Here is a 57671-nt window from a genome sequence, read left to right on the forward strand (position 1 = left end):
AGGCACGCCGCCAGCGTTCGTCCTGAGCCAGGATCAAACTCTCCGAAGAAATGTTTGACTTGCTCATTTGTTGTCTTGCTTTTAAAACGTTGACGTTTTTGCTTGTTTTGTTCAGTTTTCAAAGTTCATCTCGCTTGTAAGCGACTTTCTTATTTTACCATCCACTCAATTGTTTGTCAACAACTTTTTTAATTCGTTTTCGGTAAGTATTTTGTTTGTTTCTCGCTGTCTTAGCGACAAGTAATAATTTATCATGATATGTTTTTAAAGTCAACACTATTTGAAAAGTTTTTTAAAAGAAAGTTGTTCTTTTAGAATAGATGCAAAGGAACTCGCTGATAAACAAGGGTTTTGAGCCCCTTTACACTTTTTATTCCTGTCTAGTTTTTTAAAATTCTATAATGACGATGATAAATATTTTTGCCTTTGGTAGGGATTTTTTCAACTCGAACGACGCCTTTTCCTACTAAAAATTCTAATAGCACTCCAACATCGATCACATACGGACGTAGCTTTGGATGATTTAAAATCTCATCAAATGTCCATGCCTCTTCTTTTTCACTTAATACCTCTAAGAAGTGTTTAGAGCCAATCTCAGTTCGTTGATTTACTAAAAATTCGCTTGCTAAAAATAGAAGCTCTAATCTCTTCGGAAGTTCTTCTGTGCTGTACACAAGTTCTTCATACAATTTATAAATTTCAGGTTCTATTTTTCTAACCTGACTCCAGACGGTTACTTCGGGGTGGAAGCCATTTTCAATGACTGACAATCTAGCTAAATGATGTAACGCATGAATAATATGATTGAAGGCGTCTAAGTAATGCTTCGATTCATAGAAGTCTTTTCCTTCTATATAGCGACGAATAAGCTTGGCAAATTCGATCGCAGTTTTTTCAACTCGTTCTTGCTGTGGAAAATCCAATAAGCGCTGACGTAATTGATCGACGTATTCATTACGATCAAAAATAACCTTTCCGTTGAGTACCCAATCCACAATTCTTCTATTTGTACCATACAATAACCACTCGTGTACTTGCTCTGCTGTCGCTACATATAGAGATGCTTTTTGATTGATATACTCGTAGTGTTTAATAAACAGTGGATCATTCGCCTCTCTTACAATGATAAATAATACAGCGTCCAAGTTTTCTGTAATGGGAGATTCTTCTTTTCGTCGTTCAATTAACAAAATACTTAACGTATCCTCGTTGCTAGCACGCTCTTGATAAATAGGTCGCAAAATATCTTCCATAATTGGCTCCTCCAGAAATAATTTGTCTCATCTATTGTAAAAGAAAATTCGACATATGACGAATAAAATCACACTTTATATGTAACATTTTGATAAAAATAGTTGAAATCCTCCTAACATGCGTCAATTCATTTCAAGAAATCTTCTATCACTTTGGTAGTTTGTTTCAAACTCAAAAAGCCCATTAAATTATTACCTAAAATAGACAGAATTTTATGATATGATAAATTTAATAGGAGGGGACTGAATTGGCAGCTAAATATTCAAGCAAGATTAATAAGATTCGCACGTTTGCATTAAGTCTTATTTTTATTGGATTTATTGTCATGTACGGAGGAGTGTTTTTTCGATCAAACGTATGGGCTATGACTATCTTTATGCTTATGGGTCTACTATGCATCATCGCTAGCACCGTTGTTTACTTTTGGATCGGTCTCTTATCGACAAAAGCGGTCCAGGTAGTCTGTCCAAGCTGTAAGAAACCTACAAAAATACTTGGTCGAGTAGATATGTGTATGCATTGCAGAGAACCACTCACCCTAGACCCGGCATTAGAAGGAAAAGAATTTGATGAACGATATAATAAAAAAAGCGCCACTTAAACATGACGCAAAAAAGGCAAAAGAAAAACCTCTATCATGAGGTTATCTTTTGCCTTTTATCAGTGCTCTGTTTTTTCTTTACAATCCGAACAAGTTCCGTAAATCTCCATGCGGTGATTTTTCACATCGAATCCAGTGATATGAGCAGCAAGTGCTTCTACTTCGTCCAAACCTGGATAGTGAAAATCAACAATCCGGCCACAGCGATCGCAAATAACATGATAGTGATGAGTAGTAACGTAATCAAAGCGACTTGAGGCATCTCCAAACGTCAACTCTTTTACAATCCCCACTTCTTTAAACACACGCAAATTATTATATACCGTAGCAACACTCATATTGGGGAATTTACCCTCTAATGATTTATAAATTTCATCTGCAGTTGGATGCGACATTGAACTGATTAGATATTCCAAAATCGCATGACGCTGTGGAGTAATGCGAACACCGGTCCCTTTTAACGATTCAATTACGTCCTTCAATTCATGGGCTGACACGTCATGCACCTCATTTCTATAGATATTATTACTTTATAATTCTTATAATTAGTCTACAAGAAAATGTATGCTTTTGTCAATCTTGCTCTATGTAACATCCTTACACTTTTAACGGTGATTTGACGCACGTCTCTTCTTATAAAAAAAGTGCGAATAATTTCGCACTTTCTACATTTGGTACTATCCTGAGGAGGTATGCCCTACACCATTATTTTATGTAGGTGAAAACAAAATGTCCTGGGCACCTACCCAATTTCCATTAAAGATTTTCCTTGATATAACGAAGGGCATCTTCCACGTGATCTTTTACACGGACTTTTCGCCACTCTTTTACAAGTATTCCCTGTTTATCAATGATGAACGTAGAGCGTTCAATACCCATGTACTCTTTACCAAAGTTTTTCTTTAGTTTCCATACATCATACTGTTCAGCTACTTGGTGATCTTCGTCCGCAAGTAGTTGAAACTGAAGTCCATGTTTTTTTATAAACGTTTCATGTTTTGAAACGGGGTCTGGACTCACACCTAAAATGACGGTGTTTAAATCTTGGAATTGTTCGTGCTGATCACGGAAATCACATGCTTCTGTCGTACACCCTGGTGTCATATCCTTTGGATAAAAATAAAGAACGACATTTTTTCCTGCAAATTGAGACAGTGATACAGTTTGTCCTTCTGTTGAAGGAAGTTCAAAATCTGGCGCCTTCTTTCCAACGTCAAGCGTCATATTAATCCCCTTCTTTCTCCATACTTATTTCTTCTTCATTATACGGAAGTTTGTTTTTAATTACCCGCACCACGATACTTTTTAACCCCTATATTCCATAGAATGAGGGACATTACGAAAAACACAATTCCCATAACAGGAGTTAAAAAGGCATAGCCATACCACTTTGTTTTCCCTAAAAAGTACGCAGCGGGATAAACACCTACAAAGGCAAAGGGTAAAATCCACGTTAAAATATAACGAATGATCTGGTTGTAAATATCTACAGGATATCTTCCGTAGTTCCCGATATTATACATAGTTGGCATGATGGACGTACGTGCATCAGACCAAAAACCAATACTTGCAATGGCAACAAAAATCCCTGCATAAACAAGCGCACCTCCAAATACAAACGCAACAAAAATAATGACGTCATACCAATGGAAATCAAGTGCTAACCTTGAACCTGCGTACAGCATAACAGCTAACCCTGTAAAAGCTCCGAATAAAGACTCTAGTTCCATTCGTTCTAAAATCACTTGAAAAAGACTGTGAATTGGCCGTGTTAATATGCGATCCATCTCACCTTTCACGATGTACCTTTCATTAAAATCCCAAATGTTAAAGAAAGCAGAGAAAAGCGCAAACGGAACAAGAAAAAAGCCATAAATAAAGATAATTTCATCTCGAGACCAACCGTTTAAAAGCTGTGTGTGCCCGAAAACAACCAGTATAAAAATTAAATTCACTGCTTGAAATAACAAATCTGACAATAACTCTACTACTACATCAGTGCGATATTGAAGACGTGTTTTCATATATTGACTGATGTATTGAACGAACATAGATGTGTAAAACACGACTTATCCCCCCTGAATAACCATTCTTTTTCTTGCTATATTCCATAGAAGTGAGATAGGGACAAATAAAATAAGTGCCCATATACATTGAGTTAAAAGCGCCGAGGTAATCTGACTTCCTTTAAAACCTTCTGTAAAAATCATACTTGGGATATAGCTAATCGATTGGAAAGGAAAATAAGCCATAATGTGCTGTGCCCAAATTGGATAAAAAGAAATCGGCAACAGTAGCCCAGAAAACAAATCGATGACTACCCTTTTTGCTCGAATAAGTCCGTCATTATTAAATAAGAAAAAAGTCGTGATTCCCGTTAATAGATTGATTTGGGTGTTTACAATAAAGCTTAAGATTAAGGATAGGAAAAAGAAGCCCCACGTTGGAATATCCGTTGATAATTGAATTGGGAATAACAACCCCACAATAACCATACCCGGAACAGAGAAAAATAGGATACGGAAAATTCCTTCTCCTAGTCCTTGCATCGCTTTCATACCAAGATAACTGTAAGGACGAATTAATTCCACTGCTACTTTTCCTTCTTTAATCTCCATTGCCATTTCCCGATCCAAGTTATTAAAGTAGAAGGCTCTAGCCATCCAGGATACGGCAACGTAAGTAGTCATCTGAACAATGGTCAACCCTTGTATATTCGATTTTCCACTGTAAATGGCACTCCAAAGGAAATAGTACGCTCCGATATTAATGCTATAAATCAGGATACCGCTATAGTAGTTTGTTCGATAGGCAAGCATCATTAAAAAACGTATGCGAATCATTTCAAGATACTTACCCATGCGTCATCCCCTCTTCATAGATGTTTCGGATAATTTCTTCCGTCGATGTCTCGTCGATACTAATATCTTTGATCGCGTACCTTGCTACTACTTTACCGATTACTTGCGAGATCGCATCTTCCTCATTATGAACATGTGCTACTAGCACATTGGCTCTTTCTCCTTCTTTCCAAGAAACAGGAAGTGCAGAGGTAAAGGCAGCAAGTTCTTCCTTATTTGGTTCCTCTTTAAATTCAAAGGAAACTTGCTTCTGACCACCCCAATTGGAGCGAAGCTTTTTCAACGAACCATCATAAATAATGTTTCCTTCGTCTAGCATCACTACTCGTTCACACAGTGCTTCAATATCCGCTAAATCATGTGTCGTTAATAAGATCGTTGTGTTGTATTTTTCGTTAATTTCTTTTAAAAATTGGCGAATCTTTAACTTTACAAGTACATCCAATCCAATTGTAGGTTCATCTAAGAACAGAAGGGGTGGATTATGAATAAGTGCCGCCGCAAGCTCACAACGCATTCGCTGTCCTAGCGATAACTTTCGTACAGGCTTATCTAGTAGTGGACCAATATCCAATGTTCTAATGACATGCTCCATGTGCTCTTCATATTCTTCATCTGATACTTTGTACACTTTTTTAAGCAATCGAAACGACTCTTGAACGGCAATATCCCACCAAAGCTGTGACCGCTGTCCAAATACGACGCCAATCGTATGGGCAAATCGCTCGCGCTCCTTGTGCGGGTTCATACCGTTTACAGTCACATTGCCGTCTGTTGGAGTTAGAATACCTGTGAGCATTTTAATCGTGGTAGATTTCCCCGCTCCGTTCTCCCCTATGTATCCAACCATTTCTCCTTGCTTGACCGTAAAAGAAATATCATTTACCGCTCGGTGAATTTTATAGTTTCGTGTCAAAAGATCTCGAAAAGCGCCTTTTAATCCCGAACGGCTTGAATAGGCCTTAAATTCTTTACGTAACTTTACAACTTCAATTGCATTTCCCATGTTGTAACCTCCATGCTTATTAACCGTACGCCTTAGTCTATACAATTCCCTACCCCTTCACAATTACTAAAATAATTGTTTGTTTTTTCAGCAAAATCTGTTTATTACTCTTTCGCAATGAATCAGCTCGCTTACCTTTTTCCACGTTTCTTATTTTGATAGAATAGGGATGGTAAATACGTTTCTTGAGGAGGAACATGATGCAATTCACAAAATCTGAACAGCTTCAGCAAGAAGCTGTAGAAAATATTCTTGGAGGAGTAAACAGCCCCTCTCGATCTTATAAAGCGGTAGGCGGCGGTGCTCCTGTTGTAATGGAACGCGCAAAAGGCGCATATTTCTGGGATGTAGATGGTAATCAATATATTGATTACTTAGCGGCATATGGCCCGATCATTACTGGACATGCTCACCCACATATTACAAAAGCAATCCAACATGCAGCCGAAACAGGCGTGCTATACGGGACACCAACAAAGCATGAAATTACATTCGCAAAAATGATCCGTGAAGCAATGCCTGCTTTAGATAAAGTACGTTTTGTTAACTCCGGGACTGAGGCGGTTATGACGACAATTCGTGTTGCCCGTGCTTATACTGGTCGTGACAAAATCATCAAATTTGCTGGGTGCTACCATGGTCACTCAGACTTAGTGCTAGTAGCAGCAGGATCTGGACCATCTACATTAGGGACACCTGACTCAGCGGGCGTACCAAAAAGCATTGCACAAGAGGTTATTACGGTTCCATTTAATGAAATTGAACCTTTCAAAGAAGCTCTTGAAAAGTGGGGCGATGAAGTAGCTGGAATCTTAGTAGAACCAATCGTCGGAAACTTTGGTATTGTTGAACCAGAGCCAGGATTCCTTCAACAAGTAAATGATTTGGCGCATGCAGCTGGTGCACTCGTTATTTATGATGAAGTAATTACGGCATTCCGTTTTATGTATGGTGGAGCACAAGATCTATTAGGTGTTAAGCCAGATTTAACGGCTCTAGGTAAAATTATTGGTGGTGGATTACCGATCGGTGCGTACGGTGGCCGCCAAGATATTATGGAACAAGTTGCGCCTCTTGGACCAGCTTATCAAGCAGGAACAATGGCAGGAAATCCCGCCTCTATGCTATCAGGAATCGCATGCCTTGAAGTGTTAAAAGAAGAAGGAGTCTACGAAGAAATGGACCGTCTCGGTGCCATTCTTGAAGCGGGTATCGAAAAACACGCGGCTACATACAACCTTCCGATTACCATTAACCGTTTGAAAGGCGCGTTAACGATTTATTTCACAGATGAAAAAGTGAAAAATTATGTACAAGCTGAAAACACAGACGGCGAGATGTTCGCGAAGTTCTTTAAATTAATGCTTCACCAAGGTATTAACTTAGCTCCTTCTAAATACGAAGCGTGGTTCCTAACGACTGCTCATACAGAAGAAGACATTCAAAAGACGTTAGTTGCAGTTGAAAATGCATTTAAACAATTAACGAACGCATAAATATACAATAATATTAACGGTCATCGGAGAGATATTTCCGATGACCGTTTTTCTTTTTAATTGGAAACGCTTACAAATTAATGTTTGTACGTATTATTGACAGTTTTATTAATTTTGTAGGTTTGAATAATTGATCAGCAAAATGAATAAATAATTGAATTTTTCTGAAATCCATGATAAGATGTTAGTTACAATTCTGAAAATTTAGTTTTTTAGTTTACTTTTAAAAATAGATTATTACTTGGAGGTGAAGGCAGGAAGAGTGTGTGTGATCTTACTACGCACTTGAAGCCAAACGTATGCGTCAATCAACATGGACCCCTAGTTTATTTAAAGACTATCATCTTCACGAACACGATGCGTGTGGTATTGTGTCAGTCATTGAAAAAGAGAGAGAAGCAACAAAGAAAAATATTGAGGACTGCATTAATGCTCTTAACACGATGAATCACCGTGCCGGCTTTGTTAACGGCGAAGGTGATGGAATTGGTGTACACATCGACTTACCAACTATTCTATGGAAAGAAAAACTATCTAAAGCTGGATTAAATGAAAGTTTAGTAGACCAAGATTCTTTTATTGTCGGTCACTTTTTTATTTCCAAGGAAGTTAGCAAGACTTCTGCGAAAAAGCGCATTTTATCAGTATTAGAAGGTCTAAATTTCGAATTAGTGTATGAAGCGGATAATATTACAAACTCAGACGTTCTAGGTCCTCTCGCTAAAAATGAAGAACCTTACTTCTGGCAGGTTGGACTTATTTCTAAAGATACCCATTCTATAAAGAAGAAAACATTTGAAGCAACGCTAGAAATTGAGAAAGATGCTGCTGTTCACGTATCTTCCTTAAGCAACTCTTATGTCGTTTATAAAGTAATGGGCGCTGGCGACACCCTAAAGGCTTACTACGAAGATCTAAAAAGTCCCGTGATTGCCTCAACGATGACGCTTGGTCACAATCGTTATTCAACCAATACACTTACAAATTTTTTCCGTGTACAACCATTCAGCTTGTTAGGCCATAACGGAGAGATTAACACGGTAGCAAAGCTTCGTGACGAAGCGCGTATGATGAATGTTTCACTAACAAATGGAGGTAGTGATTCACAGGATCTTGACCGAATTATTCAATCGCTTATTTCACGCGATGATTATTCTTTATTTGAGGCGGTCGACGTTCTCTTCCCTCCTATCGTAAACGAAATTAAAGCTTACCCACCTCACCTACAAGATTTGTACACGTATGTTCGAGAAGCGTGGGGACACTTTGCCCAAGGTCCTGCTGGAATTATTTCAAGATATGAAGACGAAGCTGTTTTCAGCGTGGATTCTTTAGGGCTTCGTCCATTGTGGAAATTAGAGACTGAGAGCTCTTACCTGTTCTCTTCTGAACCAGGAATTATTCCAAACGGCGAGTACGTTGCTGAACCTAAACCGTTAGGACCTGGAGAAAAAGTAGGCTTAAAATGGAATGCTGATGGAAAGATGGTCGTATTTGATTATCCAGCACTTCAGCAAGAAGTATACGAGCGGTTCTCTAAGCGTATCAAGCTAACTGACGACCGTCTTCGTCTTTCAACGCCCCATTATCCAACCAATGTTTTAATGACGAATTTAGGCAAAGTGTCTAATGGCCATTATGCGGCATTTGGTTGGGATCGTGAACATATACAGCTTATTGAACAAATGGCTGATAACGGCGCCGAACCAATTCGCTCGTTAGGTCATGACGCGCCGCTTGCGGCTTTACATGGCGGTCGTAAAAACATTGCGGACTATATTAAAGAAAGCGTAGCTGTTGTTACGAATCCAGCCATTGACCGTGATCGTGAGACAGAGCACTTTTCTACGCGGGTCATCGTTGGGAAACGTCCATCTCTTTCTAAGAAAGAGGATAACGACTACGTTGTTGAACTACTCTCCCCTATCCTTATTGAAGGAGAGCAAGGAAATCGCTGTGCTGAATCACTTGAACAGCCTTCTTTTGATCAATTAGTAAATGACTATCAGCAAAAGCAGTTATCTTATTATTTGTCTGCTACGTTTAAAAATGGCGAATCAATCCCTGAAGCTTTAAAGCGTCTTGAAGAGGAAGCCACAGAAGCGGTATTAGGTGGGAAAACGCTGCTTATCATTGACGATGCACAGGCTCATCAAAACGGACAGTACTTTTTAGATCCTCACCTTGTGACGGCTGCTTTAGATCAGGCGTTAGTAGAAAAACAGCTTCGCCGCGACTGTACGCTTCTTCTACGTTCAGGGGCCATTCGCTCGTTGCATGACGTAGTAACTGCCTTTGGCTTAGGAGCAAATGTCATTAGTCCATATTTATTGTTTGCGACGGTCTTCGAAGAAACGGATCAGCCGACGTTAAATCTCTATTCCGCATTAATAAAAGGATTAGAAAAGGTCATTTCCACGATTGGAATTCATGAGCTTAGAGGATATGGACGTCTTTTCTCAGCAATTGGTTTACATGACGACATTGCTGGAATTTTAAATGTTGTAAACTTCTTCGGTTCAACAACTCTCGTACACGATTGGGAGCAGATGAAGGAAGATTCAATTGCCAGAGCATCGGAATACGAAGATGAGAAAGCACGTCCCGGGAAAACGTTCCACCTCTTCCCTCGTATCTGGAAAGCGATTGGAGAAGTCGCACAAACTGGATCGTACGATGCTTATCGTGAAAAGTTAACCGAACAAGAGGAAGGAAATCCAACTACTATTCGTCATTTAACGAACATAACTTCATCTCCTAAACGCGTATCGCCTGAGAAGGTGGATGTTGGTGTAGGCGAACACAGCTTGCCATTCGTTATTGCTTCTATGTCATTTGGATCTCAAAATGAAATTGCGTTTAGAGCCTATGCTGAAGCAGCAAACCGCTTGAATATGGTGAGCTTAAATGGTGAAGGTGGCGAAATTAAAGATATGCTTGGCAAATATCCTCGTACACGAGGACAGCAAGTAGCATCTGGACGTTTCGGTGTTAACGCTGAGCTTCTTAACTCTTCTAATCTATTGGAGATTAAGATCGGGCAAGGAGCAAAGCCTGGAGAAGGTGGGCATTTACCCGCATCAAAAGTAACGTTAAAAATTGCTGAAGCGCGTAATGCTACGGTCGGATCAGATTTAATTTCACCATCCAACAACCATGACATTTATTCCATTGAAGACTTAGCTCAAATGATTTCTGAGTTAAAAACAGCCAATGACCAAGCAAAAGTCGCGGTCAAAGTACCGGTTGTGCCAAACATCGGAACGATTGCTGTTGGGATTGCTAAAGCTGGAGCTGACATTATTACCTTAAGTGGTTTTGATGGAGGAACTGGTGCAGCACGTATCCATGCTCTTCAGCACGTAGGGTTACCAGTAGAAATTGGCGTTAAAGCTGCTCATAATGCTCTTTTAGAAGCTGGACTACGTCAGAAGGTGGAAATTTGGGCTGACGGTGGAATTAAAAGTGCTCTTGATGTTGTCAAAATGATGATGCTTGGGGCAAATCGTATTGGATTTGGTACGTTGTCAATGATCGCAATTGGATGTACAACTTGTCGAGGCTGTCACCTTGATACGTGTCATGTAGGAATTGCGACACAAATTGAGTCAGAAGCCCAAGCAAAAGAACATGGACTTCGTCGCTTCGTTCCTCGTCAACTAGATAATGCTGTTCAAGGGTTAACAAACCTCTTTACCGCTTTTGGCAATGAGCTAAAACAATTAGCTGGTGATCTCGGATTTGATCGTCTTCAAGATCTAGTAGGACGCTCTGACCTTTTAACGCAAGCACGAGGAAAAGATCTTCTTGACCTTACCTACCTGCTTAAAACGGTGGATATTCAGCCTTTTGCACAGCCAGAAGTGGCAGCAAGCGTTGAAGAAGAACAATTAAGTGTAGCCGTCGGTAGCGAATATTTGGACTATCACGTTGAAAGTCTAGAAAAGTCGCGTTCGTATGATACAGTTACATCTGAACAGCGTATTCTAGGAAGTCGCGTTTCTTGTCACCGCGTGCGTAACCGTCTTGACGGCTCGTATAAAAAACTTCCTGCGATTAGCCTTCAATACAACAATGGCTCTATTCCAGGAAATGGTTTAGGAGCTTACAATACGAGTGGTATTAACATTCAGGTAAGCGGTGGTGCCCAAGATGGAACTGGAAAAACATCTTTTGGAGGCAGTATTTCAATTCTAAAATCACCGGGTAAAAATGGTGGCTATTATAACGGATCTGTTGGTAAAGGATTTGGATACGGTGCACAAAGCGGCCTTCTTTTAGCACAAGGAAATGCTGATGCACGTGCTGGTATTCGTCTATCAGGGGCCGACATGATTATTGGGGGCAAAGTAGTATCCCCTATTCCTGAGGAAGAGCACGGAAATATTGGCGTGAATGCCAACATTAAAGGGTTTGCCTTTGAGTATATGACGAACGGTCGTGGCCTTGTAATGGGTGATCCTGGTCCTTGGATTTGTGCGGGGATGACAGGTGGAGTTGTATATCTTCGCCATCAGCCTGAAATGGGTCTAACAAAAGAAGCCCTAAAGCGCCGAATTGCAAAGGGAGCGAAAGTTGACCTTTCTCCTTTAAATGCAAAAGGTTTAGCAGATGTGAAAGAGCTGTTAACATTATACTCAAATGAGTTAACAAATCAGGGGCAGCTTGATGAAGCCAAAGAAATCGAAAAATTAGCTTCAAATCCGTCTGCTTATTTTCTACAAGTTATCCCAAGCAAAGAACAGGCAGACCCTTCAGTATCAACCGAATGATGTCCCACACAACAAAATATTGTTAAAAAATCCCGCTTTTTGGCGGGATTTTTATTTTTTTAACTCTTGATATAATTCGCTAAACCTTGTATATTATGTTATTGTTTACTTTAATTTATTAAGGATAATAAATAAGAAAAGAATTATTATCGGAAAGGAATTTAAGAATCAAATGAAACTTGGAGCCCGCATTTTAAAAACGGGGATTGCCATTACGCTTGCTTTAGTTCTAGCTAAGTATCTAGGGAGCCCTTCTCCTATCTTTGCGGGAATTGCTGCGATATTTGCGATTCAACCATCGATTTATCGCTCTTACCTAACCGTGCTTGAACAAGTACAAGGAAACGTAATTGGCGCGTTATTAGCGGTAGTTTTTGTACTGATCTTTGGTAATAATCCTTTCATTATTGGACTAACAGCTGTTATTGTTATTGGTATCAACTTAAAACTTAAAATTAATAATACCATTGGTTTAGCCTTAGTAACGGTCTTGTCCATCATGGAGAGCACTAGCGATCACTTTGTTTTATTTGCACTTATACGTTTTAGTACTATCTTGCTCGGTGTACTTTCAGCCTTTGCGGTAAACTTAATTTTTCTCCCACCTAAGTATGAAACAAAGCTTTACTATAAAATTGTTTATACAACGGAAGAAATCATTAAGTGGATTCGTATTAGCATGCGCCAAGCAACAGAATACACTCTTTTAAAAGCTGATATTAGTAAAATTAAAGATCAAATCAAACGCATGGATCAATTCTTTGATTTTTACAAAGAAGAGCGTACGCATTCGAAGAAAAATAGGTATGTAAAATCAAGAAAGCTAGTTCTCTTTCGCCAAATGATTGTTACAACAAATGCCTCTTATAAAATTTTAAAATTGTTACACCGCTTAGAGAATGATATCTTGCATCTTCCTAAAAATATGCAAGACTTAATTACGAGCGAAATAGAATGCTTACTAGGATATCACGAGCACCTAATGCTCAAATTTATCGGCAAAATTAAAGTCCAGCAAACTGAACCCATTGCAGATGAGGTTTGCACAGGTAGACGCGCTCTTATTCACGCGTTTATGCAACAGCGATTACAAGAAGAGGATAGCGACAATAAAGCAGTTTATCACCTGTTCCCTGTTGTAGCAGCTATTCTAGAATATAGTGACCATTTGGATCATTTAGAGACGTTAATTGATAGCTTTCATAGCTATCATAAAGACATCAACGAATTTCAAATTGAAGATGCACCTGAACTTGAATAGAAAAAATCCTGGAGCGATGCTCCAGGATTTTTTAATTTTTCATTCTTGGGTCTAGCGCATCGCGTAAACCGTCTCCCATTAGGTTAAATCCTAGAACCGTCAGCATAATGGCGATTCCGGGAAAGACCATCGTCCAAGGAGCCTGTACTAAAAACGTTTTAGAATCTGCTAGCATCTTCCCCCACTCAGGTTCTGGGGCTCTCGCACCTAATCCTAAAAACCCAAGAGCAGCTGCTTCAATAATTGCCGTTGCGATAGCAAGCGTACCCTGTACAATAATTGGTGTCATACTATTTGGCAAAATATGATGGAAAAGAATACGGCTGTCCTTCATCCCAATTGCTTTCGCTGACAGAATGTACTCCTCTTGTTTAACGCTCAATACTTTGGATCGTATAAGACGTCCGAAGTTCGGAATATTTATAACTGCAATTGCAATCAAAGCATTTTCCAAGGAAGGTCCTAATACCGCTACGATTCCAATTGCTAATAAAATACTTGGGAAAGCAAGCATAATATCGAAAACTCGTGAAATGACCGTATCAATCCATTTCCCATAGTATCCTGCTAAAATCCCAAGCAAGCTTCCTACTATCACAGATCCTAAAACGGCTACAAAGCCTACCCACAGAGAGATTCTCGCTCCGTATATGACACGTGAAAGGATGTCCCGACCAAAATCATCCGTGCCAAACCAGTGCTCGCTTGAAGGAGGCTGAAGCTTTTTCGAGATCATCTGCTCATTGAATCCCTGCGGTGCAATCCACGGTGCAGCAAGTGCCAATATAATAAAGAAAAGCACGATGCCTGTCCCAATGACCGCTAGTTTATTTTTACGAAATCCCCTCCATGCTTCTTTCCACGGAGAAATGGACTCATCTTGCTGTGGTGCCGAAGGCGGTAGGAAAGCTTCTTTTCTCGCTAGTTCTGCCATAATAACACCTCTCCATTCCTAATTATATTTAATACGTGGATCAACAACTGCGTACAACAGATCGACAATTAAATTGATCAGCACGAACAAAATAGCAATAATTAAAATTCCTGATTGAATAACAGGATAGTCACGATAACCGATCGCTTCGTAAATATAGCGTCCAATTCCAGGCCAGCTGAAGATTGTTTCGGTTAAAATTGCACCACCTAGTAACAAGCCAAACTGTAATCCGATAATCGTAATAATAGGAATGACGGCATTTTTCAAACAGTGTTTATATACGACCCAAAACATTTTCAACCCTTTTGCACGAGCTGTGCGGATGAAGTCTGAACGCATGACCTCAAGCATACTTGAGCGCGTAATGCGAGCGATAATGGCCATTGGAATTGTTGCAAGCGCAAGGCTTGGTAAAATTAAATGTTGAATGACGGTCCAGAATTGATCAAAGCGCCCCTGTATCAACGTATCGATAATATAGAGATGTGTGATGGCCTCTATAGGCGCCCTTACATCCTCCCGGCCCATCGTTGGAAGCCAGTCAAGATTGATCGCAAATGCCCACTGCTCCATCAGCCCAAGCCAGAAAATAGGAATGGACACGCCAATTAAGGCGAGAAGCATTGCGACATAGTCAAACCAGGAATTTTGGAACCATGCACTAATAATGCCGGCATTTACACCAATTACGATGGCAATAATAATCGCCACTAGTGATAACTCAATTGTTGCGGCTAAATACGGCCAAATCTCTTCACTAATCGGTGATTTTGTACGCAGTGAGTCTCCTAAATTCCCTGTGAATAGATCCCCTAGATAGTGAAAATATTGAATATACCAAGGCTGATCTAAGCCAAGCTGTTTCGTTAAGTTCGCGATTGATTCTTTTGTAGCTAACTGACCTAATATCACCTGAGCTGGATCTCCAGGTATGGCACGAATCATAAAAAATACCACTAGAGAAAGGCCCAATAGAACAGGAATTAACATTAATACTCGTCGTGTAATATATGAGAACATTTTCTCACTTCCTTTATGGTGGAATGCTTGTCCAAAATGACTATGTATGAATGTTCAAATGAAATCGCCCTCTTCCTCCTTACCATCACGGAGAGGTGAATTGGGCGATTTTCATTTAACTATTTATGACCAATTATTTAAAATAAACGCCTAAGAACTTATCAGATCCAGTTGGATGTGGATGGAACCCTTCTAAATTCGCTTTTGCAGCAAGAGCTGGGTTTGAGTACACAAGTGGAATCCACGGTGCATCATCTTTAATAATTGCTTGAGCCTGCTTGTAAAGCTCATTACGTTTTGCTTGATCTACCTCTGTTTGTGCTTGAATTAATAAATCGTGCACTTTTGGGTTTTTATAGTACGTATAGTTGTTACTTCCGATTGAATCTTGGTCAAGAAGTACATATAAGAAGTTGTCAGCATCACCGTTATCACCAGTCCATCCTAATAAGAACGTATCTGCTTCCCCTTTACGTGCTTTTTCAAGGTATGTTGCCCACTCATACGTAACGATTTTTGCTTTTACACCAATCTTTTCGAAGTTTGCTTGAAGTGCTTCCGCAATCTTTTGTCCATCTGGCATATATGGTCGCGCTACAGGCATTGCCCAAAGTTCAATGCTAAAACCATCTTTGTAGCCAGCTTCTGCAAGAAGTTTCTTCGCCTTATCTAAGTCAAAATCGTAATCTTTTAATTCATCATTGTAGCCTTCTACTACTGGAGGCATTGGATTTACTGCTGGTTTTGCTTCTCCTGCATAGAAACCTTCAATAAGCTCTTTTTTGTTTACTGCATAGTTCAGTGCTTGACGTACTTTTTTATCTTTTAAAGGCCCTCTTGTGCTTGTTAAACCAAGGTAAGCTACGTTTAATGAAGGACGTGTAATAACTTGAAGGTTAGAATCACTCTTCACAGACGGAACATCACTGTAGTTCACTCCATCAATTAAATCTACTTCTCCTGTTTTTAACGCGTTTAGTCGCGCAGAGTTTTCAGGAATAACGGTAAAAATAACTTTCTCTAATTTTGGCTCATCTTTTACCCAATAGTCTTTGTTCTTTTCAATTGTAATACGATCGTTTTCTTTCCATTCCACAAACTTGTATGGACCTGTACCTACTGGATTTTTCATGTATTTGTCGCCATATTTTTTAATCGCCTCTGGAGAAGAGATGGCGAATGCACCCATTCCAAGGTTTTTAAAGAATGGCGCAAGCGGATGTTTTAGTTTAAATTCAACCGTAGTTGCATCCTTTGCTGTTACACTCTCAATAACATCACCAAACTGTGAGTTATAATAGTAGAATTGCTCTTTGTTTCCTGCTTTCCAGCGATTGAAGTTAAATACAACTGCCTCTGCGTTAAAGTCGCTTCCATCTTGGAATTTGATTCCTTCACGAAGCTTTAGTGTTTGTACTAAACCATCGTCAGAAGTACTCCACTCAGTTGCTAAACCTGGTGTTAAATCCGTGCTACTTTCTTTAAAATCAATCAATGTATCAAAAATATTTTCCGTTACTTTAAATGACTCACCATCTGTTGCTGTAGCTGGGTCAAGGGAAACAGAATCCCCACCGCGCCCGTACACAAGCGTCGTTTGTTTATCACCACTGCTACTGTCGCCGCCACCTTTGCCACTTGTGCTAGACTTTCCGCATCCAGCTAGTACAATTGAGAGCGCTAATACCATTGTTAAAAGCACGGTATACCACTTTTTCACTTAAAATCCCCCTTTGATTTTATCTATTTTTTTAACAGGTGTTTAACCTGAAAAAACCAGTATTAACAGAGTAAAATAGTCCTACCTATAAATATCTATACGTTTCCTAGAAATTTATTCATACAGATGACAAGCTACAAAATGGCCAGATTCGATCTCTTTAAATTCCGGTCTGGTCGTTCGACATACATCCATACATTTTCCACAACGGGTATGAAATGCGCACCCCGTTGGCGGGTTAGACGGACTAGGAATATCTCCTTGCAAAACGATCTGCTCACGTTGGAATTCAGGATCTGGGACCGGGACAGCTGACAATAGTGCTTCAGTATAAGGATGTAATGGTCTACTATAAATGTCTTCACTATTAGCTAGTTCAACCATATTTCCTAAATACATAACCCCAACACGATCACTAATATGTCGCACAACTCCTAGGTCATGAGAGATAAAAACATAGGTTAATTGAAATTCATTTTGTAAGTCTTCTAGCAAATTCAATACCTGCGATTGGATGGATACATCTAGGGCTGATACAGGCTCATCTGCAATAATGAGCTTTGGTCTCGTCATTAATGCTCGTGCAATCCCAATACGCTGACGCTGCCCACCGCTAAATTGATGGGGATAGCGTTTTGCGTGATAAGCACTTAACCCTACAACTTCAAGCATTTCATGCACCATTTTTCTTCGCTCTGCCTTCGACCCGATTCCATGTACGAGGAGTGGTTCCTCTAAGATCTTCTCGACATTATGTCGAGGGTTCAGTGAAGCAAATGGATCTTGGAAAATCATTTGCATTTCCTTTCGAACCTTTCGAACGTCACTATTCTTTAATGTCGTAAGCTCTTGGTTTTCAAAAATGACTTGTCCCTCTGTCGGATCAAGGAGTCTAAGGAGAAGCTTACCCGTTGTAGACTTACCACATCCACTTTCGCCCACAATTCCTAGCGTCTCTCCTTTTTTCACTTCAAAGCTCACACCGTCAACTGCTTTGACATCTCCCGTTTTCTTTCCGAGGATCCCACCCGTAATGGGAAAGTGTTTTTTCAATCCTTTAACTTGAAGTAACGGCTGTGTCACCTTTTTTTACCCCCTCTGTTTCATGTAAAAAGCAGCGTGCATAATGGGGTTTTTCACCTTCTGCACTCACACCGTAGAGATACGGATCTTCTTTTGTGCAGCGTTCAAACGCAAATTCACAGCGTGCAGCAAATCGGCATCCTGTTCGAACCGATCCAGGTTTTGGAACGTTTCCAGGGATAGAGTACAAACGATCCTTTTTAAATCGTTTATCTGGTATCGATTTAATAAGTCCCATCGTATAAGGGTGTTTTGCATTTTTGAAAATGGTCTTTACGTCTGCTTCTTCAACTATTTGGCCACCGTACATAACTACAATGCGGTCACATACTTCTGCGACTACACCTAAATCGTGGGTGATGAGCATAACGGCCGTATTTAATTTTTGATTTAAGCTTTTCATTAGCTGTAGAATTTGTGCTTGAATTGTTACGTCTAAAGCGGTAGTAGGCTCATCTGCTATTAACAATTTGGGGTCACAAAGTAACGCCATTGCAATCATGACACGTTGTCTCATACCGCCAGATAGCTGGTGAGGATATTCATTGATGAGTTCTTCTGCGCGTGGTAGTCCAACAAGTTTTAACACATTGATGATATGTTCTTTCGCTTGTTTCTTCGTTAATTTCTTATGTATTCGTAAAGGCTCTGTTAGCTGATTGCCAATCGTGAAAAGCGGATTTAACGAGGTCATCGGCTCCTGAAAAATCATTGCCATCTCATTTCCACGTATTTGCCTCATTTTCTCTTCTGAGGCGGGGACGAGATTTTGCTCATTAAAATAAATTTCTCCTTCGACAATTTTCCCTGGAGGTGAAGGAATCAACTTCATAATGGAGAGCGAGGTAACGCTTTTCCCACATCCTGATTCGCCTACAATTCCTAAGATCTCGCCTTCGTGAATCGTAAAACTAATTCCATCTACTGCTGGAACTTCTCCGTCTTCAGTGAAAAAGGAAGTTTTGAGGTTATTAACTTGAAGCACGGCCTTTTGAGGCATTGTTGTACCTCCTTAATATTTTAATTTTTAGAATATTGTTTATTTTAAGATTATACAGTGGTTAGTTCTAAAAGAAAAGAGGATTTTTTTACATTATTCGACTAGACGATCCAAAAAAAAATAAAAAGGCTCCTCTCGGAACCTTTTTACATAACGTCTAACTGTTGGACGTTAAACAAGTCATAATAGTGACCTTTTTTATTCATTAATTCTTCATGAGTGCCCGTTTCTACAATTTTCCCATGCTCTAAAAGAACGATTTTATCAACGTGGGTAATCGTAGATAAGCGATGCGCTACGATAAAAGTTGTTCGATCTTTTGCTAGATGTTCAAGCGCCTCTTGAATTAAATGCTCGCTTTCCAGATCCAATGCAGAGGTTGCTTCATCAAACACAAGAATTGGTGGATTTTTCAAGAACACCCTGGCAATCGCAATGCGCTGCTTCTGACCACCAGATAGCTTCACACCTCGTTCTCCCACTTTCGTGTCATACCCTTCTGGTAGACCTAGGATGAAATCATGAGCATTAGCTGCCCGAGCTGCTTCATATACTTCTTCCTCAGTTGCATCAGGCTTTCCTAACAGAATATTTTCTCTGACCGTTTCACTGAATAAAAGAGAATCTTGAAGCACCATTCCAATTTTATCTCGAAGACTACGTGCTTTATATTCACGGATGTCTATTCCATCTAATAAAATGCGACCTGACGTAACATCGTAAAACCTGGGAATTAAGCTAATCAGTGTTGATTTCCCTCCACCGCTCATTCCAACAAAGGCAATGGATTGACCAGCTTGGACGTCTAGATTTACATTGTGTAGTACAGATGGTTCGTCATCGTTATAAGCAAACGTCACGTCATCAAACGTGACTCTTCCCTTCACTTGCTGACACTCCACAGCATCCTTTTTATCAACAATATCATAAGGCTCGTCCAACAATTCAAATACACGGTCCATTGATGCCAACGATTGCGTGAGCGTGGTAGAAGAATTGACTAGACGACGTAGCGGGTTGTACAGACGATCGATATAGGTCACAAACGCTACCATGGTTCCAATTTTCATCTGTCCATTAATCACTTCATAAGCGGCATACCCGATGACAAGAAGCGGTGCCAGATCGGTAACAGTATTGACAACCGCAAACGTTTTAGCGTTCCAGCTCGTATGATTGAGTGCTTTTGTTAGAAAGTTATTGTTTTGCTTGTCAAATCGCTTTTGCTCATGTTCTTCGATTGCAAAGCTTCGAATGACGGAAATCCCTTGCACACGTTCATGCAAGTGCCCTTGTACTTCAGCTAAGGCTTGAGATCTTTTGCGTGTTAAATCTCGCAAACGTGCATAAAAGTATTTAACAGAGAACGCATAGACAGGAAATAAGATAATCGAAACAATTGTAAGAGGAACGTCCATCGTAAACATGATTACAATCGAGATGATAATGGTCATCGTATCAAGCCAGACGTTCATGAGTCCTGTCACTACGAACGTTTTGGTTTGCTCAACATCGTTAATAATACGTGAGATCACTTCTCCTGCACGGGTGTTTGAGTAAAAACGTAAGCTTAATCGCTGTAAATGATCAAACAGTTTGCTACGAATATCGTACAGCACTTTACTCGATACCCACTGTGCATAATATTGACGGAAGTATTCGATAGGAGGACGTAAAACAGCAAATATAACGAATGTCCCACCCATAATCCAATAGAGCTGATGTAGTTTTTCAGCGTTTGATAGATTCCCTCCAATAATGTCATCAATGACATACTTCAATAGAAGAGGAACAAGAAGTGGAATACCAAACTTTAATAGACCGATTAGAATCGTCCCAAAAATTTGCCATCTATATGGCCTTACAAATGTTAAATATCTGCGAATACTGCTCAGAAAAATCTCCCTCTCGTTCCAAAAATCAAGAACCTGTTGTACATGGTGCAACAGGTTCCTTAATTACGATGCATTAAAAAGCGCTCGTACCATATATCGATAAAATCTGGCGCAAACGGTCCTTTTCGCTGACGAATCCAGCTTTTTAATTTTTCGACGTGACTGTGTAGAATGTGGTCAATAACTTCTGGATAATGCATTTGTTTTCGATGTTTTTCGTATTCATCTTCATCTAATACAACATAGGTCATGTCTGGAAATACTTTAATATCTAAATCGTAGTCAATGTATTTGAGTGCTTCATCATACACGAACGGTGAACTAATATTACAGTAATAATAAATGCCATCTTCCCGAATCATACCGATTACATTAAACCAGTACTTAGAATGAAAATAACAGATTGCCGGCTCTCTCGTAACCCACGTTCTTCCATCAGACTCTGTTACGATCGTACGATCATTGGCTCCGATCACTAAGTTCTGTGTGGCCTTCAATATCGTTGTAGCATTCCATATTCGATGGATATGTCCATTGTGTTTATAACTATGTATTTGTATTGTTTCTCCTGACATCGGAATGCCCACTTTTACTCCCCTACTTTCATTTTACACTTCCTTATGAAGATTTTTCCCACTATTTTACTGCACGTCTTTGCCTATTAGATATTATTATAACGATTACACCAGCATTTTAAAACCAAATAGGTCAATTCTAAGGAGGAAAATCCTCTCTTTTGAATTGACCTATCTCATCTATTCCTTGTTATCATGCCTATTTTATGGATTTTTAAAAATATTTGATTCATTAAATCTTTTTTCAAAATGACGGTGTTGAAGAAACATTTTGATTACGCTCTTGTTCATAGGATTGAATGATTTGCTCAGTTTGCTGTTGAAATACCTCTTGAATTTCTTTGAGCTGCTTTTTCATTCCAGAAATTTCGTGCTGAATGGATTCGGTAGCTGATTGCCCGTACAGGTCTTGTAATTCTTGCTCAATCCTCTGGCACCTTTCTAGCTCCGATTGCAAAAACAGCAATTGATCCATTGTCTCTAACTGTTGTGATACTAACTGATCAAATAGTTGTGACAATTTCTTAGTCCTCCCTTTAAAATCATCTCTCTATCAATTCTCTGCTAAAAAAAACATTCCTTTGACAACATATGTAGACTTTAGACAAGTTTTGTCGTTTTATAAAAAAACGCCCTGTATCTTTCGGAGACTTCACAGCCTTCCTATTAATACAGAGCGTTTTTACAGATAAAGCAGATAAACGTTAATTACCTGCCATCATCGTTGAAATTAGCCTTGGTATTTACCAGTTTTTTGGTTTTTACCAGCTTCAGCTTGAGCGTTTGCTTGTTTTACGTGTTGAGTGCTAGTTTCGCTAGCGAACTCAGTACCGTATTTACCAGAAGCTTGAGCGTTTTGTTGTTTTACGTGTTGTACGTTTGTACCAGATTGTGTTTTGTTGTTTTTGTTTGTCATTGTAATCACCTCCACGAAAATTAATTTGTCCCGCAGAGGATGACTCTATACAAACTTTTTTACGAATTACATGAGCAGTGAACGACCACCATCGACAATAATTGTTTGTCCACAGATCATAGAAGCTTGTTCAGAAATTAAAAATAACACGGCATCCGCCATATCTTTTGGTTCCACAATTCGTCCTGTTGGAGTTTGTGACTTCGCATCTGATAATAAATCTTCGCGGTTAGGGAAATGCTTTAATGCATCTGTATCAACGGCGCCACCCGAAACGGCATTAACGCGGATGTTTTTAGGAGCCAGCTCAATCGCTAAGTAACGCGTTAGCGCTTCTACCGCGGCTTTTGACACGCCAACCGTTGTATAGTTTTCTAAGTAACGGATTGAACCAAGTGAGCTAATCGTAACAATTTGCCCGCCACCGTTTTTGTCCATACGCTTCGCTGCCTCTTGAGCCGCAAATAAGTAGCCTTTGCTGTTGATATCCATTGTCCAGTCCCAATGTGACTCTTCAAGCTCCATTACAGGTCGTAATACGCCTGAAGCTGCATTGCTTACAAATACGTCCAAACGACCAAACTCTTCATCAATTTTTGTAAAAAGCTCTTTGATTTTATCCACTTTTCCTACGTTTGCTTTTACAACAAGCGCTTTTCTACCGTAGCTTTCAACCTCATTCGCTACTTCTAAAGCAGCTGTTTTGCTGCGCGCATAATTGATGACAATGTCATATCCTTCTTTTGCTAAGCGTAATGCAATTTCTTTTCCAATTCCTCTACTACTTCCTGTAACTAATGCGACTTTGTTCGTCATTTTTTCATCTCCTAACAATATGTATAACTTCAATAACCGTAACGATCTAAAGTTGTCTTCTTGCTTATTGTACATACTTACCTGTATAGAGCTCAACATTTCTTCAAAAAATAAACTGCTCTCACCATTATAGACGAGTCCCTCAATGAAGATTCAAAGGAGGTAACCACATGTACGTAGGACGAGATATGTCTGAACTAACCATGATGGCTAAAACAGATTGGAAAGACAGTGAACTGGCTTATTTTCATCATTCTTTACAACAAATGATGCCTTATCTTAATACTGAAGGCCAATCCATTCATAGCAGCATCATAAAAGAAATTGAGGCACGCGGTGGCCTAAAGCGTAATGAAGCTGATTATACGCATGGCACTCATATTGCTTATGATTAAAAGAAAAGGAGTCGCATTAAGGCGACTCTTTCTATTCGTATGAACGATATGCCTTTAGAATGTTTTGATGCGATACGGGAAGAGCATATTTCTCTAATTCTTCAAACGTAACCAATTTGAGCTTGTCATCTTCTTGAACGCTACCCATTATCTTTCCTTCGTACACGTTGATCTTCCACGTCAGATGAGAGAAGATATGCTGAATAGTAGCGAAGGAATCACCGATTGTTACTTCTGCTCCGTAGGCTTCTTTTACATACATTTGCAGACGTTCTTGATCTAAGTTCATTTCGGTATCAACCTCAGCATTTGGGAATTCCCACAGATTGGCCAAAAGACCTTTCTCAGGTCGCTTATGGATGAGCACACGGTTTTGTTCATCCGTTAAAACGACTGCTGCTAAATGAAGAATGCGATTTGCTTTTTTCTTCGTTTTCACAGGAAGTTCATCCTGCACTCCCTCATCAAATGCTCGGCAATGCTCCCTTACAGGGCATAATAAGCATGACGGTGACGTTGGTGTGCAAATAAGCGCTCCTAGCTCCATTAACCCTTGATTAAAGAAAGATGGGTTTTCATTTGAAATAACAAGACGAATCACATCTTCAAATAATTTTCTTGTCTTAGGTTTGGCGATATCATCCCAAATAGACAGCAGACGTGAGAATACACGCATCACGTTTCCATCAACAGCTGGCTCTGGAACGCCGTAAGCAATGCTTAAAATAGCACCCGTTGTATAAGGACCAACACCTTTTAACTTTGAAATGTCTTGCGGCGTGTTAGGAACAATTCCGCCATACGTTTCGTGCACTTCTTTAACAGCGGTTTGTAGATTTCGTGCGCGGGAATAATAACCGAGACCCTCCCAAGCTTTCAGTACATCTTCTTCGTCCGCTTCTGCTAAATGCTTGATGGTCGGAAATTTACTAATAAAATTATGAAAATAAGGAATGACTGTATCAACTCGTGTTTGCTGGAGCATAATTTCAGATACCCACACTTTATATGGGTCCTGATCTTCTCGCCAAGGAAGAATACGTTGCTCTTGTTCAAACCAGGATATAAGATCATGCTGAAATTGTTTGGCGTCAAAACCTTTAATTAATTGTTCACTTTGTTTCACGTTCTACCCTCCGAGGTATTACTATAGATATAGGCAATATAATTACTTTACTTTCTAATTTGTTTTCGATATCATCATGAGAAACCATGAATAGCTACTGCGTAGGTTTCAAGTAATAAGGATATCATGTTTTTTATGCAAACGCATGTTTGAATAAATTCCTTTTTTATACAAGTTCAAAGGAGGTTCACACCTTGGATACAGGTACTCATATTGTCATGGGGATCGCATTAGGTGGACTCGCTACGTTAGATCCAACAGTGGCTTCTGATGGCCATCTTGCTCAGGCTGTTATGACTGGTGTTATTGCCGGTTCGTTAGCTCCTGATCTGGATACGATTTTAAAATTAAAAAACAATGCTAAATATATTCGAAATCACCGAGGGATTACCCATTCCATTCCAGCCGTTTGTTTGTGGCCATTGCCTATCTTACTCATTTTGTCGGCCATTTTTCCTCATATTAATTTAGTACATTTATGGGCTTGGATCTTCACGTCTGTTATTCTTCATGTATTCGTGGATGTTTTTAACGCATACGGAACACAGGCGCTGCGACCGTTTACGAAAAAATGGGTGGCTCTAGGAGTCATTAACACGTTTGATCCATTCATTTTCGTGGCTCATCTAGTAGGTATTTTAATTTGGGGGCTTGGTGCTGATCCTGCTTACACATTTATCGGGGTTTATATCGTATTATTTGGATACTATCTGATTCGTTTTTATCTTCAACACCAAGTTAAACAGGCAATTCACAAAAAAATTCCGAATGTCACTAAAATGCTGATCTCTCCAACACTTCGGTTCAATCAGTGGCACTTAGCCATTACAACAGACGAACGTTTTTATGTTGGAAGAGCATTTAAAGATGAAATTGTAATTTACGATGAGTTCGAAAAAATTCCAATTCCGAAAACAGATGTTATTGAAGCTGCCAAAGTAGATGAAAATTTGTCCGCCTTTTTATCCTTCTCACCCGTTCACAGATGGGAAGTTGAAGAATACAACGATCATATTGAAGTTCGTTTTATTGACCTCCGTTACAGAAGTAAGGGCTACTATCCTTTCGTAGCGGTCGTTCAGCTCGACTATCAATTAAACATTATTTGTTCATATACGGGATGGATCTTTAGCGAGAAAAAGTTGCGAAAAAAATTAGAATATTTACCAAATTAAAGGCGATGAACTCATCGCCTTTAATGTTTCTTCTCCTGATCGTCTGCTTCAAGCAGCTTTTTGAATTTTGGATTTCGAGTTTGAATTTCATGAAGCTTGTCTCCGTATTGCTCGATCCATTGCGTCACGATTTTTTCAGTAAGCTCCATTCCTTTATATTCGTATCCTGCTTTTGCATAAGTTGCCTCAAAGTCCTCCCAAAGCATCTCTACCCACGTACGCCCTTTTTCATAAGACAATGATTCGTTTTTACTTAAAAGCTGGTTCGTCAGTCGTTCAAAAATATCCTCCATACTTAGTCCCTCTCTTTCCACCTAAATAATGAGCTCCTTTTACATAGGACTCTTATTTTAGCCTATACTATGATTAACATACAGCATAGCTTCTGTATGTACTATAGCACAAAGTAAGTTGTTACAGCAGTGAACAGCTTTTTTATTTAAAAGGAGTGGGTGACAATGCGTAATAAGTCCACAGAAGATATTCATCCAACGAATAATAAACTTGAAGGCGAACCACGTGCAAAAGCTGAATTTGCTTCTAAGCGTGCAGATGGAACAATTAACACGCATCCTCAAGAAAGAATGCGTGCTTCAAATCAACGTACTGATGCCTAATAAAAAGCCGTTTCCTCTGTGGAAGCGGCTTTTCTTACTTATTTTTTCAGCATGGAAATAGGCAAAGCTTCCTCAGCAAGCTCCCCACCCACTCGAAAGCCCCAAGCAAATACTCCGTTTAAATATTCTACTTTAAAATAATGACCTGGCGCTCCTTCAATTTCGTAGACATTTCCAGGATGAAATTGTTCTGGGTCTAGTAAATAGGCCTTTGCCATCGTCATTTTACGCTCTAAAACGGCAAATTCGTTCACCATACCAAGCTGTTCAGCTTTTTTGGCCTTTTCGTTTAGCACTGCGATTTCTTGTTGTAACTCATGACCTGTCATTTCGCTGTATCGTTTCTCTTGCACGTAAAAATCCCCCTTTGCTTAGCTTTAAGTATAATCTAGTCTTCCTTGAAACAAAAGAAAGTTCGATTATAATAAAAGAGACTTTTGTAATCGTTTTACCTTACATATTAAATAGGAATGAGTGATCAATATGCCTACTGTACTTATTACTGGCGGAGGAACTGGTTTAGGAAAGGAATTAGCTCTGTTATATGCGAAAAATCAGTATAATGTCGTAATTACAGGTCGTGATACAACAAAATTAGCGGCTGCAAAAGAAGAACTTCTGCATTTCACAGAAAATGTCCACAGCGTCAAAATGGATGTTAAAAATTTAGCAAGCATTAAACAAGCTATTTCAGAGGTGATCAGTAAGACACCGATTGACGTCCTAGTAAATAACGCAGGCGTCGGATACTTCGGACCTTTCAGTGATCTGTCCGAACATGATATTAATGAAATGATTGATACGAATGTAAAGGGGACGATTTTTACGTGTCAGGAGCTTATTCCCCATTTGCTCACACGTCCCGAAGCAACGATTATGAACATTATCTCCACAGCAGGCCTACGGGGGAAAGTAAACGAATCCGTCTATGTGGCAAGTAAATTTGCTATGAGAGGCTTTACAGAAAGTCTGCAAAAAGAATACGAAGGTTCTTCTCTTCACATTAGCGGAGCATATATGGGAGGGATGTCCACACCATTTTGGGACGAAACGGATCATATTAAAGACCGCAGTCGCCTGAAAGATCCTGCGATTGTTGCAGAGGAAATCTACAATAGACAACAGGAATTAGAGATTGTCATTGAATCATAAAAAATAAAGCGCGGACGATGCCGTGCTTTATTTATTCTTCTTCTTTTAAAGCTTCGAGAAAAGCTTGAATTTGGTCCATAGAGAAACCTTTGCGGTACAGGCTTTGTTTCATTTTGTTTTCATATTCCCAGCCTTCATACTTTTGGTATCTTCTGTGTGCTTTCATTCCTTGATAACGAATGGCCTCTAGCTGTTGATCTTCATCATCTGTGAGCTCAAACGTTTCGAACAAACGGTTGATCAAAGAATGAGCATAGCCCTTTTGATTTAAGGCAAGCTGAATTTTTTGCTTTTTCATTATCGGCGCAAGCTTTTTATATTTTTGATCTAATTTTGCGGCATATTTCCCCGCTGCTTCAAGCTGCTGCTCATTGTCAAACGACTGCAGGCTCGTTGAAATATCTGCTTCTGATATTCCTTTTTCAATTAATTCTTGGCAAATGAGGTTTGGGCCTTTGATTGTTGTATTCACCTGAGTATTGACGTAAGCTTTAGCAAATTCCAAATCGTTTAGGTACTTGCGTTCGTTTAGCATAGCGATAACTGCATTTGCAACTTCTGGTTCTAGTTCTTTTTTGATCAGATACGTATACACTTCTTTCGTAGACCTCATTCGATGCGCTAAAAATGCAAGACTCATGTTATATGACTTCTTAATCGTATCTTCATGGAGAATGGTTGTTAGCTCTGTACTTGATAGTTCTTGTCCTTTTCGAAGCTGAAATTTGGCTAATACGTACTCATCTACACCGAAGCCAAATTCTTCACCTTTTCCCTGATCAATGTACACGTTGTATCGTTCGATATTGTTTTTTTGTGTCGTAATCTTTGTAACTTTCGGCATTTTAACATCCCCTCCTTTAGAAAAAAATGATGATCCTTTAAAATTATACTATAGATTCGTCCCACTCATTAAATCAAAGCGTCTATGCTAGAAAGAAGCTACTATAGAATTGCCTTTGAAAACACCAATGGTTTAATGAATGATATACCCGTGTAAATACAAGATAATACTATGAGATAGCAAAGAAAGGATGTTTCTATATGAAGATTGTTATTGCAGGAGGTACAGGACTAGTAGGGTCTGCCCTCACTAAACACTTTTTACAGCACGGGCACACAGTAGCAATTTTAACCCGAAATGCTAACAAACCAAAACACGATCCAAATCTCTCTTATATTGAATGGATGAAAACGGACAGCTACCCAGAGCATGAAGTAGAGGGAGCAGATGCCGTGATTAACCTTGCGGGAGTTTCGCTGAACAGCGGTCGTTGGACGGAGGAGCGAAAAAAAGCAATTTTAAGCAGCCGTTTAGAAACAACGACTGAAATTGTGCGGATTTTGGGTACTCTTAAGCAGAAGCCTTCTGTTTATATTAATGCTAGTGCCGTTGGCTATTACGGAACATCTCTTACGGATACCTTTACAGATTACTCTGCTTCAAGTGGGGATGACTTTTTAGCACAAACGGTAAAAGCCTGGGAGCAAGCCGCTATGCAGGCTGAGAACATTGGCATCCGAACCGTTCTTGCCCGATTCGGTATTGTGCTTGATCGTAATAAAGGGGCACTTCCGACTATGGTTCTTCCGTACAAACTATTTGCAGGGGGAACATTAGGTTCAGGAAAGCAATGGGTTTCATGGATTCATATCCAAGACCTCGTTCATATCCTTGCCTTTGTGATTGAACACAAAGACATTGAAGGACCGTTAAATGTAACGACCCCACATCCGATTCGAATGAAAGAAATGGGCAAAGCAATTGCACGTGCAATTCACCGTCCTCATTGGCTTCCAGCACCCTCTTTTGCACTTAAAATCGTTCTAGGAGATATGAGTTTGATGGTGCTCGAGGGACAAAAAGTAATTCCGCAAAAGTTAGGTGAACATCATTACAATTTTGCATATAATAATATTGATGAAGCACTAAAAGATCTACTATAAGCAGCTATTTAGAATAGGAGTTTATTATGGAAAAAGTGTTGTTTAAAAATGCGACCATCTACCCTATCACTACCCCTCCCCTTTTTAATCATGATTTGCTCGTAGAAAATGGAAGGATTAGTAGGATGGCAGAAAATATTCTTCCTGAAAACGGCGTGCATGTTATTGAATGTGGGGGTCAATATTTACTTCCTGGATTTATTGATGTTCATACCCACTTAGGTCTGTATGACGAAGGGACGGGATGGGCAGGAAACGACGCAAACGAAACGGTCGAGCCCCTTACCCCTCACATTCGAGCTTTGGATAGCGTTCACCCTCTCGATTCGGGCTTTCAAGACGCCATTCAGTATGGAATTACGACTGTCCATATTATGCCTGGTAGTGCCAACGTTATTGGTGGGACCACATCTGTTATTAAGACCCATGGTAAAAACATTTCGAAAATGTTAGTACGTGAAACAGCAGGTCTAAAAGTGGCATTAGGAGAAAATCCAAAGCGAATTCACAGTCAAGGAAATAAGGACTCTATTACACGAATGGGCATTATGGGGATGCTGAGAGAAGCATTTTATCAAGCCAAGCATGCAGATAATGTGGATGACATACGTGTAAAGCCACTTGTCCAAGCCCTGACCAAGCAAATTCCAGTCCGTATTCACGCACATCGCGCTGATGATATTATGTCAGCCGTTCGATTTGGAGAAGAATTTGACTTAGACATCCGTATTGAACATTGCACAGAAGGTCATTTGATTGCTGAGGAACTAAGTGGACGCAATTTGAAGGTTAGCGTGGGACCTACTTTGACGCGGCGATCGAAGGTGGAGTTAAAAAACAAAAGCTGGACAACGTATCAAACTCTGGCTGATCAAGGTGTGGAAGTGTCCATTACCACCGATCACCCTTATACCCCTATTCAATATTTAAATATATGTGCCTCCATTGCGGTTCGTGAAGGATTTGATGAGAATCGTGCGCTAGAAGCAATCACGATTAATCCCGCTCGAAACCTAGGTATTGATCGTTCTTTAGGCAGCCTAGAAACCGGAAAAGATGCTGATTTAGTCCTATGGACACACCATCCATTTCATTACCTTGGAAAGCCCATTCTGACAATGATTGCTGGAAAAATTTTATTTAAAAAAAATTAATAAATTACCTATTTTCTTTTTGAGTTTTTTTTAGTATGATACTTTTTGTATGAGATAATTAAATGAATTCACAATTTTATATAAATGCTGATTTTCAAGCTAATTGTTGACTGAAATGGGAAGGCAAATGGTGCGCCACCAGTTTTCTGGTTCTAGTGGGTTCGATTCCCACCCCGAAATTTTTTATGCACAACCAAAAAATTTCGAGGGGTGGGGCCAACGTGTTCTTAGGTCTGCCCCTGTCCGAGGGGGAAAAGCTATGTTAAAAAAACGAGACCTTCAAGACTGCCACGCTTTATACGAACTAATGGTGCACCCTGATGTCTTCCCTTTTGTTCGCCATAAAGCCAATTCTTATGAAGAGTACCTATTTACAACAAAACAACTAATGGAAGCTGAAGAACATGGTGAACTCATTTCCCGTACGATTACGGACGAATGGGGAAATCCGATCGGTGCCATTAATTTGTACGACATACAGGATCAAGCTGGGTTTTTAGGTACTTGGCTAGGAAAGCCGTATCATGGAAAAGGCTACAATCAACCAGCAAAAGAAGTGTTCTTCAACGAACTGTTTTACGAGCTAGGCATCGAACGAATCTTCATGCGTATTCGCAAAGTAAATATTCGTTCTGCAAAAGCGGCTGAGAAATTGCCGTACGTTACACTTGCAAACGATACGCACAAAAGCCTGTATGACCAAATTAATCAGCCTGAGGAAGTATATAACTTGTATGAGATTTCAAAAGACCTCTACACGTTACACCTACTTCGTACAGAACAGCAGGAAACTCAGGAAGATCACTTAAAAGAAGCATAATTATTCTTAAAGCCACGCCGTTCTCGGCGTGGCTTTTGCTGCCTTAAGAGTAGATGATTTGTTTAAAAGAAATGTTCAATGGAAAAACTAGAAAGATTGGATCATCATTTTATAACTGGAGGTAGAATACGATGAGTAGCACTCGTAAAAAAAGTGATCAAACAAAGAGCACATTAAGACGCGCACAGGAAGTTACATATGCCCGCGAATTTAAAATGGCTGATCGTGCTGGTGGCTTTGATATTAAAAAACCACAGTTTTAATGACTTCTGCGTAGAGAATGTTTGTCTATTTAAACATATGACAGACATTCTCTATTTATTTCCCTTTTTGTCGAAAATTTTCTTAATTTTTTTTATATACACACATTTTATCCACAGATCTGTGAATAATGTGGATAAGCCTATGAAACCTCTTTCAATCGTCCTCTACTGTTTAAAGAGATCGTGGATAATTAATTCGTATTTTTCTGAAAAATCTGTGGATAATGTGGATAAATCTGTGAATATCCTATGATATCAAGATCTCCGTTATCCACATTGATGTTGATAAGTGGTCACTTGACAAATTTATACCCTTTGATTAAAATGGTATTTTTTGTAATTGTGAACATTTTCGAACACTCCTTACATACCTCTTTTCCTACTGATGTGAATTCGATATAATAAGTTTGTGAAGTAATTAACAAACTTATTTCTTCATAAAAAAATCCTCCCTCAAAGCAGAGGAAGGATTTGTGGACAATTACATTAAAATTGAAATGTAAATCGGTAATGAAATTAGTGATAAAACCGTACTTAATACAAATGAAGAAGCGGTTTCAGTTGATAATGAATCAAAGCGTGTTGAGATCATTGCAGCTACTGCTGAACCTGGGAAAGCCACAAGTAAAATTGCTTTAACTGTATCAGCATGGTTTAGTCCTACTAAATGTGCAACAAGAACCATGAATAATGGAACAACAACCACTTTTAGTAGTGAAATTCCAATCGCAACACCTCGAAGGTTAATTTTGCGAATTCCAACTGTTACCCCTACTGCAAATAACGCAACACCAGATGTAACAGATCCGATTTGGTCTAATGTTGTTTTTAAAATATCAGGCGCTTGGAAGCCTAATAGTGTAACAACAACTGCTAGTAATGGAATACAAGCAAGCGGTTCACTAAGACCATGTAAAATGATACCTAATGTGTTTGATTTCTCGTCTGATTTTTCTTTAGAACCAATGGTACCAACGATTGTAGCTAATGGATCTAATAAAGCATTTACAACGATACCAGTAATGGCGATTGGAATAGCGACTTCTTGAGCTCCGAACAAGCTACCAAGTACGGAAATTCCCATAAACGCAAATGCTGGCTGCGTTGAATTAAGAGAGAACATTGATGCTGATGTTAGATCATATTTAAAGATTGTACGAGCAATAATTAATAAAATGATATAAAAGCCAATAATACAAATTGTCATCGTTAAGAAGAATGACCATTGATCAATTAGAGTTTGCTTTTTCGTCGTTGTAATTCCGATGAACAAATGTGCCGGTAAGGCAAACTTTGTAACTAACGTGTTCAATCCTTTTGATGCGTCTGCGTTAAATACTTTAAAATACCCACCTAAATATCCTAAAATAATTGTAAAAAAGATAGGGATTAACGTTAAAAATATACTTCCAATACTCATTTCCAAAGCACTTCTCTTTCTCCAAAAATTCCTGTACAAATAAGAAGGCTTAAAGGAATACCTTTATGGCACTCCTTTAAACCATCATTAAAAAATCAACGTCTATTATTAAGCACGTTCAATGATTTTATATTCTGGTTTCCACATAGCATTTGTAATAGCTTGTTCGATATCCTCGATGTTTTCCTGAGCTACACCTTCTTCAATCGCTGCTTTTGCAACAGCTACGGCTACGGCTTTTGATACTTCTTCTAGTTGATCGATAGAAGGTAACAACGATGCACCAGGGAAGCTGCTGTCAGAAATATCTGCTACTGCATGTGCTGCCGCTGCTAGCATACCGTTTGAAATAACTTTCGCCTTCGCTACAATTGCACCTAGACCAAGGCCAGGGAAAACAAATGCATTATTTGATTGACCAATTTCATACGTTACACCGTTGTGTGTGATGTCATCAAATGGACTTCCTGTCGCAATAAGCGCTTTTCCATCTGTCCATTCAAGAAGATCTGCTGGTACAGCTTCTGCTAACGGTGTTGGATTTGACATTGGCATAATAATTGGACGTTCAACGTGCTTCGCCATTTCTTTTACGATCTCTTCAGAGAAGGCACCAGCTTGTCCAGACGTACCAATTAAGATATGTGGTTTAACCTGTTTAATCACTTCTGCTAAAGGAATGATTCCTTCTTCATTACGTGCCCAATCTTTTACTTCTTCTGCATTTCGTGTATATGGCTGTTGGAACGGGAATACGTCTGAAACTTCATCCGTTAGTAATCCTCGGTAATCTACAGCCCAGAATTTATTGTACGCGTCTTCTGTTGACACGCCTTCTAGAACCATTGCATCAACAATTTGATCAGCGTTCCCGATACCAGCTGCTCCTGGTCCAAATACAACAATGCGTTGTTCAGAAAGAGGAATACCTGTTACTTGTAGTGCAGACATGATTCCTGCAAGTGTAACAGCACCTGTTCCTTGAATATCATCATTAAATGTAAGAATTTCTTTTCCATATTTGTTGATGATGTTACGTGCATTAACGTTTCCTAAGTCTTCCCAATGAATTAGAACTTCTGGGAAGAAGCTACGTGCATGTGATACAAATAGATCGATGAACTCATCGTATTTTTCACCGCGCACACGATCAAATTTGTTTCCGATATATAATGGGTCTTGAATTAGTTTTTCGTTGTTTGTTCCAACGTCTAATACAACCGGAAGAACACGACTAGGGTCGATACCAGCAGCTGCTGTGTAAACAGCTAATTTACCGATTGCGATATTAATACCGCCTACCCCTTGGTCACCAATTCCTAGAATACTTTCTGAATCCGTTACAACGACTAAATCAATGTCATCTTCGCTGTATCCAAGGTTTTTGAATGTTTCTTCCATTTCATCCATGCTGTCGATGGATAGATATAGTCCACCTGGACGATGATATTCATGAGAATATTTTTGGATTGCTTCCCCTACTGTTGGTGTGTAGATAATTGGAAGCATTTCGCGTAAATGATCTTTTAATAGTCGGTAAAATAAGACAACGTTACGATTGAATAAATCGTATAAAAGACCGTTTTTGCGAATTGGGTTATGCTGATCTTTGAACTGTGCGTAAGCTCTTGTTGCTTGCTCTTCAAGAGTTAATACGTTAGAAGGCAGTAGACCCTGAAGCCCAAGTTCTTTTCGTTCTTCTTTTGAAAAAGCTACACCCTTATTTAGGAATGGGTTGAGAAGAACTTCTTTCCCTTTTAAATTTGTTTTTAATACATCTTTTTCTGTCATGAAAACTGTATTCATAAACGTTCCTTCTTCCTAATTTAAAAATATATTGATTGTACAAAGCGTATTAATGAAATGACATTAAAAAAAGCCTAGACCTTCATATGTCAATGCAGCGCAAATGACGATACTTCAGATTTAACGGCTACCGTGTGTAAAAGCATCATCTAACATCATGAATACTTTTGTTCTGTGTTCTTAAATAAAACCTAGGTAAAATCACCAATTAATTGGTTATCTCTTTTCCTCCTCTATAGTAATCCTGCATTTTCTCTGTGACTAGCTTATTTAATTTAGAGACAGACTTTTGTAATTAAAAAAAGTAAGCAGTAATTTTACTGCTTACAGATATTGTTGAATATGATGAGCCTTGGACTCATTAATTTTGTGCTGTGAAATAGGACGACCAATATTTCCATAATGAACTTTTACATCTACCACATCGATATGCTTGAGAAACTTTAAATATTTCCGCACAGACACGCGTGAAATCCCTGTTATATTCACAATCTCTTCTGTCGAAAATGGATGAGATTTCATTTCCTGTACCGCATCCCATACCAGTTTTAATGTGTCCTGTGATAGACCTTTTGGTAATTCTTCAGGGAGGGCTTTCTCTTCATTATGTAAAATGCGTTCATCTAATTGCTCTTGGTTAATATGATCAGCGGATTGTAAAAAAGTATTCTTCTTATAGTAAGCTGTTAACGCAGCGCTAAAACGATCAAATTCAAATGGCTTAATGAGATAATCGACTGCCCCAAGTCTTAACGCTTTCTGAATGCGCTCTGTATCAGATGCAGCAGAAATGACGATCACATCCACCATCATATCGTTCTCTCGTATATAAGAAAGTAATTCGAGCCCATTTTTCCCCGGCATAAAAATATCCAATAAAATGAGCTCAATTTTCTTTTCGTTTAAAATGAATATTGCCTCATCTACAGAGGAACAAGTCGCAACCAGCTCGAAATCATCAATCTTCTCTAAATATCGTTTGTTAAATTCCGCAACCATTGGATCATCTTCTACAATCATGACCTTATTCATCCGATATCTCCTTTGCTATATAGGGTATGTAAATCGCGATTCGAGTTCCTTGTCCTTTCGTTGATGATATTTCTAGTTCTCCGTTTAGTTTATCAAGACTTTGTTGTACTAGATACAGGCCAATTCCTCTATTTTCCCCTTTTGTTGAATACCCTTTTTGAAAAATATGATTTAACTGTTCTTTCGTAATGCCAGATCCGTTGTCCGTTACGTCTACACTTAAAATCTCATCCGCATAATCAAATTCAATTTCAATCCGTTTAATAGCTTGATCGTTCAAAGCATCTACGGCGTTTTCAATTAGATTTCCGATAATCGTGATCAGTTCATGAGTGACGTCCATATCATTTGGTGGCGGCAAGGGATACTCGGTCTTAATCGTCATTTTGACGCCTTCTTCACGGGCATAGCTTAACTTTCCTGTTAAAAACCCTGCCAATACAGGATCTTTGATCATTTCAGTAATGAAATTCGTTTCATTTTTGCTATGATCAGCAAGTTCATTAATGTAGGCATCCAGCTGGTCATACTTTTTCATATGCACCATTCCAAGAATAACATGTAGCTTATTCATAAACTCATGCGACTGCGCCCGAAGCGCATCAGCATATAATCGAACTCCCGTAAGCTGAACCGCCATTTGATGGATCTCTGTTTTATCACGAAATGTAGATAAAGCACCGACAATTTGACCTTTTACGATAATTGGCACACGGTTAACAACTAGCACAACCCCCTTCACATCTTGCTCTGTTCCTAGCTCCTCTTTTCCATGAGCCAAAATATTTTTAAGGTTTGATCCTGGAATAATATCATCTATTTTTTTACCGATGAAATTGGTGTCGACACCTGCCTTTGAAAGGATTTTAGATGCCGCACGATTTACAAGCGTAACCGTAGAATGCTGATCAACCGCAATAATTCCTTCATGTGCTGATTGCAAGATAGCACTTCGTTCTTCCAGTACTTTTGAAATTTCAGCAGGCTCAAGGCCAAATAGAATCTTTTTGATGTACCGAGCTAGCAGGACAGCACCAATCACCCCAACTAAAATACCGACTAGTGTCCCCGTATAAATATTAGAGCGGCTTCTTGCCACTGCTACATGAACCTTCTCAAGGGAAATCCCTACAGATACTGCTCCTACCTGCTTTCCTTTTTCGTTATATACAGGTGTGAACGAGCGCAGAGATGTTCCGAGCGTTCCTTTTGAAATGGAGATATGCTCCTTTCCACGTAGAACCGCCTTTTGATCTCCTCCAACAAATTTTTTACCTATTTTACGTGGATCAGGGTGTGAAAGACGTATCCCTTGGTTGTCCATCACAACAATAAATTCTACTCCTGTCGTTTTTTTAATTTGGCTAGCAAAGCGCTGAACACCGTTGTTAGGCTGCTGCTGTGAAAGAGCTTGAATAACAACCGGAGTCATCGCAACTGTTCGGCCGATGCTCTGGGCTTTTTCTCCTTCTCGTTTCTGAATAATATCTGCGGTGGTCCGACTCACTAAAATATCTGTAATAAATAAAGAAAACGCCACGACCCCACATACTAAAAGCATAATGGTGAGCTGCAAGCTCCAACGCCCTTTTTTCAATTCACCTACGCTCCTTCCACCGATCGTTCTTTTGATTTAATTTGCACCAATCTAGTATATAAATCCCCGTTTATGAGGAAAAGACAAACCTCTTGAACAGCACAAAGAAAGAGGAGTTGTATAAACTCCTCTTTTTGGGGTTACATCTTTCTCACTAGCTTCGTTACCGTTTCAACATGAGCCGTATGTGGGAACATGTCAACTGGCTGAATGTATTCCACATCGTAGAATTTAGACAGCTTGTCGATATCCTTTGCAAGAGTAGACGGATTACATGATACGTACACAATCTTTTTCGGCTTTACTTTTAACATGGTCTCCAACAGCTGACGGTCACAGCCTGTACGCGGGGGATCGACCACAATAACGTCTGGCTTCCATCCTTCTTTCACCCAGCGTGGTAGCCAGTACTCTGCTTTCCCTGCTACATAGCTAGCATTTTTAAATCCATGCTTTTGTGCATTCTCATTCGCATCGGTAATTGATTCCTTAATCGTATCCATTCCGCGAATTTCCTTTGCACCATCTGCAAGCCACAACCCGATCGTTCCAACACCACAGTAGGCGTCTACGATGCGGTCTTCTCCTGTTAAAGAAGCCGCGTGCTTGACCTCATTGTAAAGCTTAACTGTTTGGGTAGGGTTTAGCTGGAAGAATGCGCGCGCAGACAGTTCAAAGGATAGATCTCCGAGCGTTTCCTGAATAACGTCTTTTCCATCAAGCGTAAACGTTTCATCCCCAAAGATGAGCGATGTTTTACGGTTGTTGATATTTTGAACAATTGATTTTACCTGTGGAAGGCGACGCTTTACTTCCTCAACTAGTAATTGCTGACGAGGAATCTCTTTTTGCCCTGTAATAAAGACTAGCTGTACTTCGCCCGTTTGAAACCCTTCGCGGATGACAAGCGTACGAATTACTCCTGTACGTTTTTTCTCGTCATAAACAGAGATTTTCAGGTCTTGTAAAATCTGTTTTACTGTATTCATCACTTTTGTCGTCACTTGATGCTGCACGATGCAGTTTTCAATATTAATAAGACGATGTGAGTTTGCGCTATATAAACCGGCAATCACTTTATTATCCTTTAGCCCTACTTGAAACTGGGCTTTGTTTCGGTAGTGCCACGGATCCTCCATGCCAATCGTCTTCTTAATTTTAGGTCCGATCTCGTTAAAGCGCGTATGGCGCTCGAAAGCTTGAAGAACGATATCTCGCTTCGCGTCTAATTGGGACGGATATTGAAGATGCTGCAGCTGACAGCCTCCACACAATTCGTAGATCGGGCAAGGAGCGTTTACCCTTTGCGGGGATTTCTTTTTGATCTTTTTAATTTTTGCCTCTGCAAATTTTGGGTGTGTATTGGTTACCTCAACGACGACCTCTTCTGTCGGCAAAGCACCAGGAACAAACACGACGTGACGCTTGTAATAACCGACACCCTCTCCGTTAATGCCTAAGCGTTTAATCGTAATTAAAAACTCTTGTCCCTTTTTTATTTTTACTTCTGTTTTTATATTCATCGTGACAACTCCGTTTTACTCTTTTTTATTCGATGCTTCTCCATAAATAAAGAGAAGCATAGCTTGCATATGGCTGCCACTCTTTGCTGAGCGACTCCATTTCGTCTAGTGTCGGCTTCGCACTTAAGCTAAAAAGGTTGCGAATCGCGTTTTGTAGACCTATATCAGCTTTTGGAAACATGTTCAGTCTCCCTAAAGCGAACATTAAAAAGTTTTGCGCCGTCCACGGCCCAATTCCTCTAATTTTTACTAATGTTTGAATTACCTCTTCATCTGATTGATTTCGTAGCGATGAAAGGTCCAGTTCTCCTGACACAATCGCTTTTGAGATATCTATGATGTACTCGCTTTTTCTCGTACTTAAACCTAGTTCCTTTAGTTCTTCATAATTTAAGGAACATAGGCGGTCTGGTGACGGATAAAACCACACTCCATTATGCTCTACTCCGTACGTTTTGACAAATCGATCCGTCAAACGATGAGCAACCTTTAGGCTAAGCTGCTGATGAATAATGGATTTGAGGAGGCAACGAAAAAAATCAAACTCTAATACTAGAGGTGTACCCCGGTGTTCTTGAAACAGTGAGCGCAGGTTTGTTGAGGCGAAGTGATCGTGAATTGTGGGAAGTAACTCATTCCATTGAAACAGGCGCTTTAGCTCCTCTAACACCGTGGCTTCATCCGCTTCGTCTAAAATATCAACTTCAAATGCAGGGGAGTCAATTGTTCCCGTGCTTTCAATCTTCACCGAGATATTTCTACCATCTACTACAATCGGAACAAAAATGGTATTCTGTTCGATCTCTACACGATTTAACGAATCTAATGATAAACGGTCCATCACAGCCCCAAAATCATACGGTGGGGGAACCACGATCTTTGTTCTCAACATTGTGTTCAACCTCCGAGCATTTTATCCTCATTATAACACGAAAAAGACAGCTCTTTTTAAAATGAGAGCTGCCTAAAATCTACTTTGGTTCTAAAATCATGGAATTCATATGTTGGGTTTCTTTAAGCATGTATTCATCCAAGCTTCGGAATTCATACCCTTGTTTTCGGAGATCATCGATTGATTTCCCTAACGCCTCTGCGTTATCGCTTGAAACAGTATGAAGCAATAAAATTGCTCCTGGATGAATTTGTGCCATAATATTATCGTACGAATAGCGCCATCCCTTTTGTTGATCGGTTTTCCAATCGACAAAAGCTAACGACCAAAACACCGTTGTGTATCCTTCATCTTTTGCAAGACCAAGTACTCGATCACTGAATATTCCTCTTGGTGGCCGTAAATACTTCATGTCTTTTTTACCCGTTAATTTTGTATATTCTGTTTTGACACGTTGCAATTCTTCTTTTAGTTTTGAATCATCTACGGTTGTCAAATCAGGATGATGCCATGAATGATTTCCAACAATATGGCCCTCGCTCGCCATTCTTTTTACAAGTTCGGGCTGATCGGTCAAATAATGACCCGTAACAAAAAAGGTAGCTGGCACCTTCTTTTTCTTAAGTATATTTAATACTTTTTCGGTGTATCCATTTTCATATCCATTATCAAATGTTAAGTAAATATGTTTTTCGGTCGTATGTCCGATATAAAATGAATCATGCTTTTTTAATAACTGATCATAAGCTGCTCCTGCTGAAGCTGGCTCATGATTTTTACTTTTGCTGAATCCCCAGTGGATCGGCGTATTGGAAGAAGCACCGTACGCTCCTGAAAACATGCCCCCATTAATTAAAAGAAGAGCAGCAATTGCAAAGAAAAGTTTTTTCATCAGCTCTACTCCTTTCTCCTTTTATTTTTTGTGACATGTATGAGTTCATGCGATGCATTGTTTTCCATTCTTATTCATTTTTCTACCAAAAAAGCCAACCTTACAAGAAGGCTGGCTTTTTAAACAAACGTTTATTTAAATACAGGCTCTTTGAATTGAGCAAGCTTTTCAAGCGATGATTTGTCTACATCTTGATGTAGGCTATTACCATGCGAATCCATCGTGACAACGGCAGTGAAATCTTTCACGCGAAGATGCCACATTGCTTCTGGAATTCCGAACTGCGTATAATTCACACCTTCAACCGCTTGTACACATTCTGCATAATATTGAGCTGCCCCACCAATGGCATTTAAATATACGCCACCATGCTCTTTTAATGCTGCGAGCGTTTTTGGTCCCATTCCGCCTTTACCCATTACTGCACGAATACCAAATTTCTTCATGATATCCCCTTGATAAGGCTCTTCACGAATACTTGTCGTAGGGCCAGCGGCAGCAACGTGCCATTTTTCGTCTTCATCTTTTAGCATTACTGGGCCACAGTGATAAATAATTTGACCATTTAGATCTACTTCACAGTCATGATCGCTCAAGTATTTATGAATCGCATCGCGACCTGTGTACATCATCCCCGTAATACGTACAACGTCGCCCACTTTTAACTCACGAATTTGCTCTTCGGAAATTGGCGCTTGTAGAACCACTTCTTTTGTTTGATTTTCTACTTTTTCTTCTTCTTTTTCAGCTTCTTTCGGGAACGTAACTTCTTCCCCTTCTTGATAAAGCCACTCTTGAATTTCACCCGTATCAGGATTTAATTTTACTCCTAAACGGCGATAAGCCCAGCAGTTATATGCAACTGAAACGAAGAAGCTTGCTGGAATACGGTGAATCGTGCCCACTTTACAACCAAGAAGCGTTGTTTCACCACCGAATCCCATTGTTCCAATTCCAAGCTTGTTCGCATTTTCAACAATGTATTCTTCTAGTTCACGTAATTGCTCATTTGGATTTTCATCATCAAGGCTTCTGAACAGCTGTGCTTTTGCCAGCTCATAGCCAGATGTGCGATCTCCACCGATGCCGACACCGATTACACCTGCACTACAGCCTTGTCCTTGTGCTTGGTATACGGAATGTAAAATACACTTGCGAATTCCATCCAAGTCACGCCCAGCACGTCCTAACCCTTCAACTTCACACGGAAGGCTATACTGAATGTTTTTGTTTTCACATCCGCCGCCTTTTAAAATTAAGCGCACATCAATGTAGTCGTTTTCCCATTGCTCGAACTTAATAACAGGGTTTCCTTCTCCGAGATTGTTTCCACTATTTTCTCCTGTTAATGAATCAACGGAGTTTGGACGAAGCTTTCCGTGCTTAGTTGCTTCTACGATTGCCCAATAAATAGCGTCCTTGATTTTTAATTGATTCACTCCTACAGGCGTATAAATTTTGAATGTAGGCATACCTGTATCTTGGCAAATTGGTGACACATTCTCATCTGCCATTTGGATATTTTCTGTAATCGTAGCAAGTGACATCGCTGCACGAGTTCCTGAATTTTCACGTGTTTTTGCTTTCGCAATTGCTCTTCGTACATCTTTTGGTAAGTTCGTTGATGTTTCGACAATTAATTGATATAAACTTTCTTTTAGTTGTTCCATCATCGTTTCCTCCCTAATCCCCTAGCATTATTAGCGACCAAGCATATAGCATTTTTAGAAATCGCTTTCTTTTCTATCAATATGTAGAGTCAGTGCGAGTAAAATCACTGTTTACCTTGCACACCGGTCCTTCTATAATGCATTATACTCCTTTAAAAATTCAGTTAAAAGAGAAAAAAGAAAAAGCTCTCACAGGGAGAGCTTTATTTCCAATCCTTTTTAAACTGCTCATATTTAAATTCCAAATCATCAATCATTTCAATTAAGCGGTCAATATCCTCAACACCTGCATCTTCAGGCTCCATGGATTCAAGAACATTTAAAAACATATTTAAACGATTTTTCAAATAATCTACCTGTTTTTCTTTATCATGAATAGAATTTCCCATCGTTGATCGCTCCCTTCGCTTCTTATCGTAACCAATCATTTCATAATTGACAACTAACTCTAATAAAATTCATAATAGTTCCTAGTGTGTTTATATTGGTTGATTTTCCATTTTTACAGAAAACGACCCTACATTTTGATTCAAAGGAGTTTTTTATGAAGACCTTAGAACGAATTACCACGTCATTCGATCCGTGGGAAGCTTATTTAGATATGAAGTTCATCCCATTTATCCTATATAACAAATTTGATCTCATTATTGAGTAAAGAAAAAGCCTAAAACCATTACAGGATCAAGGCTTTTCTTACTAGCTTATTTACATCTCGCTTTTCCATCCCTATTGTTTTCTTCACCCTGCACCCTCTCCTATTAGAAAAAGTCCATGGTCCTATAAAATGCACCAGACTTTTTTCAATATTCCCTTTCTCATATCCACCAGCCGAATTACAATCTTTTTTTATCTGCTAGACTTCTACGTAAATTCACAACAGAACTTTATACTTTTGTTTGGCATCAAACACACTCCGCTTCTGTTGCCACTTACTGGTTATCTCCACTGTGTAGTTCTCCTTTGTAGACAATTCTGATATCGAAAGGTTTTTCTCCACCTACATCAGAAAGCTCTTTCCAATAGTAGACTTTATCTACAACCTCATGTAACAGCTTGTTAGCCTTAGTAGGATTGGCCTCCATGTCCAATGACAAGATCCTTTCAATCTTTTCCCTAGTTTTCTTTTGTCTGTCTATCTCAGACTTAGCATCTGCCCCCTCCACGTTATTTAGCTCCTTCTGTACTGCTAACTGTTGTTCCTTAATGGCCTTAATCTCAGCTTGAGCCTCTTCAGCTTCATAAATACCTATTTTAAAACCAGCCTGTACATTCTTCTTCTGTACCTCTAGGTTATTGTAATGAAGAGTTAGCTGTTTCTGTTTTAACACTGCTTTACTGATAATGTCCTTACTGCCTGACAATATAGCCTCTATCTCGTTATCAATGTCTGTCAAATGCTCTTTAAGCTTAATAAGTATGTACTGTTCTATTCTCGCTGATTTAATTCCATTATTGGAACATCTAGCTTCACCCGACGCCTTATGTTCCGCTTTAGCCTTTTGACCTTTTGATGCGTGACAATTTAATACATAGAGCTCCCTTTGCGACTTATCTAAAACATTTCTACCTGCTCTTTTGTTGTATTTCATGCAAAAAGACAACGTCTGATTACATTTAGGGCATACAAGCAACCTAGATAAGCTATATACTCCCCTTTGTGACTGCTGAGGTACTACTCTTTTATCTACTCTGATTAGCTGAGCCTGATTATATGTATCAGCATCAATTAAAGCAGGATGAGCCTCCTCTACAGTAATAACATCTTCTCCTGTAAGCTCATAATGTACTGTACCTCTATATGCAACATTGGATAAGATTAGAGATGTTGCTCTAACAGTGAAAGGCTTACCTGCCCTAGTCCTTTTTCCTCTCAGATTCAACTGTTCAACTAACTCAGCCTGATTTAAGCCCTCTTTTACATACATATTGTATATTTCCTCTACTACCTGCGACTCCTCCGGATGGGGTATAAGATGCTTTGTCTCATCTTTTGTATAACCATATGGAGCAATCCCAAAAAAGACTCCCTTTTTAATTGCCTGTATTCTCCCCCTTCTGAGCTTTCTCTTTGTCATCCTCATAAAATGATTATCCATCTCTGACTGTATTCCTAAGGTAAAAACATCGTCATCATTCATGAAGTTATATGTTTTGTTTAAAGTAAAAAGCATCAATCCTTCTGCTTTCATAAACCTGATAAAGAGTCCAAAATCTGTACTGTCTCTTGCAATTCTATCCTGTTCTGTGCAAAGGACTCCATCATATATATTTCTTCTAAGCTCCATTAACATTCTTTGATACTCAGGTCTATTCCGATCCTCAGAGCTACCCTCCTCAGAGAATACCTCATAATCCATACCGTTAACCTCTGCATAGTCAGTCAGTAGCTCGAGCTGTCTGCTTATTTCCATTCCATCAGCATCCTTTAATCTTGATTTTCTTACATAAATTGCTACGAGTTTTTTAGTTACCTTAGCCATTCATTAACCTCCTCGTAAATACCAATATTATCTAATATAAAACCAAGTATAGACAGTGATTCAACTAGATGCAAGATTTATTACAATGGATATTTAATTTGATTTTGCGTCATTGACATATCTTGTACTAACTGCCCATAATAGTTAAGTATTAAACAGATAGGAGTTTTTAATTAAATGAATAACTACATGACCAAATCTGAAATTACGATAAAAAATGATCCTTGGGAGGCATATTTAGATTTTAAGCAGTATGGAAAACCTACTTTATCCAGCATAGAGTTTACAACTACTCACCTCTGTAATATGAGATGTGCTCACTGTGCTGTAGGTCATACACTTGTAACTAAAGATGCTGAAGCATTACCTTTAGAATTATTACTGAAAAGATTAGATGAGATTCCTACGTTGAGAACAATCAGTCTCACTGGAGGAGAGCCGATGCTTTCCTTAAAATCCGTAGAAAACTATGTATTGCCTTTATTGAAATATGCTCACAGCAGAGGCATCTATACTCAAATCAACTCCAATCTTACACTAGACATTGAAAGATATAAGAAAATTGCACCTTATTTAGATGTATTACATATCTCCCACAACTGGGTAACAGAGGATGAATTTATTGATACTGGCTTTGCCATGATGGACAGAAAGCCTTCAAGAGAGCAAAGAAAAGCATTATTTGACAGAATGATTTCTAACTCTAAAGCTTTATCTGATATGGGAGTTTTAGTTTCTGCTGAGACTATGATAAACGCTAGAACAGCACCCCACTTAGAAAAAATTCATAAGCAGGTTGTTGAGGAAATGGGCTGTAAAAGGCATGAAATTCACCCTATGTACGAAAGTGGATATGCTAGTACACCTGCCCCCTCATCTATACAAGATCCATTAGGTGATTTCGCTAGTACGCTTGAAACACTAAGCTTAGAAGAGATGCGCAGTGCCATTCATCACCTACTAGATATTCGTGATGAGAACACGTGGATGTTATTTGGAACACTTCCGTTTTACGCATGTAGCCAAACGCAAGAAGATCTTGATTTATTAAAACGACTTTATGCAAGCAAAAATGTAACGGTTCGTAATGATCCAGACGGTCGCTCACGTTTAAACGTAAATATTTTTAACGGTGATGTGATCGTGACAGATTTTGGTGATACACCACCTCTTGGAAATATTAAAGACACGCCGCTTCAAGAATCATTTGACCGTTGGCAACAGTCCGAAACGTCTAAAGAACTTAGCTGTCATTGCCCACAGGTTCAGTGTTTAGGGCCAAATATTTTAGTTAAAAACAGCTATTATAAAGATGTAGACTTCCAAAAGAATTCTGCAAACCTGATCAAATAAAAAACAAGAGGGTGTTCCTAGGAACACCCTCTTGTTTTTTATAACATCATTTTTTTATTTCTTTGCAGTTGTATTTCCTGTGGCTCATCTTGTCCCCATGACCCCTGCTTCATTTTCACATAATAGTAGACATAACAAGCAATCGAGCATCCAACACCTAGATACAGCGCAATCCGCTGTTCCGGATCAAACGCTAAGCTAATGATGACCAAGCAGTTTGTAATGAATGCTAGGATCGGGAGGAATGGATAAAGTGGTGTTCGAAACTTTAGGTCTTCAACCTTTCCACCTTCTCGTAGATACTTTCTACGAAATCCTAGATATGAACCTGTAATCGCAATCCAACCTACTTGTGCCCCAAAGCCTGCAAGGGATAAGAGCCAGACAAAAACCGTTTCTGCAGCAAAGAATCCTGAAAGTAACGTTAGAGCAGATACTGCTAGCGTAATCACTAGCGCGTTCATTGGTACTCCTCGTTTGTTAACGCGACCAACGCTTGGGCTTGCCATCTTTTCTTTTGAAAGAGAGTAGAGCATACGTGTTGCCGCATATAAACCTGAATTCGCAACCGATAAAAGAGCGATTAAAATAATAAAGTTCATCACGTCTCCTGCATATGGAACACCGATATTATCTAGTACGACAACAAACGGGCTTTTATCCACGCCTGCTTCATCACTTGGAATTAAAGCCGCCATAATAGAGACGGAAATAATAAAGAAAAAGAGCGTACGCCAAACCGTTTGTTTAATCGACTTTGGAATTGTCTTCTCTGGATTTTCACTTTCTCCAGCCGCAATCCCAATCAGTTCCGTTCCTTGGAACGAAAAGTTTACGGTAATCATTGTAATAAGCAATGCCTTAAGCCCATTGGGAAATAGCTTCTCATCAAAAAAGTGTGATAAAAAAGGTGCTCCTTCTCCGTTTTTCATATCAAGTAAGCCAAACATTGCTGCGCCGCCAATTCCAATAAATAAAATAATAGCAATAACTTTAATACTTGAAAAAACAAATTCTGCTTCTCCAAAGGCTTTTGCTGATAGTGCATTCAATAAGAAAATAAGTAATGCGAAGATCAGACACCATATCCAAACCGGAGTATGCTCAAACCAACGCTTCATAAGCTGCCCCGCTGTTAAAAATTCAAGAGCTACCGTTACAGCCCAGCCTAACCAATATAACCAGCCCACCGCAAAGCCTGTAGCTGGTCCGACAAACTTCGTCGTATAGGTATGAAATGAACCTGTTACAGGCATCGCAACTGACAGCTCCCCTAAATCGTTAAATACATAATAAAACCGCTAACTAAATACGCAATAATGGCTCCAACAGCCCCAGCTTCATGAATCGTGTAGCCCGATCCGACAAAAAAACCTGTTCCGATACATCCTCCAAGAGAGATCATAAATAAATGCCTCGTTTTCATACTTCGCTTTAATTCTTGTGTATGATCATTTGATATGTTCATTGGGAAGACCTCATCTCATCGTAAAATTGCAAACGCTTACTATTATTGATATGAAAATTAAAAATTCCGACTATTGATAACCTGTCCCTCCTCCTTCAAATGTTGTTTAACCTTTTATTCAGTTTACGAATAAATGAACAATGGTTCAACTCGACAATTTCCCTAATATTTATACAACTTTATTATTTCTTAGGAAATAATGGTCACTTTTTGTTTATTTCTGTCTGTATGAGACGCTCATTCGACACTTATTTTCCAAACAAAAAACACGCAATCGGAAAAACCGACTGCGTGTTTTTTATCTTGGCTGATTATGAACAGAAAAGCTAAGTGACAGGTGATCTTGAACAGGTATCCAAGCCCCTATTCCTTGAGACGTAACGTTTTTAACAGCGATGGTTCGCTTACTGCCATGTAGAAGCAAAAATACTTCTCCGTACGTTACTTTTCCACGTTCACTGACGGCCGGTGTATAGCTGTTTAAGTACCCTACTCTTTTAGCAGGTACGTTGTAGCCATTTTCTTTTTTAGTTCCGACTCCCACGATTGTAGAGAAAGCTAGTGGTAGCTTTGTTTTTTCTGCCGCTTTTAAAATCATCATTTTTTGAACGTCGTCCGAATTAGGAATTCTTGCCGTTAGTCCACCCTTCACTTGCTTTTGAGCATCTTGCACATAGCGAACTCGGTACGGAAGCTTTCCAGCGCGGTTATCGAAAAAATTCATATTCACCTTTTTGTACTCCCAATTCACGTTGGTTTCCATGGATTCGTAATTTAACGGCCACTCTCCCAAATAAATAGTCGCTCGAAATCCAATAGCGAGTGGATTTTTCGAAACGGCTGATTCATTTAGCATACGAATAAGATTAGGGTTTTCAATTTTCACCTTTGATGTTCCTAATAGTTCCTTAGCTAAATCACTTGGCTGTAAATAAGGCATATCCTGTGACGAGTTTGGATATGTGTTTTCTTTGGAAATATTCAAAACGGAACTAGGTACACGAACTGTCCCGACCTCCGTCGATTTCTTATTTGTACCCTGTGCATGCGAGATCGGAACAATACTACTCGTAAAAAAAAGAAAAACAACTAACAATGCTGAAACTTTGCGCATATAAGTACTCCTTTCAAGACTTTAGGAAATGTACTTATAGTTTCTTCACATCTGCTTTTCTTTATCCTCTTTTTCCATTTATTCGTATCATAGAATTGCTCAAATGGGTGTAACCTTTTCTTCTACCCCTTTGTTGAAAAAGGCATTTATAATAGGCGTAACGAGTTGGATAGCAGGTCCCATTAAAAAGGTAATGATGATGGTTCCTACTCCAATGGCGCCATCTAATAAAAATGCAAGAACCAACGCCGACACTTCGCCAATCGTCTTTCCAACCATTAAACTAATTCCAAACCTCTCTTGCAGTGACAGCATAAGATTATCAATTGGATTAGCCGGAAACTTTGCGCGCAAATAAATGACGACCCCAACTGCAATCGTAAAGATTCCACCAATAAATAATAGATACTTTCCAACTGTAGATTCGAACGCAAGCTTGCTTAATACGTTTAACATCCACAAATCGATTAAAAACCCGATGATAAAAACTGGCGCAAGCGCAAGCCATTCAATGCGTTTAACGAGTAAAGCATTTACTATCATCATCAAAATCCCTACAATCATGACCCAATTGCCAATCGTGAGACCAATTGATTTTGATAACCCCACATTTAGTGCATCCCATGCCCCTGCTCCTACGTCTGCTACAATTGTTAAGGACACCCCAAACGATAAAAATAACAGACCAACTATGTATTGAATGAATCGATTTATCATTCCACCACCCCCTAATGGAATATTTTACATTTACTTTCCTACAAACCCAACATATTTTAAAAAAATCGGAATTTTCAGTTTTATATAGCATATATTGTATTACTCTTCACTACATATCCAAAGGAGGACTGAGGCCTTGAGGAATGAGAAAGGGCGTGATCTGTATATTAGATCGCGCCCTTTTCGTTAAAGTAGATAAAAACCTAGACCCATAATAATGTAAGCCCCGAGTAGTGTGGCCCCTTCAAACCAGTTCGTATCCCCATCATTAGAGATCGAAATCGTCAAAAAGACAGCAGTAATCATGGAGACCAACTCTGGAATCGTAAAGACAAGCGGCATACTGGTTGAGAATAGAAGCGAAACAAGGACTAAAACAGGTGCAACAAACATAGCCACTTGAAGCGTAGATCCGACCGCAATTTCAACCGCAACGCCCATTTTATCTTTGTACGCCATTAAGATGGCAGAAGCATGCTCTGCCGCATTACCGACAATTGCTACGATAATAACCCCTATAAACAGTTCACTCCAACCAAACTTCTCCGCAACTGTTTCAAATGTATGTACAAGATTTTCAGACACATAAGCGACAGCAACCGTTGAAAGAAGGAGCACCATAATTGCTCTTAGCTTTCCCCATTCCGGTTCTTCGTGCTCTTCGCTCACGTCATTTTTATGCTGATAAACTCCTCGGTGTGTAACAAGTCGAAATAAAAGGGCCGCTAAATACAAAATAATAAGAACGATCGATACACCTATACTAAGGGTTAACGTCTTATCTTCAGGCATACGCTGAGCAAAAATCTCAGGGATAACGAACGCGACAATAACGGCAAAAATTAAGAGCGCCGAATTATGCCTTGCATCATAAATGTTAAATTGCTGGCGCTTGTACTTGAGTCCACCGATAAAAAAGGACAGACCCCCTACAAGTAAAAGATTTCCTAAAACAGAACCTGTTAATGACGCAAGAACGACTTCAGTAAGACCTGCCTGTAAAGCAAAAATGGAAATAATGAGCTCAACAGCATTTCCGAAGGTGGCATTTAGAAGTCCGCCGATTCGAGGGCCTGATATAATCGCCAAGCTTTCTGTTGCCCTACCCATGAACCCAGCTAATGCGATAATAGTTAAGCAATAAATGACAAACATTAAAATTTGTGACCAGTGCATAATACTTCCAATCACTGAAAGTGGAACACCGATCACAACAAAAATCATAAATAACTTATTAATCACTACGTTGCCTCCCTCTATGTACTATCTAGCGAAGAATACTCTTCTTCTTTTTTGCAGTGTGCCCTTAAAATATACGATTCTAGACAAGTCCTTCACTACTTTCTGTAGGTGAACCCTTAACATTGCGTTTTTTTTGCTAGTGTATTCAATTATGGACAGATACATACCACGCTTTTTCCCAAGCAGAGGAAGGTTTAAACCACATAGAAGAAGGTAGATTAAATAAGATATAAGCGTTCATTTTATGGAAGCAATGTTGCTCATTTCAAAAAATAGGAGGATGTCTGATATGCTTCAAGATCAAATCGTACATGTTCTAGACCATCATCGAGTAGGAATATTAACCACTCTTCATGAAAAGAAGCCGCATTCTCGGTTGATGACATTTTCTCATGAAGACTTGGTGCTTTATTCACCTATAAACCGAAGGACATTTAGTGTAGAAGAAATAGAAAAGCAAGAGACCGTGCATATTTTATTGGGATATGAATGGAGTGGATCGAAAAATTCTTATGTCGAAATTGAAGCGTTAGCGAAAGTCGAGGAAAGTGAAGAGATCAGGGAACGCTTTTGGACCGATGATCTACTCGCATGGATCGATGAACCAAAAGAGCACAATTATCTTCTTGTTCAGTTTACACCCCAATCGATCCGCTTTTTTAAAGATGGCAAAAGTAAAGCTCAAACCTTGTAAGGCTTGAGCTTCTGTTTATTGATTTAATTCAAACGTTTCTTCAACTTCAATGCTGTTAATAACCGATTGAACCATTGGACAGTTTTTGCGTGCTAGCTCAATGGACTGGGCAATCTTTTCTTCTGGCAAATCATTTCCCGTAATGACGTAGTGAAGATGGATTTTTTCAATACGGTTTGCTTTTGCTTCATTTCTTTCTACATTCGCTTGAATGGTGATATCGTCAATCGCAATGCGCTTCTTTTTCAAAATGGTGCGTAGCACTCCTCCGCTACATACGGCGATCGATGATACCATTAATTGAAAAGGTCGAAATCCGTGCGCTTCATCTCCTGCAACATGAAGTTCACCATACTCTAAATCCGTTGTAAATCCAACTTCCTTCATTTTAAATTCCATATGAATGCCTCTTTTCGTGACTGTAATACATCTATTTTACTGACTATACATTTTCTCTGCAAACACATCGCACATAAAAAAACAAAATTTTTAGACTTGTTATTCCCTTTACATAACGGTACGATCAAAGGTGGCACCATGATTCAAGTAAGGGGGAATAATCCTGTTACATATAAAATTTCGATTTTGGATTCTTGTTACCATCGTCTCCATTTCCGGCTTTTCTCAAGGCATGCTTTTGCCCATCATTTCAGTTATTCTAGAGCAGGACGGGGTATCCTCTGCTCTTAACGGTCTTAATGCCACAGGTCTGTATATTGGTGTTTTACTCGCCTCTCCTTTTATGGAACGACCGTTGCAGCGATATGGTTATAAACCTCTAATCGTTGTGGGAGGTTTATTGGTTATTTTATCTCTCTTTTCATTTATTACGTGGAAGGCATTCTGGTTTTGGTTTGCCCTACGCTTACTTATTGGTATTGGCGATCATATGCTTCATTTTGGTACACAGACGTGGATCACGGCTTTTTCAACACAAAAAGATCGAGGACGGAATATTTCCATTTACGGACTATTTTTCGGGATTGGATTTGCTGTCGGACCTTCTGCCTCGTTTCTTCTAAAAATTAACCCGTCTCTTCCCTTCATCGTGAGTTCAGGGATCAGCTTACTCGCTTGGCTGACCGTTTTCCTATTGAAAAATGAACGTCCTCAAGGAGCCGTTGAAGCAGAAGCATTCGTTGAATCATTCAAACGATTTGGAAAAACTTTTAAATATGCATGGGTCGCTTTTTTGCCACCGCTAGGATATGGCTTTTTAGAAGCTACATTGAATGGAAGTTTCCCCGTGTACGCCCTGCGCAACGGTTATGAAGTAAATCAAATTTCGATTTTACTTCCCGCTTTTGCATTTGGAAGTATTATTTTTCAGCTGCCGCTAGGAATTCTGAGCGATAAATATGGCAGGCACTCTATTTTATTAGCTGTGCTATCTACCGGCTTTTTGGCCTTTCTTACAGCCAGCTTTGTTGAGGGTTCTTTTATTGCGTTGACCATTTGCTTGTTTATAGCTGGTATGCTTTTAGGATCAACCTTCTCACTAGGAATAACCTATATGGCTGATTTAGTACCCACCTCCCTACTGCCAGCCGGAAACTTGATGTGCGGTATGGCATTTAGTCTCGGTAGTATTTCAGGTCCTTATTTAGGTGGAGTATTTATTCAACATTTTAAGGGAACGAGCTTTTTTTATTTCATCAGTATGATGATTTTGTTCCTTCTGATCGGATTTATTTTTCATAAGCAACCTAAAGTTGCCACTGTGAAAAGCAAACATTCATAGTTATTTAGCCATCAACCTTTTCATAAGGTTGATTTTTTCTTTTTTTGAAAAAAAGTGTACACAAAAACCACCAACTGTTATATAATATTAAAAAATAAATAAAACTGTTTTATAACAGTTAAGGAGGAGAACAAATTGAGCAGACAAGAGCGTAAAAACATGATTACATTTATTGAACGGATGAAAGGGATGGATCGTGATTCATTGCTTTATATGACGGACGCTGAAATTGAACATATTTATAACAGCGCTTATTCTCTTTCAGAAGAAGGTCGCGATTTTTAATTTTTTTATGTTTTATCCCTCGTGTTCGTGGTATACTTTGGATATATTAACGACTAAAAACTCAATACATGTATCTTTGAAGAGAAATGCTGCTATCTTAACGATAGCAGCTTTCGTGTTTTTTAAGGGTATTGATTGTGATTATTTTTCTCATTTAGAAATGTAATGGAGGGATAAAACAATGGACGCAAGAGCATTAAATCAACAAAAACCTTTAAGCAATGAGCCTTCTCAGCTAAAGACTTTTTTCGAGACGCATGGAGAGCTTGTTGCAGCACTATTTAGCGGCGTATTAATACTTGCAGGATGGATTTTTTCAAGTCAAACGACTGCTTCTGTCATACTATTTATCTTAGCCTACGTTATTGGGGGATTCGCCAAAGCAAAGGAAGGCATTGAAGAAACAATTGAAAATAAAGAGTTAAACGTAGAGATGCTGATGATATTTGCAGCTATTGGATCAGCCATTATCGGATACTGGCTTGAGGGAGCAATGCTCATTTTCATCTTTGCCTTGAGCGGTGCGCTCGAGACTTACACAATGAATAAAAGCAATCGTGAAATTTCATCACTGATGGAAATGCAGCCCCAAGAAGCAACACGAGTGCTAGGTGATCACGAAGAAATCGTGCACGTTTCCGAACTAGCGATTGGCGATCTCATTCTTGTAAAGCCAGGTGAGCGTGTACCAGCAGATGGTGAAGTTGTTCAAGGACAAACAACGATTGATCAGGCTGCGATTACTGGTGAAGCTGTTCCTGTTACGAAACAGCTAAATGATGAGGTATTCGCTGGTACTGTGAATATTAAGGGTGCCATTACAGTTAAAATCACCAAAACAACGGAAGAAACGCTGTTTCAAAAAATTATCAATCTCGTTCAAAGTGCTCAAAGTGAAAAGTCACCTTCACAGCTTTTTATTGAACGATTTGAAGGAATCTATGTAAAGGTCGTGTTGTCAGTCGTTGCGTTAATGATGTTCATCCCTCACTACGTACTAGGCTGGAGCTGGACTGAAACCTTCTATCGCGCGATGATTCTACTTGTTGTTGCCTCACCTTGTGCACTAGTAGCTTCCATCATGCCAGCGTCGCTTTCTGCTATTTCAAACGGTGCTCGTAAAGGAATTTTATTCAAAGGCGGTGCCCACTTAGAAAGACTGGCACACCTTGAAGCCATTGCATTCGACAAAACGGGTACACTTACACGCGGGAAGCCTGAAGTAACAGACGTAATTACACGTGATCACGTTACAGAAGAGGACTTTTTAAAAGTGATTGCATCGATCGAGCGTCAGTCAAATCACCCTTTGGCTCAATCCATTGTGCAATATGTTAAAACAAAGACAGCCAGTGATCTACAGCAGCCTGATTCTTTAGAAGATGTACCTGGATACGGCGTTATTGGTGTACTTTCAGGTGTTGAGTGGAAGGTTGGGAAAGCGGATTTTGTTGGCAAAGAAGAAGCAATCGCCTTTCATGAAGGAATATCTGCTTCGTTGGCTGAAGATGGAAAAACAATCGTCTATGCGCGCGATGAGCACGGAATTGTCGGATTAATTGCTTTAAAGGATATTGTTCGTGAGGAAACAATTGCTGCAATTGAAGAATTAAAGGCCTCTGGCATCTTTACCGTGATGATTACAGGTGACAGCGTAAAAACCGCTGAAGCCATCTCGAATGAATGCCACGTTGATCAGTACGTAGCAGAATGTTTACCTGAAACAAAGGTAGATGAAGTAAAAGCTTTAAAAGGAAAATTCCAAACGGTTGGAATGGTTGGAGACGGAATCAATGACGCTCCGGCGCTTGCAACCTCTCACATCGGAATTGCGATGGGAGAAGGTACAGATGTGGCTCTTGAAACAGCGGACATTGTGCTAATGAAAAACGATTTATCTAAAATAGCTGAAGCCATAAAAGTGGCTAAACGTATGAATCGTATCGTAAAGCAAAACGTTATTTTCTCGATCACCGTTATTTTGCTTTTAATTTGCTCGAACTTTCTTCAATTCCTTGATTTACCGTTCGGCGTTATCGGACATGAAGGAAGCACCATCTTGGTCATTTTAAACGGCCTACGTTTACTAAAATAAACAAAAGCTCCTACACGTGTAGGAGCTTTTGTTGTTTAATGATAGCCGTTTTGTCCGTTTTGGCTATTGCTTGTTTTATGTTTTGGTGAGCTTTTTTTATTTTGTTTCGTGTTGCTGCCGTCTTTTTTCGTATGTTTTGTCATTCAATGACTCCCCCTTCATGGTCTTACACATTTAATATGTCACGTATAGAGGAGAAATATCGTACTAGTTTTTTCCTTGTCGACGTTTGTGACTAATGGCATTAACTTCTCCGCCGATGACAATAATCATTCCAGAAAGATAGAGCCAGACCATCATCACAATGATCCCACCAAGACTTCCATACGTAGCGGTGTAATTGGCAAAATTATTCACATAGTATGAAAAAGCCAGGGACACAAGAACCCATCCGAGCGTCGCGACAAGCGTTCCCTTCCAGATGTCTTTAATATGCAGCCCCTTTTTATTAGGAGCAAAATGATACAGAGCTAAAAACACAATAAACAAAATGGCTGCACTAATGATCCAGCGCGAAGCTGACCACAAATTCAAAAACGTACTAGAGAAACCAAGTTTTGAGAACAAGTAGACGCCAATCATTTTTCCGAAAACAGGCAGTAATAGCGCGACAATAATAATAAAAATCATCGCCACTGTTAACAGAATCGCAACACCACGTGCCACAATAAATGACCGACTCTCTTCTACCTCGTACGCTCTATTAAAGGCTCGCACAATGGCGTTAATGCCGTTTGAAGCTGACCATAACGTCGCAATTGCCCCAAATGACAAGAGCTGACCATTTCGAGAACCCACTACTTCGTTTAAATTATCCTCAATGTATTTCATCGTTTGCCGTGGTGCAACCTCTTCAAGCATATCCAACAAATTGGGTACGTGAAGCGGCAAAAACCCGAGGAGTGTCACAATAAAAATTAATAACGGAAATAGTGATAACAAAAAATAGTAAGCCAGCTCTGCAGAAAGACTCGGAATTTCATCACGTAAAAACCGTCCTGCCAATTCTGCAATAAAAGGTCGTTTTCTCTTTTGTTTCGCCATTCCCTCACCTCATTTTTATTCTTGTTGTTTTGACTCGGTTACCGTATGAAAGGCTTCCTTCGTTTCTTGAACAATTTCTTTTACTTGCGGCGTTGCTGATTGTAGGTCTTTTACTTTCTGTGCCACATAAGAAATGTCCTCTGATACAGTTTCATACGTTTCCCTTAGATCATCTACTTTTGCTTTAATGGTTGTGTATGTACCTCTTGGGTCTTTCACTGCGGCCATCACCTTGCCTGCGCCTGCTTTTGTTTGCTCTCTTGTATGCTTATCTAAAAGAGATACAGCTGCCCCTACAAGTGCTCCAATAATAATCCCTTGTCCTAGCTTATTCTTTCCCATCTACCTTCACTCCTAGTTTTTTATTTATGGATCTCGTCGGAAAAATGTTCATGAATGATTTCTGTTAATAAATTTGTACAGCCCTTTGTTACTAATTCGTATACTTCATCAAAATTTCCTGTAAAGTATGGATCGGGAACGTCTTCAATTTCTGATTCGGGGACAAAATCCAAAAGACGACCAATATAGCCTGTCTTATTGAATCCTGCCATTCTGTGGAGGTTACCAATGTTTTGCGCATCCATCCCGATAATATAGTCAAATTCAGTTAAATCTTCTTTTTGTACTTGGCGGGCTTTTAAGCCGTCAAAGCTAATTTGTTTTTTTGTTAACATTCGTTGTGTACCTTCGTGAGGAGGAGTTCCAATATGCCAATCTCCTGTTCCGGCTGAATCGATGCTA

General features: G+C 39.4%; 54 protein-coding genes and 1 pseudogene (1 of these 55 running past the window's edge). 17 read left to right on the forward strand and 38 right to left on the reverse strand.

What is annotated here, in order from left to right:
- Positions 1 to 380 precede the first annotated feature (380 nt).
- Entirely contained in the window at positions 381 to 1253 is an 873-nt protein-coding gene (locus tag AMD01_RS18940; RefSeq protein WP_053403021.1) for a nucleotidyltransferase-like protein, read from the reverse strand.
- Between the two features lie 248 nt (positions 1254 to 1501).
- Here AMD01_RS18940 and AMD01_RS18945 point away from each other — a divergent pair, with 248 nt between their 5' ends.
- Positions 1502 to 1855, forward strand: a complete 354-nt coding sequence (locus AMD01_RS18945; protein ID WP_053403022.1) for a YgzB family protein — start codon at positions 1502 to 1504, stop codon at positions 1853 to 1855.
- A gap of 59 nt (positions 1856 to 1914) precedes the next feature.
- On the opposite strand, the gene perR is transcribed toward AMD01_RS18945, so the two are convergent.
- The 5 genes from perR to AMD01_RS18970 all read right to left on the reverse strand — a co-directional run bounded on the left by perR (position 1915) and on the right by AMD01_RS18970 (position 5722).
- Positions 1915 to 2352: a peroxide-responsive transcriptional repressor PerR gene (gene perR, locus AMD01_RS18950; RefSeq protein WP_053403023.1), complete on the reverse strand. Its 438-nt coding sequence runs from the start codon at positions 2350 to 2352 to the stop codon at positions 1915 to 1917.
- A gap of 259 nt (positions 2353 to 2611) precedes the next feature.
- Complete coding sequence (gene bcp, locus AMD01_RS18955) at positions 2612 to 3079, reverse strand: thioredoxin-dependent thiol peroxidase (RefSeq protein WP_053403024.1); 468 nt, start codon at positions 3077 to 3079, stop codon at positions 2612 to 2614.
- Between the two features lie 56 nt (positions 3080 to 3135).
- A complete protein-coding gene (locus AMD01_RS18960; RefSeq protein ID WP_053403025.1) occupies positions 3136 to 3921 on the reverse strand; it encodes an ABC transporter permease in 786 nt (261 codons plus the stop codon).
- Between the two features lie 3 nt (positions 3922 to 3924).
- Positions 3925 to 4716 carry an ABC transporter permease gene (locus AMD01_RS18965; RefSeq protein ID WP_053403026.1) on the reverse strand — a complete coding sequence of 264 codons (792 nt, stop codon included), beginning with the start codon at positions 4714 to 4716 and terminating at the stop codon, positions 3925 to 3927.
- Entirely contained in the window at positions 4709 to 5722 is a 1014-nt protein-coding gene (locus AMD01_RS18970) for an ABC transporter ATP-binding protein (protein WP_053403027.1), read from the reverse strand. The genes AMD01_RS18965 and AMD01_RS18970 overlap by 8 nt, the downstream gene beginning before the upstream one ends.
- A gap of 200 nt (positions 5723 to 5922) precedes the next feature.
- Between AMD01_RS18970 and AMD01_RS18975 the strand changes: the two genes are divergently transcribed.
- The 3 genes from AMD01_RS18975 to AMD01_RS18985 all read left to right on the forward strand — a co-directional run bounded on the left by AMD01_RS18975 (position 5923) and on the right by AMD01_RS18985 (position 13251).
- Positions 5923 to 7218: a glutamate-1-semialdehyde 2,1-aminomutase gene (locus AMD01_RS18975; protein WP_053403028.1), complete on the forward strand. Its 1296-nt coding sequence runs from the start codon at positions 5923 to 5925 to the stop codon at positions 7216 to 7218.
- Positions 7219 to 7517: 299 nt separating this feature from the next.
- Positions 7518 to 11990: a glutamate synthase-related protein gene (locus tag AMD01_RS18980; protein ID WP_053403029.1), complete on the forward strand. Its 4473-nt coding sequence runs from the start codon at positions 7518 to 7520 to the stop codon at positions 11988 to 11990.
- 172 nt (positions 11991 to 12162) lie between these two features.
- On the forward strand, positions 12163 to 13251 hold the full coding sequence (locus AMD01_RS18985) for an FUSC family protein (RefSeq protein ID WP_053403030.1): 1089 nt from the start codon (positions 12163 to 12165) through the stop codon (positions 13249 to 13251).
- Positions 13252 to 13282: 31 nt separating this feature from the next.
- Here AMD01_RS18985 and AMD01_RS18990 read toward each other — a convergent pair whose 3' ends face one another.
- The 10 genes from AMD01_RS18990 to fabL form a co-directional block, all read right to left on the reverse strand.
- Complete coding sequence (locus AMD01_RS18990) at positions 13283 to 14185, reverse strand: ABC transporter permease (protein ID WP_053403031.1); 903 nt, start codon at positions 14183 to 14185, stop codon at positions 13283 to 13285.
- Between the two features lie 18 nt (positions 14186 to 14203).
- The gene (locus AMD01_RS18995) at positions 14204 to 15208 is read right to left on the reverse strand and encodes an ABC transporter permease (RefSeq protein ID WP_053403032.1); all 1005 of its coding nucleotides are present in this window, start codon (positions 15206 to 15208) and stop codon (positions 14204 to 14206) included.
- 133 nt (positions 15209 to 15341) lie between these two features.
- Positions 15342 to 16898 carry an ABC transporter substrate-binding protein gene (locus tag AMD01_RS19000; RefSeq protein WP_053403230.1) on the reverse strand — a complete coding sequence of 519 codons (1557 nt, stop codon included), beginning with the start codon at positions 16896 to 16898 and terminating at the stop codon, positions 15342 to 15344.
- Between the two features lie 144 nt (positions 16899 to 17042).
- Positions 17043 to 18011 (reverse strand): ABC transporter ATP-binding protein, encoded by a 969-nt coding sequence (locus AMD01_RS19005; protein ID WP_053403033.1) that lies wholly within the window; start codon positions 18009 to 18011, stop codon positions 17043 to 17045.
- Positions 17986 to 19011, reverse strand: a complete 1026-nt coding sequence (locus AMD01_RS19010) for an ABC transporter ATP-binding protein (RefSeq protein ID WP_053403034.1) — start codon at positions 19009 to 19011, stop codon at positions 17986 to 17988. Before AMD01_RS19010 ends, AMD01_RS19005 begins: the two co-directional genes overlap by 26 nt.
- A 146-nt stretch (positions 19012 to 19157) precedes the next feature.
- On the reverse strand, positions 19158 to 20906 hold the full coding sequence (locus AMD01_RS19015; protein ID WP_053403231.1) for an ABC transporter ATP-binding protein: 1749 nt from the start codon (positions 20904 to 20906) through the stop codon (positions 19158 to 19160).
- A 59-nt stretch (positions 20907 to 20965) separates the two neighbouring features.
- Positions 20966 to 21493, reverse strand: a complete 528-nt coding sequence (gene ntdP, locus AMD01_RS19020) for a nucleoside tri-diphosphate phosphatase (protein WP_053403035.1) — start codon at positions 21491 to 21493, stop codon at positions 20966 to 20968.
- Between the two features lie 232 nt (positions 21494 to 21725).
- The gene (locus AMD01_RS19025) at positions 21726 to 22001 is read right to left on the reverse strand and encodes a YgaB family protein (RefSeq protein ID WP_083446624.1); all 276 of its coding nucleotides are present in this window, start codon (positions 21999 to 22001) and stop codon (positions 21726 to 21728) included.
- 210 nt (positions 22002 to 22211) lie between these two features.
- Positions 22212 to 22397 carry a gamma-type small acid-soluble spore protein gene (locus AMD01_RS19030; RefSeq protein WP_053403036.1) on the reverse strand — a complete coding sequence of 62 codons (186 nt, stop codon included), beginning with the start codon at positions 22395 to 22397 and terminating at the stop codon, positions 22212 to 22214.
- 66 nt (positions 22398 to 22463) lie between these two features.
- Positions 22464 to 23213 carry an enoyl-[acyl-carrier-protein] reductase FabL gene (gene fabL, locus AMD01_RS19035; protein WP_053403037.1) on the reverse strand — a complete coding sequence of 250 codons (750 nt, stop codon included), beginning with the start codon at positions 23211 to 23213 and terminating at the stop codon, positions 22464 to 22466.
- Between the two features lie 170 nt (positions 23214 to 23383).
- On the opposite strand from fabL, the gene AMD01_RS19040 reads away from it, so the two are divergent.
- Positions 23384 to 23608 (forward strand): hypothetical protein, encoded by a 225-nt coding sequence (locus AMD01_RS19040; protein WP_053403038.1) that lies wholly within the window; start codon positions 23384 to 23386, stop codon positions 23606 to 23608.
- A gap of 31 nt (positions 23609 to 23639) precedes the next feature.
- On the opposite strand, the gene mutY is transcribed toward AMD01_RS19040, so the two are convergent.
- Entirely contained in the window at positions 23640 to 24734 is a 1095-nt protein-coding gene (gene mutY / locus AMD01_RS19045; protein ID WP_053403039.1) for an A/G-specific adenine glycosylase, read from the reverse strand.
- 194 nt (positions 24735 to 24928) lie between these two features.
- On the opposite strand from mutY, the gene AMD01_RS19050 reads away from it, so the two are divergent.
- Positions 24929 to 25909 (forward strand): metal-dependent hydrolase, encoded by a 981-nt coding sequence (locus AMD01_RS19050; protein WP_083446625.1) that lies wholly within the window; start codon positions 24929 to 24931, stop codon positions 25907 to 25909.
- Positions 25910 to 25929: 20 nt separating this feature from the next.
- Here the strand turns inward: AMD01_RS19050 and AMD01_RS19055 are convergent, their stop codons facing one another.
- Entirely contained in the window at positions 25930 to 26202 is a 273-nt protein-coding gene (locus AMD01_RS19055; protein WP_053403040.1) for a YfhJ family protein, read from the reverse strand.
- A 165-nt stretch (positions 26203 to 26367) separates the two neighbouring features.
- Here AMD01_RS19055 and AMD01_RS19060 point away from each other — a divergent pair, with 165 nt between their 5' ends.
- On the forward strand, positions 26368 to 26526 hold the full coding sequence (locus AMD01_RS19060; RefSeq protein ID WP_053403041.1) for a small, acid-soluble spore protein K: 159 nt from the start codon (positions 26368 to 26370) through the stop codon (positions 26524 to 26526).
- A 38-nt stretch (positions 26527 to 26564) separates the two neighbouring features.
- Here the strand turns inward: AMD01_RS19060 and AMD01_RS19065 are convergent, their stop codons facing one another.
- Positions 26565 to 26879 (reverse strand): YfhH family protein, encoded by a 315-nt coding sequence (locus AMD01_RS19065; RefSeq protein ID WP_053403042.1) that lies wholly within the window; start codon positions 26877 to 26879, stop codon positions 26565 to 26567.
- A gap of 130 nt (positions 26880 to 27009) precedes the next feature.
- Between AMD01_RS19065 and AMD01_RS19070 the strand changes: the two genes are divergently transcribed.
- Positions 27010 to 27678, forward strand: a complete 669-nt coding sequence (locus AMD01_RS19070) for an SDR family NAD(P)-dependent oxidoreductase (RefSeq protein ID WP_053403043.1) — start codon at positions 27010 to 27012, stop codon at positions 27676 to 27678.
- A 31-nt stretch (positions 27679 to 27709) separates the two neighbouring features.
- On the opposite strand, the gene recX is transcribed toward AMD01_RS19070, so the two are convergent.
- A complete protein-coding gene (gene recX / locus AMD01_RS19075) occupies positions 27710 to 28522 on the reverse strand; it encodes a recombination regulator RecX (RefSeq protein WP_053403044.1) in 813 nt (270 codons plus the stop codon).
- 200 nt (positions 28523 to 28722) lie between these two features.
- Here recX and AMD01_RS19080 point away from each other — a divergent pair, with 200 nt between their 5' ends.
- From AMD01_RS19080 to AMD01_RS23735, 4 genes are all read left to right on the forward strand, one after another.
- Positions 28723 to 29625, forward strand: coding sequence for a TIGR01777 family oxidoreductase (locus AMD01_RS19080; protein WP_053403045.1), 903 nt, complete (start codon positions 28723 to 28725; stop codon positions 29623 to 29625).
- Between the two features lie 26 nt (positions 29626 to 29651).
- Complete coding sequence (locus tag AMD01_RS19085) at positions 29652 to 30779, forward strand: amidohydrolase (protein ID WP_053403046.1); 1128 nt, start codon at positions 29652 to 29654, stop codon at positions 30777 to 30779.
- A 259-nt stretch (positions 30780 to 31038) separates the two neighbouring features.
- A complete protein-coding gene (locus tag AMD01_RS19090) occupies positions 31039 to 31599 on the forward strand; it encodes a GNAT family N-acetyltransferase (protein ID WP_053403047.1) in 561 nt (186 codons plus the stop codon).
- 131 nt (positions 31600 to 31730) lie between these two features.
- Positions 31731 to 31862 (forward strand): YfhE family protein, encoded by a 132-nt coding sequence (locus AMD01_RS23735; protein WP_083446626.1) that lies wholly within the window; start codon positions 31731 to 31733, stop codon positions 31860 to 31862.
- Positions 31863 to 32343: 481 nt separating this feature from the next.
- Here the strand turns inward: AMD01_RS23735 and AMD01_RS19095 are convergent, their stop codons facing one another.
- The 10 genes from AMD01_RS19095 to AMD01_RS19140 form a co-directional block, all read right to left on the reverse strand.
- Positions 32344 to 33282, reverse strand: coding sequence for an AEC family transporter (locus AMD01_RS19095; protein WP_053403234.1), 939 nt, complete (start codon positions 33280 to 33282; stop codon positions 32344 to 32346).
- A gap of 108 nt (positions 33283 to 33390) precedes the next feature.
- Positions 33391 to 35088, reverse strand: a complete 1698-nt coding sequence (locus AMD01_RS19100) for an NAD-dependent malic enzyme (protein ID WP_053403048.1) — start codon at positions 35086 to 35088, stop codon at positions 33391 to 33393.
- 324 nt (positions 35089 to 35412) lie between these two features.
- The gene (locus AMD01_RS19105; RefSeq protein ID WP_053403049.1) at positions 35413 to 36120 is read right to left on the reverse strand and encodes a response regulator; all 708 of its coding nucleotides are present in this window, start codon (positions 36118 to 36120) and stop codon (positions 35413 to 35415) included.
- Complete coding sequence (gene dcuS / locus AMD01_RS19110) at positions 36113 to 37717, reverse strand: DcuS/MalK family sensor histidine kinase (protein ID WP_083446627.1); 1605 nt, start codon at positions 37715 to 37717, stop codon at positions 36113 to 36115. The genes AMD01_RS19105 and dcuS overlap by 8 nt, the downstream gene beginning before the upstream one ends.
- Before the next feature lie 140 nt (positions 37718 to 37857).
- Positions 37858 to 39240, reverse strand: coding sequence for a 23S rRNA (uracil(1939)-C(5))-methyltransferase RlmD (gene rlmD / locus AMD01_RS19115; RefSeq protein WP_053403050.1), 1383 nt, complete (start codon positions 39238 to 39240; stop codon positions 37858 to 37860).
- A gap of 25 nt (positions 39241 to 39265) precedes the next feature.
- Positions 39266 to 40132, reverse strand: a complete 867-nt coding sequence (locus tag AMD01_RS19120) for a DNA-3-methyladenine glycosylase family protein (RefSeq protein WP_053403051.1) — start codon at positions 40130 to 40132, stop codon at positions 39266 to 39268.
- A gap of 79 nt (positions 40133 to 40211) precedes the next feature.
- Positions 40212 to 40973, reverse strand: a complete 762-nt coding sequence (pdaA, locus tag AMD01_RS19125) for a delta-lactam-biosynthetic de-N-acetylase (RefSeq protein WP_245638989.1) — start codon at positions 40971 to 40973, stop codon at positions 40212 to 40214.
- 182 nt (positions 40974 to 41155) lie between these two features.
- A complete protein-coding gene (locus AMD01_RS19130; RefSeq protein WP_053403053.1) occupies positions 41156 to 42697 on the reverse strand; it encodes a fumarate hydratase in 1542 nt (513 codons plus the stop codon).
- Between the two features lie 200 nt (positions 42698 to 42897).
- A complete protein-coding gene (locus tag AMD01_RS19135) occupies positions 42898 to 43083 on the reverse strand; it encodes an SE1561 family protein (protein WP_053403054.1) in 186 nt (61 codons plus the stop codon).
- Positions 43084 to 43623: 540 nt separating this feature from the next.
- A complete protein-coding gene (locus AMD01_RS19140) occupies positions 43624 to 45174 on the reverse strand; it encodes a recombinase family protein (protein ID WP_053403055.1) in 1551 nt (516 codons plus the stop codon).
- A gap of 177 nt (positions 45175 to 45351) precedes the next feature.
- Here AMD01_RS19140 and yfkAB point away from each other — a divergent pair, with 177 nt between their 5' ends.
- A complete protein-coding gene (gene yfkAB, locus AMD01_RS19145; protein WP_053403056.1) occupies positions 45352 to 46527 on the forward strand; it encodes a radical SAM/CxCxxxxC motif protein YfkAB in 1176 nt (391 codons plus the stop codon).
- Positions 46528 to 46565: 38 nt separating this feature from the next.
- Here yfkAB and AMD01_RS19150 read toward each other — a convergent pair.
- The 4 genes and pseudogenes from AMD01_RS19150 to cax form a co-directional block, all read right to left on the reverse strand.
- A pseudogene (locus AMD01_RS19150) lies at positions 46566 to 47995 on the reverse strand (amino acid permease).
- A 298-nt stretch (positions 47996 to 48293) separates the two neighbouring features.
- Positions 48294 to 49109: a YfkD famly protein gene (locus AMD01_RS19155; RefSeq protein WP_053403057.1), complete on the reverse strand. Its 816-nt coding sequence runs from the start codon at positions 49107 to 49109 to the stop codon at positions 48294 to 48296.
- A gap of 99 nt (positions 49110 to 49208) precedes the next feature.
- Positions 49209 to 49826 carry a YczE/YyaS/YitT family protein gene (locus AMD01_RS19160; protein ID WP_211263413.1) on the reverse strand — a complete coding sequence of 206 codons (618 nt, stop codon included), beginning with the start codon at positions 49824 to 49826 and terminating at the stop codon, positions 49209 to 49211.
- A gap of 186 nt (positions 49827 to 50012) precedes the next feature.
- Positions 50013 to 51068 carry a calcium/proton exchanger gene (gene cax / locus AMD01_RS19165; protein WP_053403058.1) on the reverse strand — a complete coding sequence of 352 codons (1056 nt, stop codon included), beginning with the start codon at positions 51066 to 51068 and terminating at the stop codon, positions 50013 to 50015.
- A gap of 289 nt (positions 51069 to 51357) precedes the next feature.
- Here cax and AMD01_RS19170 point away from each other — a divergent pair, with 289 nt between their 5' ends.
- Positions 51358 to 51762, forward strand: a complete 405-nt coding sequence (locus AMD01_RS19170) for a pyridoxamine 5'-phosphate oxidase family protein (protein WP_053403059.1) — start codon at positions 51358 to 51360, stop codon at positions 51760 to 51762.
- A 15-nt stretch (positions 51763 to 51777) separates the two neighbouring features.
- On the opposite strand, the gene AMD01_RS19175 is transcribed toward AMD01_RS19170, so the two are convergent.
- The gene (locus tag AMD01_RS19175; RefSeq protein WP_053403060.1) at positions 51778 to 52161 is read right to left on the reverse strand and encodes an OsmC family protein; all 384 of its coding nucleotides are present in this window, start codon (positions 52159 to 52161) and stop codon (positions 51778 to 51780) included.
- 160 nt (positions 52162 to 52321) lie between these two features.
- Here AMD01_RS19175 and AMD01_RS19180 point away from each other — a divergent pair, with 160 nt between their 5' ends.
- The 3 genes from AMD01_RS19180 to AMD01_RS19190 all read left to right on the forward strand — a co-directional run bounded on the left by AMD01_RS19180 (position 52322) and on the right by AMD01_RS19190 (position 55883).
- Positions 52322 to 53503 carry an MFS transporter gene (locus AMD01_RS19180; RefSeq protein ID WP_425415153.1) on the forward strand — a complete coding sequence of 394 codons (1182 nt, stop codon included), beginning with the start codon at positions 52322 to 52324 and terminating at the stop codon, positions 53501 to 53503.
- A gap of 135 nt (positions 53504 to 53638) precedes the next feature.
- Entirely contained in the window at positions 53639 to 53788 is a 150-nt protein-coding gene (locus tag AMD01_RS19185) for a BH0509 family protein (protein ID WP_053403062.1), read from the forward strand.
- A gap of 181 nt (positions 53789 to 53969) precedes the next feature.
- A complete protein-coding gene (locus tag AMD01_RS19190) occupies positions 53970 to 55883 on the forward strand; it encodes a heavy metal translocating P-type ATPase (protein WP_053403063.1) in 1914 nt (637 codons plus the stop codon).
- A 207-nt stretch (positions 55884 to 56090) separates the two neighbouring features.
- Here the strand turns inward: AMD01_RS19190 and AMD01_RS19195 are convergent, their stop codons facing one another.
- The 3 genes in view from AMD01_RS19195 to AMD01_RS19205 are tightly spaced (at most 20 nt apart) and all read right to left on the reverse strand, a layout consistent with a single transcriptional unit that may run on beyond the window.
- On the reverse strand, positions 56091 to 56927 hold the full coding sequence (locus AMD01_RS19195) for a YihY/virulence factor BrkB family protein (protein ID WP_053403064.1): 837 nt from the start codon (positions 56925 to 56927) through the stop codon (positions 56091 to 56093).
- 15 nt (positions 56928 to 56942) lie between these two features.
- On the reverse strand, positions 56943 to 57269 hold the full coding sequence (locus AMD01_RS19200) for a YtxH domain-containing protein (protein ID WP_053403065.1): 327 nt from the start codon (positions 57267 to 57269) through the stop codon (positions 56943 to 56945).
- Positions 57270 to 57289: 20 nt separating this feature from the next.
- Positions 57290 to 57671, reverse strand: the 3' portion of a protein-coding gene (locus AMD01_RS19205) for a low molecular weight protein-tyrosine-phosphatase (RefSeq protein ID WP_053403066.1). It continues 104 nt past the right edge of the window; 382 of the gene's 486 nt are visible here — the last part of the coding sequence; its start codon lies beyond the right edge, outside the window; its stop codon occupies positions 57290 to 57292.

Source organism: Priestia koreensis, assembly GCF_001274935.1.
Lineage (GTDB): Bacteria > Bacillota > Bacilli > Bacillales > Bacillaceae_H > Bacillus_AG > Bacillus_AG koreensis.

Coding starts and splice junctions, on each gene's coding strand:
- AMD01_RS19095 (WP_053403234.1), bottom strand. CDS start 33,282: ATGAGTATTGGAAGTATATTTTTAACGTTAATCCCTATCTTTTTTACA.
- fabL (WP_053403037.1), bottom strand. CDS start 23,213: ATGACGAACAAAGTCGCATTAGTTACAGGAAGTAGTAGAGGAATTGGA.
- AMD01_RS19105 (WP_053403049.1), bottom strand. CDS start 36,120: ATGAATAAGGTCATGATTGTAGAAGATGATCCAATGGTTGCGGAATTT.
- AMD01_RS19070 (WP_053403043.1), top strand. CDS start 27,010: ATGCCTACTGTACTTATTACTGGCGGAGGAACTGGTTTAGGAAAGGAA.
- AMD01_RS18965 (WP_053403026.1), bottom strand. CDS start 4,716: ATGGGTAAGTATCTTGAAATGATTCGCATACGTTTTTTAATGATGCTT.
- AMD01_RS19055 (WP_053403040.1), bottom strand. CDS start 26,202: ATGGAGGATATTTTTGAACGACTGACGAACCAGCTTTTAAGTAAAAAC.
- AMD01_RS19120 (WP_053403051.1), bottom strand. CDS start 40,132: ATGTTGAGAACAAAGATCGTGGTTCCCCCACCGTATGATTTTGGGGCT.
- AMD01_RS19100 (WP_053403048.1), bottom strand. CDS start 35,088: ATGAATACAGTTTTCATGACAGAAAAAGATGTATTAAAAACAAATTTA.
- recX (WP_053403044.1), bottom strand. CDS start 28,522: ATGCCGAAAGTTACAAAGATTACGACACAAAAAAACAATATCGAACGA.
- AMD01_RS18995 (WP_053403032.1), bottom strand. CDS start 15,208: ATGTTCTCATATATTACACGACGAGTATTAATGTTAATTCCTGTTCTA.
- AMD01_RS19200 (WP_053403065.1), bottom strand. CDS start 57,269: ATGGGAAAGAATAAGCTAGGACAAGGGATTATTATTGGAGCACTTGTA.
- AMD01_RS19060 (WP_053403041.1), top strand. CDS start 26,368: ATGCGTAATAAGTCCACAGAAGATATTCATCCAACGAATAATAAACTT.
- AMD01_RS19000 (WP_053403230.1), bottom strand. CDS start 16,898: ATGGTATTAGCGCTCTCAATTGTACTAGCTGGATGCGGAAAGTCTAGC.
- AMD01_RS19085 (WP_053403046.1), top strand. CDS start 29,652: ATGGAAAAAGTGTTGTTTAAAAATGCGACCATCTACCCTATCACTACC.
- AMD01_RS18980 (WP_053403029.1), top strand. CDS start 7,518: ATGCGTCAATCAACATGGACCCCTAGTTTATTTAAAGACTATCATCTT.
- bcp (WP_053403024.1), bottom strand. CDS start 3,079: ATGACGCTTGACGTTGGAAAGAAGGCGCCAGATTTTGAACTTCCTTCA.
- AMD01_RS18975 (WP_053403028.1), top strand. CDS start 5,923: ATGCAATTCACAAAATCTGAACAGCTTCAGCAAGAAGCTGTAGAAAAT.
- AMD01_RS18940 (WP_053403021.1), bottom strand. CDS start 1,253: ATGGAAGATATTTTGCGACCTATTTATCAAGAGCGTGCTAGCAACGAG.
- AMD01_RS18985 (WP_053403030.1), top strand. CDS start 12,163: ATGAAACTTGGAGCCCGCATTTTAAAAACGGGGATTGCCATTACGCTT.
- AMD01_RS19040 (WP_053403038.1), top strand. CDS start 23,384: ATGTACGTAGGACGAGATATGTCTGAACTAACCATGATGGCTAAAACA.
- pdaA (WP_245638989.1), bottom strand. CDS start 40,973: ATGTTTTCAGGAGCGTACGGTGCTTCTTCCAATACGCCGATCCACTGG.
- AMD01_RS19030 (WP_053403036.1), bottom strand. CDS start 22,397: ATGACAAACAAAAACAACAAAACACAATCTGGTACAAACGTACAACAC.
- rlmD (WP_053403050.1), bottom strand. CDS start 39,240: ATGAATATAAAAACAGAAGTAAAAATAAAAAAGGGACAAGAGTTTTTA.
- AMD01_RS19140 (WP_053403055.1), bottom strand. CDS start 45,174: ATGGCTAAGGTAACTAAAAAACTCGTAGCAATTTATGTAAGAAAATCA.
- AMD01_RS18990 (WP_053403031.1), bottom strand. CDS start 14,185: ATGGCAGAACTAGCGAGAAAAGAAGCTTTCCTACCGCCTTCGGCACCA.
- yfkAB (WP_053403056.1), top strand. CDS start 45,352: ATGAATAACTACATGACCAAATCTGAAATTACGATAAAAAATGATCCT.
- AMD01_RS19170 (WP_053403059.1), top strand. CDS start 51,358: ATGCTTCAAGATCAAATCGTACATGTTCTAGACCATCATCGAGTAGGA.
- AMD01_RS19010 (WP_053403034.1), bottom strand. CDS start 19,011: ATGCCTCAAAAGGCCGTGCTTCAAGTTAATAACCTCAAAACTTCCTTT.
- AMD01_RS19135 (WP_053403054.1), bottom strand. CDS start 43,083: ATGGGAAATTCTATTCATGATAAAGAAAAACAGGTAGATTATTTGAAA.
- AMD01_RS19195 (WP_053403064.1), bottom strand. CDS start 56,927: ATGGCGAAACAAAAGAGAAAACGACCTTTTATTGCAGAATTGGCAGGA.
- AMD01_RS19080 (WP_053403045.1), top strand. CDS start 28,723: ATGAAGATTGTTATTGCAGGAGGTACAGGACTAGTAGGGTCTGCCCTC.
- AMD01_RS19130 (WP_053403053.1), bottom strand. CDS start 42,697: ATGATGGAACAACTAAAAGAAAGTTTATATCAATTAATTGTCGAAACA.
- AMD01_RS19155 (WP_053403057.1), bottom strand. CDS start 49,109: ATGCGCAAAGTTTCAGCATTGTTAGTTGTTTTTCTTTTTTTTACGAGT.
- AMD01_RS23735 (WP_083446626.1), top strand. CDS start 31,731: ATGAGTAGCACTCGTAAAAAAAGTGATCAAACAAAGAGCACATTAAGA.
- AMD01_RS19175 (WP_053403060.1), bottom strand. CDS start 52,161: ATGGAATTTAAAATGAAGGAAGTTGGATTTACAACGGATTTAGAGTAT.
- AMD01_RS19190 (WP_053403063.1), top strand. CDS start 53,970: ATGGACGCAAGAGCATTAAATCAACAAAAACCTTTAAGCAATGAGCCT.
- AMD01_RS18970 (WP_053403027.1), bottom strand. CDS start 5,722: ATGGGAAATGCAATTGAAGTTGTAAAGTTACGTAAAGAATTTAAGGCC.
- AMD01_RS19090 (WP_053403047.1), top strand. CDS start 31,039: ATGTTAAAAAAACGAGACCTTCAAGACTGCCACGCTTTATACGAACTA.
- AMD01_RS19160 (WP_211263413.1), bottom strand. CDS start 49,826: ATGATAAATCGATTCATTCAATACATAGTTGGTCTGTTATTTTTATCG.